A 56275-nucleotide genomic window follows, 5' to 3' on the forward strand; every position below is an offset into this window, starting at 1 on the left:
CCGAGGGCGAAGTACTCGGTCGGAGCCGCCTGGGCGCTCCACTCCTGACCGATGCCGCGGGTCCGCTCCAGGAGCTTCTCGCTCGACTCCCCCGGCGTCGCCAGCCCGGAGAGATCGCCCTTCATGTCGGCGGCGAACACGGGCACGCCCTGCGCGGAGAGCTGCTCGGCGAGCACCTGCAGCGTCTTGGTCTTGCCGGTACCGGTCGCGCCGGCCACCAGTCCGTGCCGGTTCATCATGGCCAGGGGGATGCGCACCGGCACGTCCGCGAGCGCGTCGCCGTTGACGAGCGCGCCCACCTCGATGGCAGGCCCGGCGAAGGCGTACCCGCTGCGGATGGTCGCCACGTCCGCCTCCCCGAGCGGGCCGGACGTGGTCGTGGCGGCCTCGCCCGGCACGGCGGCGGCGACCGTCGCGGCAGCCTCCGAGGCCGCACTCGCCTCCGCGGCCGCAGCCTCCGCGGCCGCACTCGCCTCGGCGGCGACGCTCATCGCCCTCTCGAGGGCTGCGTCGGCCTCCGCCTTCGCGGCCTGCGCGGCGGCGACCGCGGCTTCGGCTCGGACCCGGGCTGCGTCGACTGCATCGCTCATGGCGTCAGCCTAGGATCCCCGGGCGGTCCGCGACACCCTCCCGTCGCCGCAAGTGACACCCGTCGCCTGCCGGACCAACCGTCGGCGGCGGTCTAGGCTCGGTGAGAACGCTCGCTTCAGGAGGAACCATGGTCGACGCCCGCATCGTTCAGACGACGAAGTCGCTTCACGCGGCCATCGTCGAGCTGGCCTCGGTGACTCCCGTGTCGGCCATCACCGTCGCCGACGTGACCCGAGCCGCCGGCATCAACCGGGCCACCTTCTACAGCCACGCCACCTCGCCCGGAGCCCTGCTCACGGACGTCCTCACTCCCGAGCTCGACGAGATCCGCCGGGCCGACTTCGAGCTCCGCGAGGCCGGATCTCTCGATGGGACGGCCATCACCCGCAAGGGCATGGAGCGCGTCGTCGACCACGTGGTCAAGTACCGCGACATCTACCGCCTGGCGTTGCCGGATCCCCTCGACGCCTCGACGCATCGCGCCCTCGCGAGCCATTTCGAGGAGTCGTCGCTCGCGCATTTCGAGTCGTATCGCGCCGGCGATCTGCCCGAGGGCATCTCGACGGCCCTGGCCGCCGGCTTCATCGCCCACGGGCTCGTCGGCGTGATCGAGAAGTGGCTGACCGGCAAGCGCTCGAGCCGCAAGGCCCTCGTCGACAACATCGTGCAGCTGTTGCCGATCTGGTGGGACTGAGCCGACCTCTAGCGGCTGCCCGAGTCGCCTTTCGAGAGCGACGCCGCGAAGGCGCCCACCTCGTCGGAGGCGAGTGCCGCCTTCAGCCGAGCGACCGCCTCGGAGTCGACCTCGACGATCGACTGCCCGTCGGGTGACGAGCCCGTTCCCGCCGTGGGTAGGGTGAAGAAGTCGATGTCGGCGGAGTCGATTCCGCGCAGGCCCCAGGCGAGCGAGGCCATGGCCGGCAGGGAGAACCCCGCGTCGACCGTGACGCTCTTGGACGTCTCGGTCGCGAACGAAGCGAGCGCGGACGGATCGGCCAGGACGTCGCGGCTGATGGCACGGTCGAGCATGCCCTTCAGCAGGAGTTGTTGGTTGCGGACGCGCTGGTAGTCGCCGGTCGGGAAGGCCTTCCGTTCGCGGACGAAGGAGAGGGCCCCGGCGCCTTCCAGCTTGATCGGCCCCGCGGCGAAGTAGCGCCCGGCGGTGTCGTACTCGTCGGCCCGCGTGAAGGGGACCTTGTTGTCGACCCAGACCCCTCCGAGCGCCGTGGTCATGTCCGCCAACCCGGTGAAGTCGATGACGGCGACATGGTCGATGCGCGTGTCGAGGAGCCCCTCGACGGTGGCGATGCTCAGGGCCGTACCGCCCCAGGCGAGCGCCGCGTTGATCTTGGCCTGGCCGTGGCCGGGGACGGGGACGTAGAGGTCGCGCATCAGCGAGGCGATCTGCACGCCGCTGCCGTCGGCCGGCACGTGCGCGAGCATCATGACGTCGGATCGCTGGTCGCCCTTCGCCGTCAGGTCGTGCTCGTCGGGTTCGAGACGGGAGTCGGAGCCCAGCAGCAGGACGTTCTTCGAGCCGTCGGTCGAGGCGGCGGGTCGGCCCTTCTCGTCGGGGAAGGCCACCGAATCGGGGATGACGGTGAGATGGGATCCGATCGTCCGGTGCCAGAGGAGCGCCGCACCACCGACGACGCAGCCGAGGAGTACCACGAGGGTGCCTGCGGAGACGAGGGCGACGATCAGACGCTTGCGGCGGCGGCGATCGCGCCGGGCACGACGGGAACGGGACCGGGTCGCGGGGACGACATCGGGAGTCGAGGGCATGCGGGAGCTTTCGGGTCGGGACGGAGGGTCAGTACGCGCCGACCGGCCGGACGACGGCCCGGACGGTCTGGACGAGGAGGAGGGTGTCGTACCGGAGGTTGCGGTGGTCGACGTAATGGAGGTCGAGATCGAGGCCGGCCTGCCAGCTGAGGGTGCAGCGGCCGCCGACCTGCCACGGACCGGTCATTCCGGGGAGGACCTCGAGGCGGCGGAGCGCCCGGGGGCAGTAACCGTCGACTTCGGTCTGCAGGGCCGGGCGGGGCCCGACGAGGCTCATGTCGCCACGCAGGACGTTCCAGAGCTGCGGGAGCTCGTCGAGCGAGTACCGACGGAGGACTCGGCCGACGCGCGTGACTCGCGGATCCGCGGCGAGCTTGAAGAGCGGACCGTCGGCGTCGTGGTCGGCCTCGAGGACGTCGGTGCGCGTGTCGGCGTCGCACTGCATCGAGCGGAACTTGACGATGCGGAACGGGCGGCCGCCGCGCCCCACTCGGGTCTGGCGATAGAGGGGCGACCCCGAGCCGTCCGCGATCACGGCGAGGCCGATGACGACGAGGAGCGGAAGGAGCAGGAGCAGGCCGATGACGGAACCGGCGATGTCGACGACGCGCTTGGCGAGCTCGCCCGCTCGCGAGCCCGCCGCGAGCCCTGTCGGCGTGACCTCGGTCGGGCCGGCCGGGCCCAGCTGCAGAACAGTCATGTCTCTACTCCCTGTGATGTGACATATCAATACAGGGTAGAGCATCGAGGCGTGTTTATTCAATATTTCTCATGCAGAAAGGCCCCGATCGAATGATCGGGGCCTTCTGAAAACCGCACCGCGAACGGCCGAGGCGGCCGTCGCGACGAGGCGGCCGTCGCGACGAGGGTCAGCTCACGCGAGAAAGAGCCTGGTGGACATCGGCCAGGAGGTCGTCCACCGACTCGATGCCGACCGACAGACGGATCACGTTCTCGGGCACTTCCAGCTCGGTGCCCTTCACCGACGCGTGCGTCATCTCCGACGGATAGCCGATCAACGACTCCACTCCGCCGAGCGACTCGGCGAGCTGGAAGACCTCGGTGGACTCGGCGAAGGTCCGGGCAGCGGAGGGCCCTCCCGCGAGCGCCACGCTGAGCATCCCACCGAAGCGCTTCATCTGGCGGGCAGCGAGCTCGTGCCCCGGGTGCGAGGCGAGACCCGGGTAGAAGACCCGGTCGATGGCGGGATGCTCGGACAGGGCCTCGGCGATCGCCTGCGCGTTCTCGGAGTGACGGTCGACCCGCACTCCGAGCGTCTTGATGCCGCGGATGGTCAGCCAGGCCTCCATCGGGGCCGAGACGGCTCCGACGCCGAACTGGATGAAGCCGACCTTCTCGGCGAGCGCCTGGTCGTTCACCACGACGGCGCCGCCGAGGGTGTCGGAGTGCCCGCCGAGGTATTTCGTGGTCGAGTGCACGACGACGTCGGCGCCCAGGGCCAGGGGCTGCTGGACGTACGGCGAGGCGAAGGTGTTGTCGACGACGACGATCGCGCCGGCGGCGTGACCGATCTCGGCGAGCCCGGCGATGTCGGTGATCTTCATCAGAGGGTTGCTGGGCGTCTCGACCCAGAGCACGGTGGTCTCGCCGGGGCGCGCCGTGGCGCGGACGGCGTCGAGGTCGCTCATGTCGACGGTCTCGAGCGTGACTCCCCAGGGTGCCCAGACGCGGCTGACGAGGCGGTGGGTGCCGCCGTAGACGTCGTTGCCCATCACGACGCGCGAGCCCGGAGTGAGCACGGCGCGCAGCAGGGCGTCCTCGGCCGCGAGGCCCGAGGCGAAGCTGAACGCCGCCGCGCCGCCCTCGAGGCTGGCGAGCACGGTCTGCAGCGAGTCGCGGGTCGGGTTGGCCGAACGCCCGTACTCGTATCCGCCCCGGAAGCCGCCGATGCCGTCCTGGACGAACGTCGACGTCTGGTAGATCGGCGGGACCACGGCGCCGGTGGTGGGGTCGAAGGCCTGGCCGTCGTGGATGGCGCGCGTGTCGAAGGAGTGGGTCACAGAGAGCTCGTTCTCGAAGAGGGAAGGTGGGTCAGAAAGGGAACAGCGGCGAGGAGGGCGCCATTCCACGCGGAGCGGCTAGGCCGACAGGAAGGCGAGGAGGTCGTGCCGGGTGACGACCGCGGCCGGCTTGCCGTCGGACGTGACGAGCAGGGCGTCGTTCTTCTCCAGCGCGCGCCGGGCGGTGGTCACGGACTCGTTGAGACCGATCAGAGCGAAAGGCGCGCCGACGAACTTCGACACCGGGTCGGTCATCTTGGCGGCACCGGAGAAGACCTGCTCGAGCAGCGCCTTCTCTTCGACGGCGCCGACGACCTCGCCCATGACGACCGGCGGCTCGGCCGACAGCACCGGCATCTGCGAGACGCCGTAGGTCGACATGATGTTCACCACGTCACGAACCGTGTCGGAGGGATGCGCGTGCACGAGATCGGGGAGAGCGCCGCTCTTGCCCGCCAGGAGGTCGGCGACGGTGCGCTCGTCGGCCACCTCGCTGAAACCGTAGCTGCGCATCCACCGGTCGTTGAAGATCTTGCCCAGATAGCCGCGACCGCCGTCGGGGAGGAGCACGACCACGACGTCGTCGGGCCCGAGCTCTCGGGCCACGTCGAGCGCGGCCGCGACCGCCATGCCCGACGAGCCGCCGACGAGCAGGCCCTCTTCGCGGGCGAGCCGACGGGTGATGTCGAACGAGCGGGCGTCGGAGATGGGGATGATGCGGTCGACGACGCTGCCGTCGTAGGCGCCGGGCCAGAAGTCTTCGCCGACGCCCTCGACGAGGTACGGGCGCCCGGTGCCGCCCGAGTAGACGCTGCCCTCGGGGTCGGCGCCGACGATCTGGACGCGCCCCTCGGAGGCCTCTTTCAGGAAACGGCCCGTGCCGCTGATCGTCCCGCCCGTGCCCACTCCGGCGACGAAGTGGGTGATCTCGCCCTCGGTGTCGCGCCAGATCTCGGGGCCGGTGGTCTCGTAGTGGCTGAGCGGGCCGTTGGGGTTCTCGTACTGGTTCGGCTTGAAGGCGCCCGGCGTCTCGCGCACGAGGCGGTCGGAGACGCTGTAGTACGACTCGGGGCTGTCGGGGGCGACGGCGGTGGGGGTCACCACGATCTCGGCCCCGTACGCGGTCAGCACGTTGCGCTTGTCTTCGCCGACCTTGTCGGGCAGCACGAAGATGCAGTGGTACCCGCGCTGCTGCGCCACCAGGGCGAGGCCGACGCCGGTGTTGCCGCTGGTCGGCTCGACGATCGTGCCGCCGGGCTTCAACAGACCATCGCGCTCGGCGGCGTCGATGATGCGGGTGGCGATGCGGTCTTTGGCCGAGCCGCCGGGGTTCAGGTACTCGACCTTGACCAGCACCGTGGCGCTGATGCCCTCGGTCAGCCGGTTCAGCTTGACGAGCGGGGTGTTACCGACCAGATCGACGACGGAGTCTGCGTACTTCACCCGGAGAGTCTACCGACGCCGTTCCGACCAGCGCCCGAGACCGGAACGGGGGATGCCCCCGTCACCTGCTGCGCGTCGAGAGCCGTCGACACCTGCCGACGCCGCTGCTCCATCACGTCGCCGAAGTCGCGAGCCAGCCGGGGGCGTGCTCGCACCAACCCGTCGATGGTCTCCACGGGGACCCGCAGCACGGCGAGCTCGGACAGGGCGACTGCGGTGGTGATCAACGGCTCGCGGGTCAACGCGGTCTGCGCGAGGTAGTCGCCGGCCTCCACGCGGGCGACCGGCAGGAGGGCGCCGTCGGGCAGGGGGACGCCGAGGCTGGCCACCCCGCGGAGGACGAACAGCACCGCGTCGGGCACTCCCCCGAGCTCGAGGATCGTCTCGCCCGCGGCGAAGCGCTGCAGCGTGACCACCGGCAGGAGCGCTGCCGCGTCGTCGCCTTCGAGATACAGGAGCGGGGCCACCTGCCGCACGGCGTCCGCGGTCCGCTCGGGCGTGACGAAGGCGTCCGTGGTGTCGCCGTCGAGGCCCAGGGAGACCCGGCGTGCGGCGTACCAGAGGCGGGTGCGGAAGACCGCCAGCGCATCCCCCTCGGCGGCTGGGCCGCGGACCTCGAAGGCGACCTCGTAGTCCGGACCGCCGAGCGGCGTCGCCACGGGGACGGTGTTCGGATACAGGCTCGGCAGTCCGCGCGCCACCCGGGTGAGCAGGGCCATGACCTCGGCCGGGGCGTCGTCGGTGGTGAAGGTGACCTTCGACGCGACCGTGTAGCTGCCGTCGCCGCGACTGAGGTTCGTGAACGACGAGCCGGCCAGGGACGCGTTGGGGATGATCTGCACGCCGTTGCCGGTGTCGATGTGGACCGCCCGCCAGTTGACCTCGATCACGCGGCCCTTCACTCCCCCGGCCTCGAGGAAGTCCCCGAGACGGAAGGGCTGCTCGAAGAGCAGGAGGAGGCCGGAGACGACGCTGCCGATCGCTCCCTGGAGCGCGAGGCCGAGCACGATCGAGGTCACGCCGAGCGCCGTGAAGAGCCCCGCGACGTCCGTGTTCCACACGACCGAGAAGAGCACGGCGAGCCCGATGGCGATCAGGACGATCCGGGCGATGTCGACGAAGATCGAGGGCAGCCTGGCCCGCCAGCTGCCCTCCGCCGCATTCGTGAAAAGGGCGAGGTTGAAGGCGTTGAGGATGAACAGGATCACCAGGAACCCGAAGAGGGTCGCGACCAGCTTCGCCCAGGTGAAGTCGGTCGAGCCGATCGATTTCGTGATCTCCGCCAGCAGCACCGCGACCGCCGCACTCGGCACCACGAAGTTGCGGGCGAGCCGGACCAGCCGGTGGCCGGGGTTGCCTCGACGTTCGAGGTTCGACCCGACCTCGGTCAGGACGATCAGCAGGACGGGGAGCCCCACCACCACGGCGATGGCAGGCCAGAACCAGGGCTGGGCGACGATGCTAACCACGACCGGCGTCCTCTCCGAGCTGGAAGACCTTCTGCGGCCCGGTCTGCGTCTCGACCTGGCCGGCCTCGACCGCGGCGACCGTGTCGCCGAGCTTGTCGACGACCCGCTGGGTCGCGTAGATGCCGGGACGCGCCGTGACGCCCTGTACGCGATAGGCGAGGTTCACCGCATCCCCCCACATGTCGTAGACCATGCTCGACCGACCGATGAGGCCGCTCGTGACGAGACCCGTGTCGAGGCCCGCGCGCAGCGAGAGGGTCGACGAGTTGACGCCGTTGAAGCGCTCGACGATCCGCTCCTGTTCGAGGGTGAACTCGACGATGCGCCGGGCGTTGTCCACCCGGGGCACGGTCAGGCCGCAGCTGACGAGGTAGCCGCGCTGCGTCGAGCGGACCTTCTCGACGCCGAGACGCTCGGCCGCCTCGTCGAAGGCTCGCCAGAGTCCGTTGAGCAGGGCGATGGCGTCGCCCGACTTCTTGGAGCGCGAGAAGTCGTCGAAGCCGACGATGTCGGCGAAGCCCACCGCGACGTCCTGGTGGTCCTCGGCGATCGAGTCCTCACCTTCTTTGTAGCGCTTGGCGACGTCCGCCGGCATGAGGGTCAGCAGCAGGCGGTCGTTCTCCGCCCGCTGCTCGTCGAGGAGGTCCTGCTTCAGCTTGAGACTCCGGCTCATGTCGTTGAACGAGGTGCCCAGGTCGCCGAACTCGTCGCCCGACCGGGTCTCGACCTCGACGCCGATCTCGCCGGCGCTGACCCGGTTCACGGCGGTCTGAAGTCGCCTGACCGGTCTCACGAACACCTGCGCGAGCAGGAGCGACAGCAGGGCGACGATGACGATGATCGCGGCGAGCGACAGGAACAGGTTCCGCGTGAACACGTCGACCGGGCTGAACGCCTGGGACGTGTCGATCTTCGCCACGATCACCCAGTTCAATCCCGTGAGCCCGGCCGGCGCGTAGGCCGCGAGGACCTGATGGCCCAGGTAGTCGGTGTCGATCACCGTCCCCGACTTGCCCTGGAGGGCCCGAGTCACCGCCACGGTGTTCACCGGCTGGAGGAGGATCGACGACTTGGTCGACACCTCCTCCTTGGCCGTCGCGATCGGCGTCCCGTTGGCCACCGCGTCCTTCTCGAACCTCTTCGGGTTCTGCAGCAGTTCGCGGGAGTCCGAGCGCATCGTCTTGTCGGGTCCGGCCAGGTAGGCCTCGCCGGTCGCGCCCAGGCCGTCGCCCGTCCACCCCTTGTTGCCGGTCATGACCGAGTTGATCGTGGCGCTGGGCACCTGGATCGCGAGGACGCCCTGAACGCTCGTGCCGCTCCCGACCGGCGACGAGATCCAGGCCGTCGGGGCCGAGTACGAGGGCTGGTAGGGGTCGAAGTCGGTCGTCACGGCCGCGTCGACGGAGTTGAGGCGGAGAGCGGCGTTGTAGCTGGTCGCCAGTCCCGACTTCGAGTACGGCCCCGTCTGCACGTTCGTGCCGAGATCCACCCCGGAGTAGGCCGAGTAGATCACGTTGCCCCGGGTGTCGAGGAGCAGCACGTCGTCGTAGCCGGCCTGCAGCACCAGCTCCTTGAAGTAGTCGTGGAACTCGGCGTGGGCCGCCGACCAGGCACTGCCGTCGCCGGCGTCGGTCTCCTGCAGCGACTTGTCGAAGTCGCCCTGGAACGGGACCGTGTAGTGGGTCTGGAGGTAGGCGCCCGGATTGGTCGTCGGCTCGAAGAGCGCGGGATCCGTGGTCTGGCCGGTCGCCTTCTCGAGCTGCGGGGCGAACGTGTCGGAGTAGTACGACGACAGCGCCGTCTTCTCGGCCGCGGTGACGGGCGTGTTCTCGAGCGCGTCGAAGGCCGAGGTGAACGCGTCGGTGGCCTGGATCGCGCTCTGGTTGCGACTGTCCAGCACGACGTCCTGCTGGATCTCGCTGACGGTGCGCTTGAGCTCGGCCAGCCGGGACTCGCGGAGGCTCGTGACCTGCTGGAACGCGGCGTCCTGCAGCGAAGTGCGCCCGTTGACGTAGCCGATGACCCCGATCACGACGGTCGACAGGAGGGAGACGGCCAGCAGCATGACGAGGAGCTTCGACTGGATGTCGAGGGAGCCCCGCCCGAAGAACGCGGCCCAGCGGAAGCGGCGGCGCGGGATCGGGGCGGTCGCGACCGAGTCGCGCGGTGCATCCCCCCGTTTCGCTGCCCCTCCGTCGACGCCGACCGCTGCGCTGCCCTGGCTCACGATGCCTCCCCTCGGGGCTGCGCCTTGTGGGTGGGCGCACCCCGTGGGACAGGATTACCACAACGAGCGGGATGGCCACCAGGGCAGAAGGGAGGACAGCTTGTACCCCGGTCGGCCGGCCACGGACTCAGCCGGGGATGCTCACTTGCTGGTCGTACAGCTCGGCGTAGAGGCCGCCCCGCGCCACGAGCTCGTCGTGCGTACCCCGTTCGACGATGTGGCCGGCCTGGACGACGAAGATGACGTCCGCCGAGCGGACCGTCGAGAGGCGATGCGCGATGGCGATCGTGGTGCGTCCCCGCGCGGCGGTGTCGAGAGCCGCCTGGACGATGCGCTCGGAGACGGAGTCGAGAGCGCTCGTGGCCTCGTCGAGGACGAGCACAGCCGGGTCCTTCAACAGCACCCGGGCGATGGCGATGCGCTGCTTCTCGCCGCCGGAGAGGCGGTAGCCGCGCTCCCCCACCACCGTGTCGTACCCCTCGGGGAAGGACGCGATCGTGGCGTGGATGTTCGCCTGCCGGGCGGCCTCCTCGATCTGCTCCTGCGTGGCGTCGGGGCGGGCGTAACGGAGGTTGTCGCCGATGGACGCGTGGAACAGGTAGGTCTCCTGGCTGACGATGCCGATATTGGCGACCAGTGCCTCCTGGTCCAGGTCGCGCACGTCGGCGCCGGCGAAGCGGACACTGCCCGAGCTCGCCTCGTAGAAGCGCGGGATCAGGTACGAGATCGTCGTCTTGCCGGCACCGCTCGGGCCGACGAAGGCCGCGAACTGTCCGGGCTCGATGTCGAAGGTGAGGCCGTCGAGGGTCTTCTGGCCGGGCTCCGCGTCCGGGTAGGAGAAGCTGACGTCGTCGAACACGACTCGCCCGAGCGCGGCGCTCTCGACCCCGCGCGGGTCGTCCGGCTCGGTGATCGCCGGGCTGAGGTCGAGGTACTCGAAGATGCGGGCGAACAGGGCGCCGGAGGTCTGGATGTCGAGCGCGGAGCGCAGGATCCCGAGGAGGGGGAAGGTCAGCCGCGCCTGCACCGTGGTGAAGGCGACGATCGTGCCGGCCGTGACGTCGACGCCGCCCTTGATCAGATAGGCGGCCACGACGTAGATCACGGCGGGGATGATCGACAGGAAGATCTGAACGGTGGCGAAGAACCACTGGCCGCTCATCTGCTGCCGCACCTGGAGGCCGATCTGGGTGCGGTTCTCGGCCGAGTAGCGCTCGATCTCGGCCCGCTGCTGGTTGAAGCTCTTCGCCAGCAGGATGCCGCTCACGCTCAGCGTCTCCTGGGTGATCGCGGTCATGTCGGAGAGCGACTCCTGCGTCTTGGTCGCGATCCGGGCCCGGACCTGCCCGACCCGACGCTGGAAGATCACCAGGATCGGCAGGAGGATCACGGCGACGATCGTCATCTGCCAACTGAGGAACAGCATGGCCACGAAGGCCGCGATGACCGTGACCGTGTTGCCGAGCACGCTCGAGATCGTGTTGCTCAACACGTTCGCCACGCCGCCGACGTCGTTCTGCAGCCGGGACTGGATCACTCCGGTCTTCGTGCGGGTGAAAAACGCGAGCTCCATCCGCTGCAGGTGCCCGAAGAGGCGGATACGCAGGGCACCCATCACCTTGTTGCCCACGGTCGCCGTGAGGTAGGTCTGCCAGACCCCGATCGCCGCCGACAGGATCCAGAGCCCGACCATGCCGCCGACGAGCTTCATCAGCACGGGCACGTTCGGCCCGCCCTTCGGGAAGAGGCCCTTGTCGAACGCCTGCTGGGTCAGAAGCGGCGGGATCACGCTCAACGCCGCGCCGATCAGGACCAGCACGATGGTGATGACGAGGGCCCGGGCGTGCGGGGCGAAGAGCGAGCGGATCCGGCGGACGAGATGGGGGATGCGCGGTGCCTCGGCGTTCGCCGCCTTCTGCGCCGCCGTGTCCCCTCCCGAGACACGCCCGGGTCCGCCCGGACGACCGCTCGGCCGGCCTGCCATCGCGCCGCTCACGGGCACCTTCTCATGCGAGTCACCTGCCCACTGTAAGCCGATCCGGCCGGGCCGCCCTCGTCGAGCAGGGACGCCCCCAATCCGGGTCGAGCAGCGGAAACCGTGTATGGAGAAGAAATCTCAGTTTATGATGTGTGAGCCGCATTCTCCGCCCGACCGGAGAACTACCCGATGCGCCAGAGGTAAGCCCGTGAACACCCGAAACGACACGTCCGCCGACCCGTCGCCGTCGACGGCGATCCAGGTCGACCATCGCACGATGCTCGACACGATCGAGAAGATCTGGCCCCAGATCGCACCGATCCAAGGGGCGCGCCTCCGCGACGCCATCCGCAGCATCCCCGAGGCCGAGTGGCGGACCCGTCCGCGCATCCTGCTGGCCCTCGCCGCGAGCCACCGCTCCGTCGGTTCCACGAGCCGGAGCGCCGCCCTGCCTTGGTTCCGGGCCGTCCAGAAGAACATCCAGGCCGATCCGACGAGCGACCTCGACGTCCGCGCGGGTTACCTCATCCACCTGGCCGCCACTCAGCGCAGCCTCGGCAGCCTGCACGCCTCGAAGGAGAACCTGGAGCGCGCCCGCACCATGATCGAGGGCGACGAGTCGCTCGAGATCTCCAAGCGGATCTCGCTGAGCGCGTCCTTCTCCCTCCAGCTCGGGCTCGTGCGCATCCACCTCGGGGCCTTCGACGAAGCGCTCTTCGCGCTCTCGCTCGCCGAGGGGCTCGCCGACGAGCACCTCTCCACCGCGGAGAAGGTCGAGTGCCTGTCGGCGCTCGCCTTCGTCAACTTCCTTCTCGGAGACTTCCCGGTGGCCGAGGAGCAGGCCGACCTCGCCGAGCAGCACGCGGAGGGCACGGACCTCTTCCGGTCGACCTTCGCCGCCCTCGCGCACATCACGCGCTTCATGCTCGCCGTGGACCAGGCCGACGCCACGACCGAGTTGGGGCAGCTGATCGGCGACCTCCGGGTGTGCACGGCCGGGAGCGACTGGGAGCCCCAGGCCGTCTTCGCCGAGGCGCTGGCCCGCTACGACCGCGGCGCCTTCATCGAGACGCTCGACCTGCTGGGACGCGTCGCGAGGCTCCTGGCCCCGTTCGTCGGCGAGGTCCTCGTCTCGTCGGCCTCGGACATCCACCGGGCCGAGACGATGCGGATGCTCGGCGAGGTCGAGCAGGCGCGTCGCCTCTCCGCAGCCCTGACGCCGAGCCAGCACCACGTCACCTGCCCGGCCAGCATCCAGGCGCTCTCCCACTTCACCGTCGGGGACCCGCAGGCGGCCCTGGACGTCCTCGCCGACTGCCTCGAGCTCGGCGACCTGCACTCGACCCGGTCGATGGCGCAGGTCTACGCCATCACCGCGGCCGCCCAGAACGACCTCGACAATCCCGTGGCCTCCAACATCGCGTTCGACCGGGCGCTGCTCGTCGCGGCCACCCACGGCACGACCTGGCCGTTCCAGACCCTGCCCGGCGAGGTCGTCGACCGTCTGCTCGCGCGGGCGGCCGCGCGCGTGCAGTCGCCGATCGTGGCCGCCCTCGTCGAGCGTCTGCACGGCACCCCGCACGAGGACACGCAGCCGCTGGCCGACCCGCTCTCGGATCGCGAGCTCGTCATCGTCCGCCACCTGGCCACCGGTGCGACCCTGAGCCAGATCGGCGCGGAGCTGTTCATCTCCGTCAACACAGTGAAGAGCCACGTGCGCAGCATCTACCGCAAGCTGTCGGCGACCAATCGCCGCGAGGCGATCACGCGGGCGAACCAGCTGGGCCTCACCGAGGAGCGCTAGCCCCGCATCGCACGCAGAAGGGCCCCGCACCGTGATCGGTGCGGGGCCCTTCGAGGGTGGAGCGAGACTACTTGAGGGTCACCGTGGCGCCGGCGGCCTCGAGCTGAGCCTTGGCCTTCTCGGCGGCGTCCTTGTTGGCACCCTCGAGGACGGTGCTGGGGGCACCGTCGACGACGGCCTTGGCCTCGCCGAGGCCGAGGCTCGTAAGGGCACGGACCTCCTTGATGACCTGGATCTTCTTGTCACCGGCGGCCTCGAGGACGACGTCGAACGAGTCCTTCTCCTCGACCTCTTCGGCCGGGGCGGCGGGTCCGGCGGCACCGGCAGCGGCCACGGGGGCAGCAGCGGTGACCTCGAAGACCTCTTCGAACTTCTTGACGAAGTCGCTGAGCTCGATGAGCGTGAGCTCCTTGAAAGCCTCGATCAGTTCGTCCTGGCTGAGCTTTGCCATGATTTTCTCCTTGTTGTGTTACTGAAAAGTGGTGGTGGTGTAACGAGTACCGTCAGCCGATTCAGGCTGCGGAGTCCTGCTTCTCGCGCAGCGCCTCGACCGTGCGAACGGTCTTGGACAGCGGCGCCTGGAACAGGTAAGCCGCACCGAACAGCGAGGCCTTGAAGGCGCCGGCCAGCTTGCCCAGCAGCACCTCCCGCGACTCGAGATCGGCGAGCTGGTTGACCTCGGACGCGGTCAGGGGGTTACCGTCGAAGTAACCGCCCTTCACGACGAGCTGAGGGTTCGCCTTGGCGAAGGCACGCAGGCTCTTGGCCACGGCGACAGGGTCTCCGTGGACGAAAGCGATCGCGGACGGTCCGACGAGCTCGGCATCGAAAGAGCTGATGCCGGCCGCGTTCGCCGCGATCTTGGTGAGCGTGTTCTTCACGACGGCGTAGGTGGCGTCCTCTTTGATACCGGTGCGCAGCTCCTTGAGCTGAGCAACGGTGAGGCCGCGGTACTCGGTGAGCAGGACGGCGGTCGAGTCGCGGAACGAATCCGTGAGCTCGGCGACCGAAGCTTCCTTGTTCGCCATGTCGCTCCTAACGTGTGAGTTGCCGGTAGCCCCTGCACCCTCTTACGAGAGTGGGTCGTCACACGAAAAAAGCTCCACGCAGGAGCGCAGAGCTTGGTTCCCCTCACGGGGTTGCTGTACACACCTGCGCAGGTCGTTTCTCTTGCGAGAACCTTCGGCCGGGCGACTCTTTCGAGTACGCGCCAGCAACCGGCGGTCTTGGGCTTCGTTCAGTGTAGGCGAACGAGGCCCGAGACCGCAACACGGCTACGAGCGGGTCTCGACCGGGGCCGGGAGGTCGACCGGTGCGCCCTCCGGCGCGGGGGCGACCTCGAGGGGCAGCCGGACGGTGAACACGGCGCCCGGCTCGTTCGAGGAGACCTCGACGGTGCCCCGGTGGGAGTGGACGACGGCCTGCACGATGGCCAGACCCAGGCCGGTGGATCCCGCCTTCCGCGACCGCGAGCTGTCGGCGCGGGCGAAGCGCTCGAACAGGACGGGGAGGACGGCCGGGTCGATGCCGGGGCCGTTGTCGGCGACGGTCACCACGGCCTCCTTCGCCTCGTCGTCGCGGGACAGCGTCACCCAGACCTCGGTGCCCTCGGGCGTGTGAGTGCGGGCGTTGTTGAGGAGATTGGCGATGATCTGGTGGAGGCGCATGGCATCGCCCTGCACGCTGATCGGCTCCTCGGGCACGGAGACCTCGAAGCGACGGCCGGTCTGCGCCACGTGGGTGTCGTGCACGGCGTCGAGGACGATCCGGGTGAGGTCGACGTCTTTCAGGACGAGGTCGGTGCCCTCGTCGAGTCGCGCGAGGAGCAGCAGTTCTTCGACGAGGGAGGTCATGCGGATCGACTCCGACTCGATGCGGCCCATGGCGTAGACGACGTCCTCCGGCAGGTCTTTGCCCATGCGCCGCGTGAGCTCGGCGTAGCCGCGGACCGAGGCCAGGGGCGTGCGGAGCTCGTGCGAGGCGTCGGCGACGAACTGCCGCACCTTGTTCTCGGACTGCTGCCTCGACGTCAAGGCGTGCGACACGTGGCCGAGCATCCGGTTCATGGCAAACCCGACGCGGCCCACCTCGGTGCGCGAGTCGGTGTCCTCCTCCGGCACCCGGGCGTCGAGGGCGACGTCGCCACGGTCGAGGGGCATCTCGGCGACGCGGGAGGCGGTCTCGGCCATGCGCTGCAGAGGGCCGAGGGCGTAGCGGACGGTCAGCAGCGCGAAGGCGATGGAGGCGGCGAGCGCGGCGGCGGCGATGATCGCGATGATCACGACGAGCTTGGTGACCGGCCCGGTGACGGGAGCGGTGGGAAGCCCCACGGCCAGGTGGACCGTGACGGCCTGTCCGTTCAGGGCTCCGGCCAGAGCGACCGCTTTCACCCGGTAGCTGCCGGTGGAGCCGCCGAGATTGACGGTCACGGCCTTGCCGCCGGTGCCGGTGGCCTTGACGCCGGCGAGCTTGTCGGCGATGGCGGTCGAGAGGTCGGTGAAGCGACCGTCGTCGCCCACTCGAGCGCCGTACTGCTCGGTGCCGGCCGTGATGACCGTGATCGTGGCCGGCGACTGCCCTCGCCCGCCGTCGCTTCCGAATCCCGCGGATCCGCTGGACGGCACGGTGAGCTGCGCCTCGGCTCGTTGAAGACTCGAATCGACCTGCCCGTCGAGCTGAGCGAGCAGGATGCTGTTGACGACGAGCACGCTGACCAGGCCGATGAGCACACTCAGGCCGACGGCGAGCGCGACGATGCTCAGGACGAGGCGGCGACGCAGGGTCATCGGGCCGCGCCACGTCGACAGCCAGCGGCGGAGCGGAGCGGCCCGGACGACGCTGGCCGGGTCGAGGCGGCTCATGCGACGGGCTTGATCACGTATCCGACGCCGCGGACCGTGTGGATCATCGGCTCCTCGCCGGCGTCGATCTTCTTGCGGAGGTACGAGATGTAGATCTCGACGACGCTGGACTTGCCGCCGAAGTCGTAGCTCCAGACGCGGTCGAGGATCTGCGCCTTCGACAGCACGCGACGCGGGTTGCGCATGAGGAAGCGGAGCAGCTCGAACTCGGTGGCGGTGAGCTCTACGGCGCGGCCGTTGCGGCTGACCTCGTAGCTCTCCTCGTCGAGCACCAGGTCGCCCACGACGATGCGCGAGTCGCCGCTCTCGGACACCAGGGCCGCGGAGCGACGGATGAGCCCACGAAGACGGGCCACGACCTCCTCGAGGCTGAACGGCTTGGTGACGTAGTCGTCGCCGCCTGCCGTGAGGCCGGTGACCCGGTCTTCGACGGCGTCCTTCGCCGTGAGGAAGAGGATCGGGGTGTCGTCGCCGCCGCTGCGGAGCCGGCCGAGCACCTGCAGGCCGTCGATGTCGGGGAGCATCACGTCGAGCACGATCGCGTCGGGCTTGAACTCGCGGGCCTGCGTCAGCGCGGACTGGCCGTCGGAGGCCGCCTTGACGTCCCAGCCTTCGTAACGGAGGGCCATGGAGAGGAGGTCGGTGAGGCTGTTCTCGTCGTCGACGACGAGGACTCGGAGAGGCGATCCGTCGGCGCGAGTGAGGCGGGGGGCCGCGGCAGTGGTGAGGGGGGCTGAAGTGGTCACCTTTCCAAGTATCGAGGGATTCCTATGAGCCCCCTGTGACGCGCTGATGAGCTGTCTCTGCGATCGCTCTTACGCGATTGCCAAGGTCGCGATAGCCCGGCCATAACGCCCGTTCCTAGGGTTCGGGGGTCGCGCACCGGAGCACCATCCGCCCGGGCCTTCCCATCGATCCAGCAGCAGCACTCTCGAGGAGACCCCCTTTTGTTCTTCACCTACCTGTACCGGGAGCTCAGCAACCGGCGAAAGCAGACGGCGATCATCGCCACCGGCATGGCTCTCGCCATCGCGCTCGTCATCATCGTGAACTCCGTCGCCGGCGGGGTGAAGGCCGCGCAGACGACCGTCCTCCAGTCCGTCTACGGCGTGGGCACCGACATCACCATCAGCGAGACGGCCACGCCGTCGACCAGCGGCGGTCGCCCCAGCTTCGCCTTCGGCGCCGGCGGCGGGACGACGAGCGGCGGCACGACCACGCTCTCGCAGAGTCAGGTCTCGGCCGCCCGCGGCACGACCACCTTCGCCACCTCCGTGCTGGCCACCGTGAAGAAGACCGCCGGGGTCAAGGCCGCGGCCGCCACCCTGTCGCTCCAGGACACCTCGTTCTCGGGCTCGACGACGCAGTCGTCGGGCACCTCGGGCACCAGCGGCGGCACCGGCACGGGCGGCACGGGCACTGCCCCGAGCGGCACCGGCACGGCGGGCGGCACCGGGAGTGCCGAGGGCGGCCAGGGCGGCGGCGGCTTCGGCGGCGGCAACTTCAGCGTCGACTCCAAGACCATCGAAGGCGTCGACGTGACGGCCGCGGCCGTCGGGCCCCTCACCTCGGTCTCGCTGTCGAGCGGACGCACCTTCACCAGCGCCGACACCGGCAAGGACGTCGTCGTCCTCGACAAGAGCTACGCGTCGACGAACAGTCTCAAGGTGGGCAGCACCACGACCATCGGCACCACGACGTTCACCGTCATCGGCCTGGTCGCCTCGACCTCGTCCTCTTCGACCACCGCGTCGAACATGTACATCCCGCTCGACACCGCGCAGACCCTCTCGTCGCTCACCGGCAAGATCAGCAACGTCTACGTCACGGCCGACTCCTCGAGCGATGTCACGGCCCTGAAGGCGGCTCTGGAGAAGGCCCTGCCCAAGGCGACCGTCTCGACCCAGTCCGACCTCGCCTCGAGCGTGTCCGGGTCGCTGTCCTCGGCCTCGAGCCTCGTCTCGAGCCTCGGCACCTGGCTCTCGATCATCGTGCTGGCCGCAGCGTTCCTGATCGCCATCCTCTTCACGGTCTCCGGAGTCACCCGCCGCACCCGCGAGTTCGGCACGCTCAAGGCCATCGGCTGGAGCAACGGACGCATCGTCCGCCAGGTCGCCGGCGAATCCCTCGTCCAGGGCCTGATCGGCGGGGGCGTCGGCGTGATCGTCGGGCTCATCGGCATCGTCGTGATCAACGTCATCGCCCCGACGCTCTCGGGCGGGGCGGCGACGACCACGGTCGGCGGCGGGGGCGGTGCTCCCGGCGGAACCGGGGGCGGCACGACGACCGGGACCGGCGCGGGCTACGGCGGGGCGGCGGGAGGCGCGGCTCGGTTCGGTGCACAGGCCGCGTCCGCCACGACCCAGGTGGCCCTCCACGCTCCGCTGGCCGTCGGCATCATCCTGATCGCCGTTGCCCTGGCCGTCATCGGCGGCCTGCTGGCGGGGGCGATCGGAGGCTGGCGGGCATCTCGACTGCGGCCCGCCGAGGCCCTGCGGAGCGTCGCGTGACGCGGGTCTCGTCGGGGGCCCGGCCCCGTGCATCCCACGCTCTCGCTCTGGCCCCTGCGACACCGTCGCCCACTCTCTCGAACGGAACCCCATGTACACGTTGACCGACGTCTCGAAGACCTACGTCCAGAAGAAGCGCACCGTGACCGCCCTCAACAAGGTGAGCCTCCAGATCCCGACCGGGCAGATGGTCGCGATCCAGGGCCCGACGGGCGGCGGCAAGTCCACCCTGCTCCAGATGCTGGGGGCGCTCGACAAGCCGACCTCGGGCACCGTCACCCTCGGCGACAAACAGGTGTCGTCGCTCGGAGACGGCAAGCTCGCCGAGGTGCGGGCGACGGAGATCGGGTTCGTCTTCCAGGGCTTCAACCTGATCCCGACGCTGACCGCGCAGGAGAACGTCGAGACCGCGTTCGCGTCGTCGTCGACGTCGACGTCGCGCGACGAGCAGAAGTCCAGGGCGAAGGCGGCTCTCGAGTCGGTGGGGCTCGCCGAACGCGGCGACCACCTGCCGGCCGAGCTCTCCGGCGGGCAGCAGCAGCGCGTGGCGATCGCTCGAGCGCTGGTCAAGGAGCCGACCGTGCTGCTGGCGGACGAGCCGACGGGCGCGCTCGACGAGGCCACCCGCGACGAGATCATGGAGCTGCTCGAGGGCGTCTGGCGCGAACGCGGGCTGACGCTCGTGATCGTCACGCACGACTCGGCGGTGGCGAAGCGGGCCGAGCGTCGGCTGGTCATCAAGAACGGCAAGGTGACCGAGGGGCGCTGAGCCCCCGGGTCGAGAGCCGAGGCGTCAGGTCGGGAGGGGGTACTCGACGCAGGCGAACCGCCGCGAGTCGGGGGCCCAGCCCGAGACGTTGAGCGTGCCCTGCCCGCCGAACAGACGGAGGAGATCGCGCGGCACCGCTCCCGGCACCGGCTCGCCGTCGTGCAGCTCCAGCACCCGGAGGACCACCTCGTGGTTCTCCGGGTGCCCCTGCGTGCCGGCGGCGTACGACAGAAAGACCAGGGTCGACCCGTCGGGTGAGGGATGCGGGAACCAGTCGACCGTGTCGCTCACCACCACGCGCCCCGGCTCCCCTCCCCCGCGAGGCACCCGCGCGAGCTGCGCGTGGCCGGGCACACCCGTGCGACCCCCGGCCGTGAACCGCTCGGTGTTGAACCAGAGCCACTCGCCGTCGGGCGCGAATTCGGGGCCGTCGTCGGGATGCACGTCGTCGGTCACGAGGAGGGTCTCGCCGGTCGCCACGGACACCAGCGCGAGGTTCGTCCGCCACTCGTCGACCGTCGACTCCGGCGTCGGGCGGGAGCCCACCACCACCGCGAGCGTCGTGCCGTCGGGCGAGACGCCGTGCAGGTAGTTCTTGTAGCCGCGCCCCTCGGGGTGGTCGCGGGTGACGCGTCGACCGGGACCGCCCGCCCACGGCACCTCGTACAGGTGGCCGTCCTTGCCGCTGACGAAGACGCTGCGGCTGTCGGGGGCGAGCACGTGGTCGTTGTTGATCTCGGGGACGCCGTGCATCGCGATCGGCTCCAGGGCCTCGGTGCGGGCGTCGCGCCGATCGACCGCCAGGCGCCAGAGCAGGCCGTCGCCGTTCAGAACCAGGAAACGCCCGTCGGGGCTCCAGTTCGGAGCCTCGACGAGCGTTTCTTCGGAGTCGAACACGACCTCGGTGGCCCCCGTGGTCGCGTCGACGATCAGGACCCGGCAGTGCTGGCCGGGGAAGAGGGAACGGGGCATGCCTCCCAGTGTGCCGCTACTTGACGGCGCCGGACGAGAGGCCGGTGATCAGGTGCTTCTGCACGAACATGAATCCGATCAGCACCGGCAGCGACACGACCACCGAGGCGGCCATGAGCTGGTTCCAGTAGACGTCCTGCTGCGACGAGTACGCCTGCAGTCCGATCGCCAGGGTCCGGGTGTCGTTGGACGTCAGCACACTGGCGAACAGCACCTCGCCCCAGGCCGTGATGAACGCGTAGACCGCGACGGCGATGATGCCGGGCTTCGCGACCGGGATGATCACGCGGAACAGGGCGCCCATGCGACCGGTGCCGTCGATCATCGAAGCCTCTTCGAGCTCCTTGGGGATGGAGGCGAAGTAGCCCGTCAGCATCCAGATGGAGAACGGCAGCGAGAACGTCATGTAGGTGATGATCAAGCCGGCGTAGCTGCCGGTGAGCTGGATGCCGAGGGTGTTCTTGATCTGGACGAAGATCAGGAACAGCGGCAGCAGGAACAGGATGCCGGGGAACATCTGCGTCGAGAGCACCACGAGGCTGAACGGGCGCTGGCCGCGGAACTTCAGGCGGGCCAGAGCGTAGGCCGCCAGGACGGCCATGACCACGCTGAGGATCGTCGCGGAGCAGGTGACGATCAGGCTGTTCTTGAAGTACTGCGCCAGCGGCACCGTCTGCCAGATCTGGATGTAGGGCTCGATCGTCAGCCGCGACGGGATCCAGGTGAAGAGCCCCTGGACGTCGGCGAGCGGCTTGAGCGAGGTCGTGACCACCACATAGAGCGGCACGAGCACGACGAGCGACAGGAAGGCGAGCCCGAAGACCCGGAAGACCTTGAATCCGCGTGTCTCAATCATCAGCGGCGTTTCCCTTCGGCAGGACCATACGGATGTAGAACGCCGACGCGATCAGGAGCACGATCAGCAGCAGCACGCTCATGGCGCCGCCGAGACCGAAGTTCCAGTTCGAGAACGACTGCTGGTAGATCAGCGGCGAGATCAACGTCGCCTCCTTGGGAGACGCGGCCCCGAAGAGCACGTAGGGCACGTTGAACTGGTTGAAGATCCACAACCCCATGATCAGGAGCAGAACGGCGTTGGCCGGCTTGATCATCGGCAGGGTGATGCGGGTGAACTGCTTCCAGAGGCTGGCACCGTCGAGGCTCGCGGCCTCGTAGACGTCGCCGGGGATGTTCTGCAGCGCTGCGAGGAGCATCAGGAAGGCGAACGGCCACATCTGCCAGGCCGTGACGATGACGATGGCCCAGAACGAGTTGCCGCCGAGGAGCCAGAACGGTCGGTTGCCGCCGAAGAGGTGCAACTGGTCGACCAGGACGTGGTTGATGGCGCCGTCCGAGCGGTTGAACATGAACGCCCAGGCGATCGTGCCGACGTACGACGGCAGAGCGTAGGGGACGAGGAACAGGGTGCGGAGGATGCCCCGCCCGCGGAAGGAGGACGTCAGGAGGACGGCTCCGAGCATCCCCATCGCCCACGCGATCGCGAGGACGATCACGGTGAAGAGCACCGTGCGGCCGAGGCTCGAGTAGAGCTCCTGACCGATGGACGAGGACGGGTTGAGCCCGTTGACGAAGTTCTGGAAGCCGACGAACGGGGCGCTGGTCCAGTTCGCGATCGAGAGCTGGTTGAGGGTGATGAAGGCGATCCAGATGCCGAGGATCATCGGCACGATGTGGACGAGCAGCTCGGCGAGAGCCGCCGGCGTGATCAGCCCGTACGGAAGGAGCGAGGGGCGGCGACGCTTCCGTGCGGGGAGGAGCGGAGCCGACTGATGCGGCTCCGGGGGCTGCTCCTGCTCGGTCGACGCCGGGGGCAGAACGTTGACGGTCATGGCGGTCCTCTTTCAAGGCGGTGCGCGGGGGTTGCGAAAGGTGGGGGCGGGGAGGGCCGCAGCGCGTGCTGCGACCCTCCCGGTCGAGCGGGGTGCCTCGAAGGAGGCGCCGTCGCTACTGGCTGGCCGTCATCTGGCTGTTGGCGTCCTCGAGGGCCGACTTGACGTCGGCGTCGCTGACGTTCTGCCCCTGCGCCGCCTTGGCGAGCAGGTTCTTGATCGCGGTGCCGACGAGGGTCTCCATCTGGCCTTCGCTCGACTGCAGCGGCATCGGCTGGGCGTGGTCCTTCAGGGTCTCCTGCTTGAGCGTGATCTCCTCCGACTTGAACGCCGGGTCGTCGTAGGCGGCGGTGACCACCGGAAGCGACGCGTAGGACTTGTTGAGCGACTTCTGGGCGGTGACGCTCGTCATGTACTTGACGAGCTGCTCCGACGCCCCGAGGTTCTTCGTGTTCTTGAAGATGCTCAGGTTGATGCCGGCGACGTGGCTCTGGGTGCCGAGGAGGCCCGTGGCGCCCGCGGTCTCCATCGGGACCGGTGCGGCCTTGTAGTCGGTGAAGTTGCGAGCCGACAGCGACGAGCCGGGAGCCTGGTCGAAGAACATCGCGGCCTTGCCCTCGGCGAAGGTGGCGGCCATGTCCGACCCGTTGACGCTCTCGGCGTCGGACGGGTTGACGACCTTGTCGACGCCCATGAGGTCGACCCATTCCTTGATGCCCTTGACCTCGCCGGCGCTGGCGAAGGTCGGCTTGCCGCTCTTGTCGTAGAGCGCTCCGCCGTTCTGCAGGCCGCGGACGAACGCCTGGTGGGCGTTGTTCGAGACGCTGGAACCGGCCATGGTGACGCCGTACTGGTCGATCTTGCCGTCGCCGTTGGTGTCGATGGTCAGCTTCTTGGCGTCGGCCACGAACTCGTCCCAGGTGGTGGGAGGAGTCGCGATGCCGGCTGCGGCGAACATCTTGGTGTTGTAGTACATCGAGTAGGCCAGGCCGTAGAGCGGCACCGAGGTCGGCGCCTTGCCGACGGCGCCGCCGGTGGCGTAGCTCGAAGCCACGAACTTGTCCTTGCCGCCGATCGCCTTGAGCGCGTCGCCCTCGAACGGCACGAACGCGCCGCTCGACTGGAGCGAGGTCGCCCAGGTGTTGCCGATCGACAGGACGTCGGGGCCCTCACCGCTCGAGACGGCGGTCAGGATGCGGTTGTAGAGGTTGGTCCACGGGATGACCTCGATGTTGACCTTGACACCGGTCTGCGCGGTGAATTTCGCGAGCTCGGCCTTCAGGATCGTCTGGTCGCCCTGAATGGTGGGGGCCTGGTTGCTGGCCCAATAGGTGATCGTCTTGCCCGAGCTGGAGCTCGAGCTGCCGGACGATGACGAGCAGGCCGTCATCGAGCCGACTGCCAGGGCGCCGACGGCTACTGCCGTCAGCCACTTCGTCGTGGTGCGCATGGGGTTCCTCCAGGGGATCTCTTCGTTGAGTGGGGGGTGATGCTGTGGTGCTGCGGGGGATGGTGTCGTGGGTGGATGGGTGGTCGGTGGCGGCCGCCCCGAGCGGCACAGGGAGTGGGATGCGTCGGGGCGGCCGCTGGTCAGTTCAGCGTGGCGACCGAAGGGTCCCAGCTCTCGGGGAGCTCGTCGGTCGGCTCGAGGGTCGACTCGACGACGACGCTCTCGCCCTTCTCGGCGGACTCGGCGAGGGAGGCCATGATGTCGAGGACGTGGAAGGCCAGTTCGCCGGGGACGCGTTCACGGCGACCTCCGCGGATCGCCTGGGCGAGTTCGGCGACTCCGGTGCCGCGGGTGAAGGTGGAGCCGGCGGACGGGACGACGGTGGGCTCGTCGGCACCGGTGTGCACGACGGTCGGGCCCTCGAACTCGTTCGGGTCGGGGAACACCGCGGTGCCCTCGGTGCCCGCGATCTCGACGAAGCCGGCGCGGGCCAGCTTCGAGTCGAAGCTGAAGACACTCTGGGCGCTCGCGCCCGACTCGAACTGGATGAGCGCGGAGATGTGCGTGGGCACCTCGACCGGGAACTCGGTGCCCGCCTTCGGGCCCGAGCCGATCACGCGGGTCTCGCGCGCCTTGGACGACGTCGCGGTGACCTTGGCGGCCGGGCCGAAGACCTGCACGAGCGTGGTCAGGTAGTACGGGCCGACGTCGAACATCGGGCCGGCACCGTAGGCGAAGAGGAACTCGGGGCTCGGGTGCCACGACTCCGGGCCGGGCACCTGGAAGAGGGTGAGGCCGGTGAGCGGCGTGCCGATGTCGCCGCGACGCACGACGCGGAGGCCGGTCTGGATCCCGGATCCGAGGAAGGTGTCGGGAGCGACGGCGACCCGGACTCCGGCCTCTTCGGCGGCCTGACGCAGCTTCTTGCCGCTCTCGCGGTCGAGTGCGTAGGGCTTCTCGCCCCAGACGTGCTTGCCGGCGGCGACCGCCTGGAGCGCGACCTCGACGTGGGCGGCCGGGATCGTCAGGTTGACGACGATCTCGACGTCGTCGAGAGCCAGGAGCTCCTCGACCGATCCGCTCGCGGGGACGCCCCACTTCTCGGCCTGCGCGGCCGCACGCGGCTCGTCGATGTCGGCGATGAAGAGGACCTTGAGGTCGGGGAACTTCGTCAGGTTGCCGAGGTACTGGTCGCTGATCACACCGGCGCCGATGACACCGACCCCGACAGGGCCGGTCTTGCCGTCGGAGGCGACCCGGGGCTTCGTGGTGGTCGACTGATCGGTCATGCGTGGACTCCTTCGAGGAATTCGATGCTCTGGGCGAGGGCCTTGAAGATGTCGCCCTCGTGGTCGTCGAGCTCGATGACCGGGAGGGCCTGGCGAGCCGCGGCGAGGATGTCGCGCACGGGCATGGCACCGCGTCCGACGGCGACCTGGTGCTTGTCGTCCTTGTCGATGGGGCCGTCCTTGATGTGCAGGAACTGCACTCGGTCGCCGAGACGGGCGAGGAGCTCGGGGGTGTCCTGTCCGCCGACCTGCGACCAGTAGGTGTCCACCTCGAGGACCACGGCGTCGTCCAGGGATGCGGCGAGCACCTCGAGCGCGGGAGTTCCGTCGATGAGGTTCTCCAGTTCGAATTCATGGTTGTGGTAGCCGACGACGAGGCCGTGCTCGGCTGCCTTCTTCGCGATGGCGTTGAGGTCGGCGGCGATGCTCTCGACGTCCTCGCGGGTGATCCAGCGCGTCTCGTCGATGTGCGGGTCGATGATCGTGCCGACGCCGAGGCGCGTGGCTGCCGCGAAGATCGGCTCGAGGTCCTGGCCGACGAGCTTGACGTGGGCGCTCGGCGCGGTGAGGCCGTGCGCGGGGAGCTGCTCGGCGTATTCGTCCACGCGCTCGACGAACGCGTAGGGCTCGACCTCGGTGAACCCGAGTTCGGCGATGCGGGCGAGGGTGCCGGGAAGATCGTCGGCGATCGCGTTTCTCACCGTGTAGAGCTGGACAGAGAGGGGAACCTGGGTCACCGTGTGGACTCCTTCGTCGTGGTCGTGAGGCGATTCGACGAAGCCCGGTGCCCTGAAAAGAGCGGATCTCCGTCGATCGAGACTCACACTAGGGGCACTTCTGTCGAGGGTCAAGCAAAAGTGTGATGTCTTTCGACAGGTTCTGTCGACCCCGCGCAGAAGCTGTGGTTTACTCCTCTCATGTCCGATGCGATGCGCTCCTCCGTGCTCGGCACGACGGGCGCGGGCGATCTCTTCCAACTCCTGCGCGACGGCCGTCCCCGCACCAGGGCCGAGCTGTCGGCGATCACGGGTCTGGCCCGCTCCACCATCGGCGTGCGCCTGGACGCCCTGACCGAGATGGGGCTGATCGGGCCCGTCGCCGACGCCGTCTCCACCGGTGGCCGACCGCCCTCCCGCATCGCCCTTCTCCCGACCTCCCGCGTCGTCCTGGCGGCCGACCTCGGAGCCAGCCACGCGCAGGTCGCCCTGACCGACCTCATGGGCCGCGAGCTCGTCACGCACCGCGCGCAGCTCGCCATCAGCCTTGGACCCGAGGCGGTGCTGGCCTGGATGGTGGAGCAGGCGGATGCCCTGCTCGACGAGCTCGGGAAGACGCGGTCCGACCTGATCGCCGTCGGCATCGGGCTCCCGGGGCCGGTGGAGTTCAGCACCGGCCGCCCCGTGAATCCCCCGATCATGCCCGGCTGGGACGCGTTCGACGTGCCCGGCTGGATCCGCCAGCACATCGACGTCCCCGTCTTCGTCGACAACGACGTCAACATCATGGCCCTCGGCGAGCGCACCCACTCCTACCCCGACTGCGACCACCTCTTCTTCCTCAAGGTCGCCACCGGCATCGGCTCCGGCATCATCTCCGGCGGCACCCTGCAGCGCGGGGCCCAGGGCATCGCCGGCGACATCGGCCACATCCCCGTCTCCCGCGCGGCCGGCATCCAGTGCCGCTGCGGCAACACCGGCTGCCTCGAGGCGGTGGCCTCCGGCCCGGCCATCGCGGCCGGGCTCCGGCGCGACGGCCGCGACGTGGCCTCCGGCGCCGACGTCCTCGACCTCGTGCGCGCCGGCGACATCGACGCCGTGAGGGCCGTCCGCCAGGCCGGCCGCGACATCGGCGAGGTCCTGACGACTTGCGTCAACCTGATCAACCCGTCGATCATCGCCATCGGCGGCTCGATGGCGGAGGCGGGCGAGCACCTGCTCGCCGGCGTGCGCGAGGTCGTCTACTCGCGATCGATGCCGCTGGCGACCGAGCACCTGACGATCGTGCAGTCGCGGGCCGCCGACGACGCGGCGATCCTGGGCGCGAGCATGCTGGCGATCCACTACGCCCTCTCCCCCTCGGGTCTCGACACCCTCGCCGCTTCGTCGGCCGAGTCGCTCGTCCGGGAGACAATAGGGGGGTGACCCTCGAGCAGCCCGCCCTCTTCCTCTGGGACGAGCCTGCCGAGACCCTGTCGACCGACACCGTGCGAGTCGCCAGTGCGCCGCTCGATCCGACGAAGCACTTCTCCGGTCGCGTCCTCGCCGACTCGACCGATCGCATCGCGTGGCTCCGCGCCCGCAGCCGCGGCATCACGGCCACCGACGTCGCCCGCCTCTCGAGCCCCCGCGCGATCCAGGCCGTCGTGCTCGACAAGCTCTACGGCAACGGCTTCGGCGGCAACGCCTACACCGACCACGGCCGGGCCCGCGAGCCGGAGATCGCGCGGTGGGTGCGGGTCCACCACAAGATCCTTCCGAGCAGTCGGCTCTTCCACGCGCACGGGGCGCCGCTGCATCTCGCCACCCCCGACGGCGTGGCGGAACGAGAAGACGGAACAGTGGTGCTGGCGGAGATCAAGACCACGAAGAAGGCGTGGAAGAGCATCCCCCGCTCGTATCTCCGTCAGGTCTGGTGGCAGCAGTACGTGCTCGGCGCCGAACGCACCCTGGTGGTCTGGGAACAGCACGTGGACTTCGTGCCGCTGGCCGGAGACCCGCAGTGCCAGTGGGTGGAACGCGACGACAACGAGATCCACCAGTTGATCGGCCTCGCGGATCAGGTGCTGGAGACGATCGCCCGCTCGTAGGTCGGGTCGTCGACCGGGCGCAGCAACCGGTAGCGGCTCAGCGCGATCACCACCGCCGACATCAGGGCGATGAACACGGCGATGGCGACGCAGTAGAGCGCCACCGTGCCCGCGCCGAGCTTCACCACGTCCAAGAACGGGTAGGGCACGAAGCTCTGGCCGCGCAGCAGCACGACGACGAGCCAGGCGATCGGGTAGATCAGGAAGAACCAGAGCCGCTTGCCGAGGATGCGGGTGCGGTCGCCGGTCAGGATCCAGTCGAGGACGGCGTAGAGCGGGATCCATTTGTGAACGATGTCGTTCGACCACGCCACCGTGAAGTCGGAGGCGGGTGCGCCGGCCAGGAGCAGGTTGTAGACGACCCCGGTCGTGGCGATGTAGGTCGTGGTCGCCCCGCGGAAGGCCACGAGCCAGCCCGGCTGGACGAGCCTGCGCAGACCGAACGCGGCCACGAGGACGAATGCGACGGCCAGCAGCAGGTTGCTCTGGATGGTGAAGTAGCCGAAGAAGTTCGCGAACGCGTAGTCGGGCGACTCGAGGCTCCGCGACCACTGGGCCACGACCGCGACGACGATGGCGGTGGCCGCGACGAGGCGGAGGCCGGCGAATGCGATTCTCACGGCCCGAGCGTACCGGGAGGAGCCCGCCTCGATAGTTTGCTCAGCATTGACACCGCCGAAACACGTCGGAATCATCGCCCCTCTTTACTGAAGGGACACGCGGAACGCTCGCCGAAAGGCCGCGGTTCGCACCGATGGAGGGGACCTCGATGGCGACGACGACTGACAGGCCGGTGATGACGGAGACGATGCGAGCCGTGGTGATCACGGAGAACGGCGGACCGGAAGTGCTGGAGCCGGCCACGATTCCGCTGCCGGATCGGCTGGGATGCGAGGTGCTCGTCAAGGTCGCGGCCGCCGGGGTGAACCCGTTTGACCTCATGATCCGCGCCGGACTCGCGGGAAGCTGCGGCACGGCCGAGGTGCCGGCCGTCCTGGGGCACGACTTCAGCGGCGTGGTGGTCGAGAGCCCGTATGCGGCGCACCCGCTGCAGCCCGGAGTGGAGGTGTTCGGCGTGGCCGGGGCGCCGCGGACCGCGGGCTCGTACGCCGAGTACGTCTCGGTCTCGTCGCTCTCGGTCGCACGCAAGCCGAAGTCGCTGTCGCACGTCGAGGCGGCCGCCGTGCCCCTGGCCGCCCTCACTGCCTGGGGCCTCGTCGTCGACGTGGCGAAGGCGCACGAGGGCCAGCGGATCCTCGTGCACGCCGGGGCCGGCGGCGTCGGCCACTTCGTGGTGCAGCTCGCCGCCTACTTCGGCGCGCGGGTCGCCACGACGAGCTCGCCCCGCAATGCAGGGTGGCTGCGGCAGCTCGGCGCCGAGCAGGTCCTCGACTACGGCGCGGAGCCGTTCGAGAGCCAGGTCGCCGGAGTCGACGTCGTGATCAACCTGGTCGACGACCTCGACGTCGCCACACGCTCTCTCGGGGTCCTTCGGCGCGGTGGCCTGCTCGTGCATGTCCCGCTGACGCCTTCTCCGGGTCTCGCTGCGCTGGCCGAGGAGGCGGGGATGCGCTACACCGGTTACGCCGTCGCCCCCGACGCGACCGTCTTGGCCGTCCTTTCGCGACTCATCGACTCGGGAGACATCAACGTGTACGTCGATGACGTCTACGACCTCGAGGATGTTGCCGATGCGCACAGTCTTCTCGCACAGGGGCACACGCGCGGGAAACTCGTGCTGAAGGTCTCGGAGGAATAACGGATCCTCGACCCCGTGGCATGCAGAAGGCCCGCACCCCGTGAGGGATGCGGGCCTTCTGGCTACGACCGCTTAGAAAGCGTTGATGTCGAGGGGGATGCCCGGACCGAACGTGGTCGAGACGGTGCCCTTGGTGATGTAACGGCCCTTCGAGGAGGACGGCTTGAGGCGGACGATCTCGTCCAGCGCGCTGTCGAGGTTGGCGTTGAGCTGCTCTTCCGAGAAGCCGGCCTTGCCGATGACGAAGTGCACGTTGGCGTGCTTGTCGACGCGGAACTCGATCTTGCCGCCCTTGATGTCGCTCACGGCCTGAGCGACGTTCGGGGTGACGGTGCCGGTCTTCGGGTTGGGCATGAGGCCACGCGGGCCGAGGACCTTTCCGAGACGGCCGACCTTGCCCATGAGCTCGGGGGTGGAGACCGCCGAGTCGAAGGAGGTGTAGCCGCCGGCGACCTTCTCGATGAGCTCGTCGCCACCGACCTCGTCGGCGCCCGCGGCGATGGCGGCCTCGGCGGCCGCTCCCGTCGCGAAGACGATGACGCGGGCGGTCTTGCCCGTGCCGTGCGGGAGGATGACGGTGCCGCGCACCATCTGGTCGGCCTTGCGCGGGTCGACACCGAGCTTGAGGGCGACCTCGACGGTGGAATCGAACTTCTTCGAACCCGTCTCGCGAGCGACCGCAACGGCCTCGGTGGTGCTGTAGAACTTGCCTGCCTCGATCTTCTCGGCAGCGGCGCGGTACGCCTTGGACTTCTGAGCCATGTGAAATCTCCTGATTTCGAGAGCGTGGTTACGAGCCTGGCCGGCTCTCCCACTGGATGTTCGGGGAGTGCGGGTGGTTACCCGCACAGGGTGTGTCATGACGCCGCGGGTGCGACGTCGGAGCGGGTACGACTACGCGTCGACGGTGATGCCCATGGAGCGGGCGGTGCCGGCGATGATCTTCGCCGCAGCGTCGAGGTCGTTCGCATTGAGGTCGGACTGCTTGGTCGTGGCGATCTCGCGGACCTGCTCCATCGTCAGCTTGCCCACCTTGACGGTGTGCGGCGTGGCGGAGCCCTTGGCGAGGCCGGCGGCCTTCTTGATGAGCTCGGCGGCCGGGGGCGTCTTGAGGATGAACGTGAACGAACGGTCTTCGTAGACGGTGATCTCGACGGGGACGACGTTGCCGCGCTGCGACTCGGTCGCGGCGTTGTAGGCCTTGCAGAACTCCATGATGTTCACGCCGTGCTGACCCAGGGCCGGGCCGATGGGCGGGGCGGGGTTCGCGGCGCCGGCGTTGATCTGAAGCTTGATCAGACCCGTGACCTTCTTTTTCGGTGCCATGTCTATTTCCTTCTTTATGGGTTCGAACTCGCTGCGGTTGCAGCGTGCTCTCCCGGAATCTGCTCACGCAGGGATCCGGTGGTCTGTGAAAAGTGGGGGACCCGTCTACAGCTTCGTGACCTGGTCGAAGCTGAGCTCGACCGGGGTCTCGCGCTCGAACAGGGAAACGAGCACCGTGAGCTTACCCGATTCGGGCTTGATCTCGTTGATCGTACCGGGAAGACCCGCGAACGAGCCCTCCTTGATCGTGATCGTCTCGCCGATCTCGAAGTCGACCTCGGCGGGGATGACGCGCTGCGCGGCCTTGCCGCCCTTCGCTCCACCCTTGGCGGCGACCGGCGCCTCCTGCACCTGGACGAGGCTCTTCAGCATGTTGAAGGCCTCCTCGAAGCGGAGCGGCGTCGGGTTGTGGGCGTTGCCCACGAAGCCGGTGACACCGGGAGTGTGACGGACGACCGACCAGCTGTCTTCGTTGAGATCCATGCGGACCAGCACGTAGCCGGGGATGCGGACGCGGGTGACCAGCTTGCGCTGACCGTTCTTGATCTCGACGACGTCTTCCATCGGGACCTCGACCTGGTAGACGTAGTCCTCCATGGTCAGCGAGACCATGCGGTTCTCGATGTTCTGCTTCACGCGGCGCTCGAAGCCGGCGTAGGAGTGGATGACGTACCACTTGCCGGGCTTGCCGCGGAGGTCGTAGCGGAACGCCTCGTAGGGGTCGACCTCGGCCTCCTCCTCGGCGTCGTCGCCCTCGTCGCCGTCGGTCTCGGCCGACTCGATCTCGGTCACGGCGTCGAACGCGCCGACGGCGTCGCCCTCGGCCTGGTGCTCTTCGGCGTCTTCTTCGGCCTCGTCTTCCGTGGCCTCGACGGCCGCCTCGGCGTCGTCCAGGTCGGCCGGCGCGAGGGCGTCGTCGACGATGGCGTCGGCCTCGGGGTCGTTCGCCTCGTCGAGGCTGTTCAGCAGGTCGTCGAGGTCGGAGACGTCGCTGGAACCCTCGTCGCCCTCGTCGGTGACGTGCATCGCCTCGTGCTCGGCGGAGTCGACACTCTCTTCGTCGGCCGTCTGCGTCGAGCCTTCCTGGGCCTCTTCGACCTCGGAGGACTGCTCAGCGGCGGTGGCGAGGTCGATGTCGTCGCGCTCGTTGTCAGGCAAGGGTTCTTCTTCCGTTGGTGGGGTGTTCGTCCGTCGGGGACGATCGCCGGGTCGTGTCGTCGGGGTGATGGTCTGCTCGCAAGCGTCGGCCTGTCGGCCCGACGGATGGGATCACTTGACCCCGTTGCCGAAGACGTACTGGACGAGGAACCCGAACAGCGTGTCGAGACCGAACACGAGCGCCATCATGATGACGACGAAGACCAGGACGACGCCGGTGAAGCTGAAGAGCTCTTTGCGGGTCGGGGTGACGACCTTCTTCAGCTCGTTGATGACCTGGCGGAGGAAGAGCGCGATGCGCGCGAAACGGCCACGTCGCGAAGCGCCATCGGCCTTCGCGATCGCGACGACGTCCTCACTGGGAACGTCAACGTCTTTTCGAGCCACTCTCGCACTTGCCTTCCACGTCACCGGAGTCACGTTGTCGTCGTCCAGTCCGTGCGGTTACACGAACAGGGCTGCAGGGCGGACAGGACTTGAACCTGCAACCTGCGGTTTTGGAGACCGCTGCTCTACCAATTGAGCCACCGCCCTTCGGGGGCGTCAACCACCAAGCCACCACCGACCCCTGCAGATCGGCCCCGCACCCCTTTGCACTGCTCGAGAGGAGCATCGCGGAAGCGCAGAAAAGCCTGGTCGTTTCGACCACCGCAGACAAGTGTAGGTGACGGCGGCTGGGCAAGCAAAGTTGGCCCGCTTCTCGGCCTGTCACCTCGCCCGCCCGCCCGGTAGGCTTTCGCGCGTGAACAGCCCCGCCGCCTTCGTCCGTCATGACCGCCTCTCGTCCCGCATCGCCGCGATCTCCGAGTCCGCGACGCTCAAGGTCGATGCGAAGGCCAAGGCCCTGCAGGCTCAGGGCAAGCACGTCATCAGCTACGCGGCGGGCGAGCCGAACTTCTCCACGCCCGAGCACATCGTCGAGGCCGCCGTCGCCGCGGCCCGCGACCCGAAGAACCACCGCTACACGCCCGCGGTGGGTCTCCCCGATCTCCGCCAGGCCATCGCCGAGAAGACCCTGCGCGACAGCGGCACCGAGGTCGGCGCCTCGCAGGTCATCGTGACGAACGGCGGCAAGCAGGCCGTCTACCAGGCCTTCGCCACCATCGTCGACGAGGGCGACGAGGTCATCCTCCCCACTCCCTACTGGACCACCTACCCCGAGGCCGTGAAGCTGGCCGGGGGCGTGCCCGTCGACGTGTTCGCCGGCTCCGAGCAGGGCTACCTGGTCACGGTCGAGCAGCTCGAGGCCGCCCGTACCGACCGCACGAAGGTGCTCCTCTTCGTCTCGCCGTCGAACCCGACCGGGGCCGTCTACTCCGAGGAGCAGACCCGCGCCATCGGCGAATGGGCACTGGAGCACGGCATCTGGGTGATCACGGACGAGATCTACCAGAACCTCACGTACGACGGCGTCAAGGCCGTGTCGATTACCGAGGCGGTCCCCGAGCTGGTCGGCACGAGCATCCTCGTCAACGGCGTGGCCAAGACCTATGCGATGACGGGCTGGCGTGTCGGCTGGATGATCGGCCCGGACGACGTCATCAAGGCGGCCGGCAACCTGCAGTCGCACCTCTCGTCGAACGTGTCCAACATCTCCCAGCGGGCAGCCCTCGCGGCCCTGACCGGCTCGCAGGACTCGGTCGAGACGATGCGGCAGGCCTTCGACGTGCGCCGCAAGACGATCGTCGCCGAGCTGAACACGATCGACGGCATCGTGACCCCGACCCCCGAGGGCGCCTTCTACGTCTACCCCGACGTCACGGGCCTGCTGAACCGCGAATGGGGCGGCGTGACGCCGACGACGTCGCTCGAGCTGGCCGACCTGATCCTCGACCAGGCCGAGGTGGCTGTGGTGCCGGGCGAGGCGTTCGGCCCCAGCGGATTCGTCCGCATGTCGTACGCGCTCGGCGACGACGACCTGCTCGAGGGCGTGCGTCGGCTGCAGCGGCTGTTCGCGTAGCGCCTTGCTCGGGGCGACTGCGCCCCTCTCCGTGCTGCTACGCCTCGACGAGAGCTGGATCGGTCCTGCTACGCCTCGACTACAGCGCGAGCCCCAACAGCACCGGCTCGGGCTGCAGCACGACGCCGAACTCCGCGACGACGCGACTCTGCACGAAGCGGGCGAGTTGCGCGACCTCCTCGGCGGTGGCCCCGCCGCGGTTGGTCAGCGCCAGCGTGTGCTTGCTCGATACTGCGGCACCCGACCCGGGCAGGTGGAAACCGCGTGCGATGCCCGCGTGCTCGATCAGCCAGGCGGCGCTGAGCTTGACGTCGCCGAGGACGACGGGCGGCGGCGGCGCGGGCTGCTCGCCGAGGGGCACCGCGACGTCGTGGGCCTCGGGCGTCGTCTCCCAGCGCGGGGCGTCGGCGGGCACGCCCTCGAGTGCGGAACGAGGCACGATCGGGTTCGTGAAGAACGAGCCGCACGAGAACGTGTCGCGATCGGACGCGTCGAGGACCATGCCCTTCGACGCCCGGAGCGCCAGCACCCGGTCGCGCACCTCGGCCACCGGCACCCGAGAGCCGAGGGGGACGCCCAGCGCGGTCGCGAGCTGCGGGAACGCGATCGGGTCGCTGAGCCCTTCGTCGTCGGTCAGAGCGAACTCGACGGCGGTGATCACGCCCCGGCGGCCGGGGCCTTCGGCGGTGGCCTTGAAGACGCTGGTCCGGTAGCCGAGTTCGAGGTTGGCGGCGGGGATCCGCACGAACTCGAGCGTCTCGGCGTCGAGGAAGTCCACGCTGACGAGGGTCGTCGCGACCTCCTGCCCGTAGGCGCCGATGTTCTGGACGGGCGAGGCGCCCGTGGAACCGGGGATGCCGCTCAGCGCTTCGAGCCCCGACCAGCCTTGGGCGACGGTGTGGGCGACCAACGCGTCCCACGGCTCGCCGGCAGCGACGCGCAGGCCGATGCGGCCGGTACCGCCGCCGGACCCGCCACTTGCCGCGACGTCGACGGAGGCGTCGGGGCTGGACGCGCCCGCCTGGTCGACACGTGCCTCCCACGCCTCGATGCCTCGTGTGGCGACGTGGAGGACCGTGCCGTCGAATCCGTCGTCGGACGCGAGAGTGTTGGAGCCGCCGCCGAGCACGAACCAGGGCTCGTCGTCGACGAAGGCGGCTCGGGCGGCGGCCAGGAGCTCGTCGGTGGTGGTGGCCTCGACGAGGCGCGCGGGAGCGCCCCCGACCTGCATGGTCGTCAGGTCGCGGAGCGAGGTCACGCCCAGGCCACCCGCACCTGGGCCTTGCCCAGGACCGTCTTGTCGGCGAACTTCACGGTGAGGTCGACGCGGGCCGTCTTGGCCTCGGGATCGGTCTCGGCGACCGTGGCGGTGAGGGAGACTTCGGCGCCGTCGGTCGGGTCGACGACGACGGGCCGGGTGAACTTCGCCTGATAGTCGACGACCCAGCCGCCGGCGCCGGGCGCCTCGGGGCCGCCGAGCCAGTCGACGACCGGCGCGACGGCGGTGCCCATGGTGAGCATGCCGTGCGCGATGACCCCGGGCAGGCCGACCGAGGCGGCGACGTCGTCGCGGTAGTGGATCGGGTTGAAGTCGCCCGACGCGCCGGCGTAGCGGACGAGGGAGTCGCGGCTGAGGGTGACGGTGACGTCGGCGACGACCTGGCCGACCTCGAGCGCGGCGCTCATTCGTCGCCCCGCACGACGAGGGTGGAGACGGCGGTGACGACGTGCTCGCCGTCGCCGTCGACCAGAACCGACTCCGCTGTGACCATCGAGTGCCCGCCGAGGGTCTTGACGCTCGTGACCGTGAGCGTGGCCGTGAGCTCGTCGCCGGCGACGATGGGCCGGGTGTAGCTGAAGCGCTGGTCGCCGTGGACGACGCGAGCGAAGTCGATACCCGAATCGGGCGATTCGAGGAGCTGCTCGAGCGTCTTCTCCTGGACGACGATGGCGAAGGTCGGCGGTGCCACCACGTCGCGGAACCCGGCGGCGCGGGCGGCTTCGGGGTCGAGCGCGAGCGGGGCGGACGATCTCGTCGCACGAGCGAACTCGCGGATCTTTTCGCGACCGACCAGGTACGGACTGACGGGCGGGAAGACCCGCCCCAGGAGTGCGGGGTTCACGGACACGCGGGCCAGTCTAGGACGGGGCGCCGACACCTTGGAAAACGACGGCGAATCCGCAGGGCAAGCCCCTTCTCAGAGCGGGGTACACGGCGTACGATCGTCCGCACGTCTGGGATGGTAACTCGACGCGAGTACTCGTTCCGATGGCACCGCAGATCGACTCCTGATCTCGATCGGTCCCCTCATCCTGATCCGATCCGGGGAGCCGTGTCGTCCGAGTACGAAAGGTGTCCCCTCGCCGGGGCAAACGGCGAGGGGACATCATCCCGGCCGAACCCCGCCCGGCACCGCCCCTATGCTGGTGCGATGCCGACGAAGCTGAGGTATCTGGCGCTGTCGTCGCACCCGGGCCCCACGCTGGCCGTGACCGTGCTGGCCGCGCTGCTGGCGACCGGTCTCGGGTACCCGATCGCGCGCATCCTCGTCATCGCCGTCGCCGTGGTGCTCGGCCAGCTCTCGATCGGCCTCTCGAACGACTGGATCGACGCTCGCCGCGACGCCGCCGTCGGCCGTACCGACAAGCCGGTCGCCCAGGGCCTGCTGCCCGTGCGGCTCGTGCAGCGCGCGGCCGTGTCGACGTTCGTCCTGTCGATGGCGGTCTCGATCGCCCTCGGCCCGGCCGCGGCGCTCGCCCACTTCGTGCTCGTCGGATCGGGCTGGGCCTACAACGCCGGGCTCAAGCGCACGGCGGTCTCGGTGCTCCCTTTCATCGTGAGCTTCGGCCTGCTGCCCGACGTGGTGACGCTCGCCGGCCAGCACGGCGTCGCCGCAGCGCCGTGGGCTCTCGCCACCGGCGCCGTCTTCGGCGTCTCGATCCACTTCACGAACGTCCTGCCCGACCTCGCCGACGACGAGAGCACCGACGTCCGCGGGCTGCCGCACCGTCTCGGCCGGACGGCCTCCGGGCTCGTGGCGTTCGGCGCGCTCGTGGTCGCCGCCCTGCTCGTGCTCGTGGGGCCCTTCGTAGCCGATCGCGAGGCCGGGGTGACCGGCACGGGCCTCATCGGCTTCGTCGTGGCTCTGGCGATCGCGGCCGTCGGGGTCCGGCTGGTGCTGACGCGGCCGGCAGACCGCTGGCTGTTCCGCCTCGTGATCCTGGCCTCGCTCGTCATCGCGGTCGAGCTGGTGCTGAGCGGGACCCGGCTGGCGTCGTAGCCGCGGACGGCCGGTGCGCCGGGCAGCGGTGCGCTTCGTCGCTCCCGGGCAGCGGTGCAGACTGGAGCGATGACGACCATCCTCCTCACCGGCTTCGAACCGTTCGCGGGGGCCGAGTCGAACCCGTCCGGGCAGGCCGTCGAGCTGGTGGCGTCGAGGTGGAATCGACCCGAGACCCTGGTGACGAGCATCCTGCCGGTCGAATTCGACGCTGCGGGAGCCGCCCTGGCGACCCTCGTCGCCGACCACTCCCCCGACGTCGTGCTCGCCGCGGGCCTCGCCGACGGCCGCCGGAGCATCTCGATCGAGCGGGTGGCGATCAACGTCGACGACGCTCGGATCCCCGACAACGGCGGCGCCCAGCCCATCGACCGCCCCATCGACCCGAGTGGCCCAGCGGCCTGGTTCGCCACGCTGCCGATCAAGGCCATCACCGCGGCGGTCGGTCGGGAGGGCATCCCCGTCGCCGTCTCACAGACCGCCGGCACCTACGTCTGCAACCACGTCTTCTACGAGACGATGCGCCTGCTCGCCGCCGTCGCCTCACAGGGCCCCGAGAGCGGGGGATGCCCGGGCCGACCCCCTGCGCGAGGCGGCTTCGTGCACGTGCCCGCCGCCGACGTCGTGTCCGTCGAGCAGTCCGCGTGCGCCCTCGAGATCGCCCTGGCCACCACGCTGGCCGTCGGGGCGGGGGCCGACGCCGTGGTGTCCGCCGGCGCCGAGCACTGACGCACCTGCCCGTCACGGGCCGGTGAGTGTTCTCGGATGGCTGATGTCACTCGACGCGCATCAGCCATCTGTGGACACTCACCGGTTCCGCCCAGGGGTGGAGGCGGGGCGGAGGCCGATCAGGCCTGGGGCGCGCCGAGCACCTTCGACCACGCCGCCGTCAGCACACGGAAGTCGTCGTCGGAGATGAGGTCGCGGACGCCGGTCGCGAGCACGGCGGAACGGACCGCCTCTTCGGCGCCGTCCTTCGCGCGAGCGTCGTCGTGCTGGTGGCGGACGTCGCGGGTCGTGGCGCGTCCGGCCTCCTGAGCGGCGTGGATCTCGTCGACCCGGCCGCCGGCACCTGCTGCGTCGAGAGCGCGCTGCCAGGCGTCGACCAGCTCTTCGTTCGTGACGACGGGGTAGGCGACCTCGCCGACCAGGCCGAGCGCGAAGCTGGCCGGAGGGAAGGCGATGTCCTCGTCGTTCTTCCAGAGCCGCCCGAGGGCCTCGACCTCGTCGGCCGTCATGCTGCCGGCGCGGTCGATCATCGACTGGAGTTCCGGTGAGTAGGTCGTCTCGGCCATCGTTCGTCCTTCCGGGCACCGCCCGTGCGGCGCGCCGGGGCCATCCTGCCACGCCCTGCCCTCCACTCTCAGGCGAACGCCGCGCCAGGCGAACGCCGCGCCGGGCGACCGCCAAGTCAGGCGACGGCCGCCCCGACGTCGACGAACGTCGCCCCGGCCTCGGTCGCGATCTCCGGGCCGAACGCGGCGGCCGGGGTGAACGCCCCCCGCGGGGCGGTCCCCGCCTGGAAGCGGTGCACGACGGCCACCAGCACGTCGGCGGTGTAGTCCATGGCGTCCTCGGCCCGGAGCCAGGCTTCGCGCGTCGTGCCGTCGGACCAGTCGACGACGGCATGCCCCCACGAGAACGGACGCGGACGCGGCGCCTTCTTCGTCTTGGCCGCCGCCATCTGCCGGATCATCATCCGCCGCATCGAGGGGAGCTTGAGCAGGCGGGACATGAGCGGAAGCGTGGCCCGGATGAGCGTCGCCGTCGGCGCGAGCGCGGAGGTGAAGTCGATGTTCGGTGCACCGGAGGCCTGGCGGGCGGCGAACAGCTCGCCGGACGGAACGGCGGCCGACTTGACGGTGGTACCGTCGGGCAGCTTGTGCGTGCGGAGGTTGGACCCGAGTGGGACCGGCGTGAGGACACCGTTCCGGTAGACGCGGCCGCCGATGGTCATGACGTCGACCGACGTCACGGCGAAGGCCTCCCCCACGACGCCCTCCTCGGGGGCGTACGAGCTCAACGCGTCGATCTGCACCCGCGTGGGCGTGGGCCTGCCGGCGCACAGGCGGACGACGAGCGCCTCCGTCGCGAGGACGCCGAAGCCCGCGCCGCCGATGACGATGCTGTCGGCCGCTCGGGCGTCGTGGTCGAGGTCGACCAGGCTGGCGAGCGTGCTGTTGTCGATGGAGAGGTCGACGTAGCTGCCCCCGGGCATGCAGGCCTCGGCCAGCGGAACGGCCGTCTCCGCGTACGAGCCGATGAGGTTGACGACCACGCGGGGCCGCTCGGACCGGACGGCGGCCAGCATGTCGCCGAACGAGGCCAGTCGTTTCAGCGTGACCGATCCGGCGAGGTCCGCGAAGGTCGTCGAGAGCCGCTCCTCCGACCGACCGATGAGGACCAGGCCGGTGACGCCTTCGGCTACGAGACGCGCCGCGATGGCCCTGCCGACGTTCCCCGTCGCTCCGAGGATCCAGATCTCGTTCGTTCGTTCACTGCTCACTGCGGCCTCCTAGGCATGTCGTGACGACACTGTGAGTCGTCATCGCTCAGCTTATGACACAGAGTGTCGTCCCGCTAGGATCGAGTCATGCCTCGCTGGAATCCTGACGCTCGAGCCCGGCTCGTCGCCGCGGCCGTCGAGCTGTTCCGCGAGCGCGGCTACGAGTCCGTCACCATCGGCGAGATCGCCGAACGGGCCGGTCTCACCCGGCGGTCGTTCTTCCGCCACTTCCCCGACAAGCGCGAGGTCCTCTTCGCGGGATCCCGCGAGAAGACTCCCGAGATCGCCGAGATGATCGCCGCCCACGGCGACGACGTGTCGGCCCGGGACGCGGCGTTCCGCACCCTGACGGAAGTCGGCGACTACCTCCTCCACGACCGCGCGGCGCAGGCCCTCCGTCAGGATCTGATCGCGTCGAGCCTCGAACTGCAGGAGCGCGAGCGCACCAAGATGGCGGCCATGGGGGCGGCCGTGGCCGATGGTCTCCGGGCTCGCGGGCTTCCCGTCGACGACGCCGAGGCACTAGGAGCGGTCGCGACCGAGGCCTTTCACCTGGCCTACCTCCGGGCCACCCGCGAGGCGGAGCCGACCCCCTTCGCCGACCACCTGGCGACCTCGGTGGCCGGCATCACCCGGCTGCTCACGGTCTGACCACGCATCGCCCAGCCGAGGAGGGAGGGGCGCGGAGCGAGAGTTACCAAGCGAGAGCCGTGGAGGGAGAGGCGGATCAGGCCTGCGCCATCGCGTAGGTGCGGGCGAGCATCCCACGGGCCGGTGTCGACAGCAGGAGCCCGAAACCGGTGTTGCGGGCTGAACGGCGGAAGCCGGAGCCCGGGCGCCCCATCGCCATGTTCGCCTCGGCCTGGCGGGCGGCTCGCCGGGCAGCGCGCAGCCGACGCTCCTGGAACGCCTCGAGGGCCACGGGGTCCGCGTGGTGACGGGTGGCGCCGGCCACGAGGATCGGCGCGAGCTCGAGGGCGTCGAGCCAGCCGAGGTTCATGCCCTGGCCGCCGATCGGACTGATCTCGTGGGCCGCGTCGCCGATCAGGATCGTCCTCCCCCGCACCAGGCGGTCGGCGAGGCGGCGCCGGGTGACGAAGCCGCTCGCGTCCGTGCCGGACAAGGCGTCGACGGCCGTGCCGGTCCGCTCGGCGACGAGCAGGGCCACCGTCTCCGGCGTCGCCCGCGGGATCGGCGTGCGGTCGGAGCCGCGCTGGACGCCCGTGTGCACGACGTAGCGCCGGCGCCCCTCGGGCAACGGGAACGACTCGACGACGCCGGCGTCCTCCAGATGCACGACGGCGTCCTCGCCGTAGTCGGTGTCGTCGCGGAAGTCTCCCATCACGAACGAGTCCGGGTACATCCGCAGCGGCGCAGCGATCCCCAGCAGGTGGCGGACGGCACTCCGAGCCCCGTCGGCCCCGACGACGAACCGAGCCACTTCGAACACGTCGGTCTGCCCGCGGCGCCCCTGCAGCCGCACCTGCTCGGGGTCCAGATCGTCGAGGCCCGTGAGCTCGACGCCGCGCTGCACGGCGTCCGGGGCCAGCTCGTCGAGCCGCTCGCGGATGATCCGTTCGGTCTGGAACTGCGGCAGCGACGCCACGAACGGGAACCGCTCCGACACCTTCGCGAACGACACGTGCCCGAGCGTCCGTCCGCCCGACCGCGCGATCCCCCGCCGCACCAGCGCCGCCGCGTCGACCACGGCGTCGGCGAGCCCGATCTCCGCGAAGGCCGCGAGAGACGGGGGATGCACCCCGATCGCCCGGGACAACCGCGCGTCCGTCGACCGCTTCTCCCACACCGCCACGTCGAGACCGCGCTCGGCCAGCAGGGTGGCGAGGAACACGCCGACGGGGCCGCCGCCGACCACGACGACGTCACGCACGGTGCGCCTCGCGGGCATCCCACGTCGCCAGCAGTCGGAACGGCCACTGCGACTGGACGCGCCAGGCGGGGGATGCTCCGGCCGCCGTCACGGCCTCGGCCAACTCGTCCGCCCGGTAGCTCCGCCTGATCGACATCAGTCCGTCGGGGTGGATGAACGATCCGCGGAACGTGCCCGTCGTCGCCACCGCGTAGGCCCCGTACGCGACCCGGCCGCGGGCGATGTCGTTGTGGATCACCAAGCGGGTCGCCAGCCTCTCGCTGTCGTGGAGGAGTCCCTCGAGATCGGCCGGGCCGAGATGATGCAGCACGTGATTCGACACTACGAGGTCGAACGATTCGCCCGCCTCCACCAGGGCACGACTCGCCGTCCGGCGGAACTCGAGCCCCGGGACGTCGGGCTGGGCGCGGGCGTAGTCGTCGGCGCGGCCGTCGGGATCGATGGCGGTGATGGCGAGCCGGAGACGGTCACTGCGGGCCCGGGCGGCGAGAGCACGCGACACGTCGCCGCCGCCCGAGCCGATGTCGAGCAGCGTCGTCGTCGCGCCGGCACGCGTGTTCGCGACGAGGACGGGCCGGATCCGTTGCCGATAGATTGCCGACCATCCCGAGACCAGGCGGTTGACGAGCGCGAAGTGGTCGTAGGTGCGGCGGAGGGCGGCGAGGTCGCAGGCGGGGTCGTCCATGAGCTCGCGGCCGTCGACCTCGCGGCGGCCGAGGCGGACGGGTGGCCCGGGAGCCCGGCGCGCGACGGTCGTGGTCATGCGTCGCGCAGGGTCAGGAGGGCCGTCTCGACGGTGAGGCCGGGGCCGAAGGCCATGGCGCAGACGCGGCGGGCGTCGGCGCTCTCCGGGGCGTCAGCGGTCTCCGGGGCGCCGGGCGGGGTCGGGGCGGAGGTCGGGGTCGGGGCGGAGGTCGGGGCGAGGCGGGCGGGGGTGTCCGCGAGGGTGGGGGCGTGCATCCCACGGGCCTGGCCCTGTGCGGCTCCGACGAGTTCGCGCGCCGGCTCGGGCGTCGCCTCGAGGAGACGCTTGAGCACGAACAGGACCGTGGCGCTCGACATGTTGCCGAAGTCGCGGAGCACCTCGCGGGAGGCGTCGAGCTGCCGGTCGTCGAGGTCGAGGGCCGACTGCACGCGGTCGAGGATGCTCCGGCCGCCTGGGTGGATCGCCCACAGGTCGACGTCGCGCGGCTCCACGTCGACGAGCTCGGGGTCGGCGTCGAGGAGGGGCCGGATCGCCTCGCCCGCGTGCTGCTCGAGGATCTTCGGCACGTAGGTCGAGAGCACCATGTCGAAGCCGTGGTCGCCGATGGTCCAGGCCATCTCGGTCTCGGCCTCGGGGAGGAGGGCGGTGCGGAAGGAGTCGAGGGCGAGCATCCTGCCGGCCTGGGGGTTTCGGGGGGTCTCCGGGGTGGGCTGCGGGTGCTGGTGCTCGCGGGTCGGCTGGTGCTGCTGCGCCTGTGGCTGCTGGCGCTGTCTCGCGCTGAAGTCGCGGCCGGTCACGATCGCGGCGGCGGCCCCGTCGGCGAACACGGACGACGCGACGATGGTGTCGGGGTCGTCGCTGACGTGCAGGTGGAGCGAGCACAGCTCGACGCTGACGACCAGCACGACGGCCTCCGCGTCGGCCTCGCAGAACTGCTTCGCGGCTCGGAGGGCAGGGAACGCGGCGTAGCAGCCGAGGAATCCGAGGTGGTAGCGCTGGACCCCGGCGTCGAGGCCGAGCTCGCGGACCAGCACCTGATCCGGGCCGGGCGCGAAGAACCCGGTGCACGAGACGGTGACGACATGGGTGATGTCAGCCGGCGTGAGGCGCGGCAGACTCTCGAAGGCGGCACGGGCGGCCTCGACGATCAGCGGCTTCGAGTGCTCGACGTAGGCGGCGTTGCGGGCGCCGGTGCCCGGGTTGGCGACGATCGGAGGGGTGCTCGTCTCGGGACCCGCCTGAAGACCGTAGAGCGGGGGATGCACGGGCCGGCTGCCGTCGCCGAACTCCTCGAGCACCGTGTGGCGGGTCTCGATGGCCGACGCGTCGAATGCCGCGGTCACGAGGCGCCGGCCCAGCCGTCCGAGCTGCGGTTGCGCTGCCAGCAGGTCGCGGAGCGCCTCCTGCCGGATCACCGTCGGCGGTACGGCGGTTCCGATCGCGCGGATGCCGATGGTGTTGCCCTGACCCGCGCTGGCTTCCATAGGTCATGTTAACTCGCAGCCGCCGCTGATGGCCCGGCCGAGCGCTTGTGCTGCTCGGGTTGCCCGGGTTGCCCGGGTTGCGCGGGTTGCCCGGGTTGCCCGGCAGTTCTGCAGGAAGGCCCGCCGCTCCGTCAGGAGAATCGGCACACGGGGGCGGTGGGAGCGGCGTTCTGTGCCGATTCTCCTGCTGGAGCCGCCGCCGGGCCTGAAACGCCGCCAGGGCTCCGCGACGCCACGGACTGCGCGGCGTGGGCCCACGGGCGGCTTGTCGATCCGCGTTCGCCACCAATGCAGAAGGCCCCGCCGGGGCGGAGCCTTCTGCACTGGTAGCGAGGGCGGGACTCGAACCCGCGACACCACGATTATGAGCCGTGTGCTCTAACCAACTGAGCTACCCCGCCGCATGCCGACCGAGCCGGCACGTGCCTCTCGCTCGGGACTTCGGACAGCCGGGGCATGTCGTCGGGGTCGTGCGGAGGTACGAGCCCCCTGTGGGAATCGGACCCACTACCTCTTCCTTACCAAGGAAGTGCTCTACCAATGAGCTAAGGGGGCGTGACCAGAGCCGCGCGGGCTTTCACCCGGCGAATGGCACCAGACGAGAGTAGCAGAACGCGGGGGTGGGTCTGGACACGTGTCGGGCGTGCAGGTTCGGTTGAGCATCCCGCGCTCCGGCCCCTGCCTTGACCCGAATTCGAGAGTGATCGGGGTGCGGGTGCGCGCTGCAGGGGTGCACGTGCCGGCACGGGTCCACCTGCACCCCGGAACCCGCCGCGGCCCCCTCGTCGACCGGGGGTCGGTGCGGGCAGGAGGGTGCGCGTCCGCGGGACGAGGGTGCGGCTGGGCGAGACGGGGATGCACGCCGGACGCGACGAGCCGCGCACGCACCGACAGCGCCCGCCGACACGGAAGACGGCCCGCGACACCGGAAAGAACCGATGTCACGGGCCGAAAGTGGCGTCGAGAGCGGACCCCGCCCCAGCGCTCAGGCGGGCACGGCCGCTCAGGCGGGCACGACCGCCGAGGCGTCCGACAGCGCCGCGATCTCGTCGACGGAGAGCTCGAGCGTCGCCACCGCGAGCAGGTCGGGCAGCTGCTCGAGGGTGCGAGCGGACGCGATGGGAGCGGCGACGGACGGCTGCGCGAGCAACCAGGCCAGAGCCACGGTCGAGATCGCGGCGTCGTGAGCGGCCGAGATACGGTCGAGTTCGGCCAGCACGCGACGGCCACGGTCGTCGAGGTACGCCGAAGCACCGCCCGAGCGGGGGCTGTCGACGGAGACGCCGTCACGGTACTTGCCGGTGAGGAAGCCGCTGGCGAGGGACGAGTACGGGAGCACCGCCACGTTCTCGGCGAGCGCCACCGAGGCGACGGTCGGGCCGCCCTCGGATCCCTCGACGTCGCCACGCTCGACGAGGCTGTACTTGTTCTGGATCGCGGCGTACTTCGCGAGGTTCTCGGACTCGGAGAAGCGCAGGGCCTCGATCAGGCGCTGGCCGGAGAAGTTCGATGCACCGATGGCACGGACCTTGCCGAGCGTCACCTGCTCGTTCAGAGCCTCGACGGCCTCCTCGACGGGACGGTCGGTGAAGTCCTGGTGCGCGTAGTAGAGGTCGATGTGGTCGGTCTGCAGGCGGGTGAGCGATGCGTCGACGGCCTTCCGCACCGTCTCGCGCGAGGTTCCTTCGAAGCCCGACAGCATGCCGACCTTCGTGGCGATGACGATGTCGTCACGGTTGCCGCGCGACTTCAGCCAGTTGCCGATGATGGTCTCGGACTCGCCGCCCGAGTTGCCGGGATTCCAAGCCGAGTAGACGTCGGCGGTGTCGATGAAGTTGCCGCCGGCGGCGACGTAGGCGTCAAGGACCTCGAACGACGTCTTCTCGTCGGCCGTCCAGCCGAAGACGTTGCCGCCGAGGTTGAGGGGGAAGACCTGAAGGTCGCTCGAGCCGAGGGTGGTGCGGGGTGCGTCTGCCATGCGTGTGCTCCTTAGATTCCGGACCGTTTCGTTCGCATCAAGACAACACCCGAACGCTGGGGCTATTCCGACCGCGACGTCCCGTGACGGTGGGTGCCTGCACGGAGCCTTCATCCAGACTCCGTCCGGCCCGCACCCGGCCCACGCGCGAGTGCCAGGCTGAGGCGTGCACAGCCTCGAACTGCTCCTCGACCCGGCCACCGACCGAGGCGTGCGCGACGACTGGCAGGCGCTCCTCGACGCCGGGCTGCCGAGCCAGGGGCGTCACCAGGGAGCGAGCAACGCACCGCACGTCACCCTGCTGGCGCGCCCCTCTCTCGACGACTCGAACGACACCGAACTCGGGCGAGCCCTGACGGACCTCCCCCTGCCCGCGCGGCTGGGCGGACTCGTCGTCTTCGGCCGGCCGCCGCGCGGACTGGTGCTCGCGCGTCTCGTGGTCGTCACCCCGGGCATCCTCCGGCTCCACGCTGTCGTTCACGAGATCGTCGGCGACGCAGGCCCCGATGCCCCGAAAGAGAGCACAGAAGCATGGGATGCACCCCACACCCGTCCCGGACACTGGACCCCTCACGTCACCCTCGCCTCGGGCCTCTCCCCGGCACAGCTGGCCGATGCGCTCCCGCTGCTCGGGCCCGCCGACCTCGAGGGGGCCTTCGTGGCGGGCCGCCGCTGGGACTCCACGCAGAAGCTCGTCATCGCGCTGGGATGAGTGCGCTGCGGGGACACAGCCCTGCGGTGCGGCGCTAGCGGTACTGCGGGGCGTCCGACGCGGCGTCGGAGGCCGCGTCGAGGGCGGCGAGATCGTCGTCGGTCAGCACCACGCTCGCGGCCGACAGCAGGCTCTCGAGCTGATCGGTCGACCGAGCGCTCGACAGGGCCCCGACGACGTTCTCGCGGGAGGCGAGCCACGCCACGGCGATGGCCGCGGGAGCGACGCCCTGCCGCTCGGCGATCTCGACGAGCACCTCGACCGTGCCGAGGTTCTGCGGGGTGAGGTAGCTCATGGCCCGGCCGCCGCGGGGCGAGTCGCCCCGACTGCCGAGGTCGCGGTACTTGCCCGTCAGGAAGCCGCTGGCCAGCGACGAGTGCGGCAGCACGGCGAGACCGAAGTGGTCGACGATCGGAGCGACGTCGGTCTCGTACTCGTTGCGGCGCACGAGGTTGTACGCCGCCTGCACGACCGCGAAGGGGTGCAGACCGTTGCTGTCGGCGATCGCCAGAGCCTGGCGGAGGCGCGCTCCGGTGTAGTTCGAGGCGCCCGGGTAGAGGATCTTGCCCTCGTCGACGAGCTCGCTCAGTGCTCCGACCGTCTCGTCGAGGGGCGTCTCGTCGTCGTCGAAGTGCGTGAAGTAGAGGTCGATGCGATCGGTGCGAAGCCGCTGCAGCGAGGCGTCGACCGCCCGGCGGATGCTCGTCCGCGACAGCCCCGGAGCCTCCGGATGCTGGCCGCACTTCGTACTGACGATCACGCGCTCGCGATTGCCGGGGCGTGCGAGCCAGCGCCCGATGATGGCCTCGGACTCGCCGCCCGAGTTGCCCGGCAGCCAGGCCGAGTACACGTCGGCCGTGTCGATGACCTGCCCGCCGTCGGCCGCGAAGACGTCGAGGATCTCGAGTGCGGTGGGTGCACCGACGGTCCAGCCGAAGACGTTCGTACCGAGCGCGAGCGGGAACGGCCGCTGCGCGTCGGGGAAGAGTTCAGGAAGGATGTTCAGGGCGGACCAATCGTCTGGGATGCCCATACGATAACGGATCCCGGAGGGGCGGCCCGAGCATCCCACCCTCTCGGCCCTCGGTCGTGGACGACGCTTCGGCGCCGGGAGCCCGTGGGTGTCGCCGGCCTGTCGTATCGTGGTGCGCATGTCGCTCGACGAGACCCTCGACCCGAACACGCCCACGACACCGACCGAGACCGAGCCCCTCACTGCCACTTCCGAGGCCGGCCACGACTGGTGGCGCACGGCCGTCATCTACCAGGTCTACCCGCGCTCGTTCGCCGACAGCGACGGCGACGGCATCGGCGACCTGCCCGGCATCACGTCCCGGCTCCAGTCGCTCGCCGATCTCGGCGTCGACGCGGTCTGGCTCTCGCCGTTCTACACGTCGCCCCAGAACGACGCGGGCTACGACGTCGCCGACTACTGCGACGTCGACCCGCTCTTCGGCACGCTCGCCGACTTCGACGCGCTCCGGGCGCGAGCGACCGAGCTGGGGCTCAGGCTGATCGTCGACCTCGTTCCGAATCATTCGTCGACTCAGCACCGGTGGTTCCAGGCGGCTCTCGCGGCCGGACCCGGTTCGGTCGAGCGCTCGCACTACCTCTTCCGCGACGGCCAGGGGGTCGACGGCGAACTCCCGCCGAACAACTGGCCCTCGGTCTTCGGCGGCGAGGCGTGGACCCGCGTGACGGAGGCCGACGGCACCCCCGGCCAGTGGTATCTGCACCTCTTCGACTCGTCGCAGCCCGACTTCGACTGGAGCGACCCGTGGGTGCGTGAGCAGTTCCTCGACGTGCTGCGCTTCTGGCTCGACCGGGGCGTCGACGGGTTCCGCGTCGACGTCGCGCACGGCCTGATCAAGAAGCCGGGCCTGCCCGACTACACCCCGCCCGCCGACGGCAACAGCATGGGCGGCGGGCTCGGCGAGGCCGAGACCCCGCCCTACTGGGCACAAGACGGCGTGCACGAGATCTATCGCAGCTGGCACGAGGTGCTGCTGTCGTATCCGGGCGAGCGGATCCTCGTGGCCGAGGCCTGGGTGGAGCCGCTTTCGAAGCTCGCGCATTGGGTGCGGCCCGACGAGATGCAGCAGGCGTTCAACTTCTCGTACCTCGAGAGCGGCTGGACCGCGACGTCGATCCGTCGGGTGATCGACGCCTCCATCGAGGTCTTCTCGAGCGTCGGCGCCCCGAGCACCTGGGTGCTGTCGAACCACGACGTCGTGCGTCATGCGTCGCGGCTCGCGCTCACCGCCGAGAACCCGCAGGGCGCGGGGATCGGTCCGAAGAGCCCCGGCCTGCCCGATCGTGCGGTCGGCCTCGCGCGGGCCCGAGCGGCTTCGGCCCTGATGCTCGCACTGCCGGGGTCGGCGTACCTGTACCAGGGCGAAGAGCTCGGGCTTCCCGAGGCCATCGACCTGCCGGACTCCGCGCGCCAGGACCCGACATGGTTCCGGACCAACGGCGAGCGGTACGGGCGCGACGGCTGCCGTGTGCCCCTGCCGTGGGAGTCGGCATCCCCCGCTTTCGGTTTCAACACCACCGGCGAGTCGTGGCTGCCGCAGCCGTCCGACTGGACCTCCTACGCCCGCGACGTACAGATCGGCGTGCCCGGGTCGACGCTCGAGCTCTATCGGCTTGCTCTGGCCATCCGGGCCGAGTACCGCCTCGGTGCCGGCGAGATCGAGTGGCTGACGGGGTACGGGCCGGACGTCGTGGCGTTCCGCAACGGCGAGGTCACCGTGATCGCGAACACCGGCTCGGTGCCGGTCGAGCTGCCGATCGCCGACGAGCTGCTGGCGACGGTGCCCCTCGACGGGCCGGCACTGCCGGGCGACGCGACGGTGTGGCTGCGCGGGGTGTGATGCTGCGGCGGCTCGTGCGCTGAGTCGCTGGTTGTGGTGGTAGTGGTGGTTGTGGTGGTTGTGGTGGTTGTGGTGGTTGTGGTGGTTGTGGTGGTGCGCGACTCCAGGACACGCCGCTCAGGTTCGAGTGCGGCCGCACCTTCTGGAGTCGACGTCGGGAGCGCGGCGGCGGTGGTCGGCTTGCCGCGGCCCTCGGCGGCCCGACTCCACGACATGCCGCTCAGGTTCGAGCGCGGCCGCACCTTCTGGAGTCGACGCCCGATGCGTGGCATTGGCGGTGGGCCCGCGGTGGCCCGACTCCAGGACACGCCCCTCAGGTTCGAGCGCGGCCGCACCTTCTGGAGTCGCAGCGGCGCCCCAGTGCGCAGGCGCATGCGTGCGCAGCCTCACGGGCTCGCAGGCCCACGGTTCGCCGCGGGACGCGTGCAGCGCAGAGGCTCAGGCGGCGCCGGCGTGCGCGACGAGCCAGGGGTACGGGTCGACGGACACACCGTCGAGGTGCACTTCGAAGTGCAGGTGCGCTCCGGTCGAGTTGCCGGTACTGCCGACGAGCCCGACGATCTGGCCCACCGTGACCTGCTCGCCCTTCGTGACGCGGATCGAGCCGGCGGTCATGTGCGCGTAGACGGTCGTCACCTTCTGGCCGTCGATCACGTGGTCGATCCACACGTTGTAGCCGAGGGCTCCGCCGCCCTGCTCCACCTTCGAGACCGTTCCGTCGGCGACGATCTGGATCGGAGTGCCGGCCCCGGGCGTGAAGTCGAGGCCCTGGTGGAACGTCGAACAGAAGCTGCAGTTGGCCACCTTGCGCGACCCGAAGCCGCTCGAGATGGGCACTCCCGTCGGGAACGGCCACTGGATCGCGGAGAGCGGATCGTTCGTGAACGTGCCTGCGCTCGAGATGATGCTCGGCGAGGTGACGCTGTAGCCGTCGCGTCCGACAGCGGTCACTGCGACACCGCCCGGGGCCACGTAGCGCTGCGCCGACGCCGGGTCGAGCGTGCCGCTGGTCGTCGTGCCGGATCGGGCGGCCACCGCGAGCTTCACGGCGGATGCGGAGGGGGTGTCGACGAAGTACGCGTTGGCGGGGACCGAGGTCGAGACGATCGTGGCGCCGACGAAGAGCATCGCCCCGATGACGCCGAAGCGCGTCGAGGGTCGGATGCCGCGATGCCCCGAGGGACGCGCCGCCCGGGAACGCACCGCCGAGGGACGCATCGCCCGGGGACGCACCGCGGGGTCTCGAACGCTCCGTGCCGAGGATCGTCCGCGCCCGTTCGAGGCAGACGCGTCGGTGCGTCGGAAGGCTGCGGGCGTCGGGACGGCCGGCGGAAGCGTCGCGGAGGTGATGATGACGGGCGACGCGGCGGCTGGTGCCGGGGCTCCGGGCGACGTGACGATCGGCTGCATCCCCCGCAGATCCCGACGACGGAGCAGCGGCGGGGCCGGAACGTCGGCGGCGGCGGTGACAGCAGCAGCGGCAGGGGCCGAGGCCAGGGCGGCCGGCGTGACGGCTTCCGGCGCGCCCACGACGGCGCCGAAGGGCACGGCGGGGGCGGAGGATGCACGGCCCTCGCGTTCGCGCCGCAGGGCATCCCGCCGGGTCAGAGGTCTTTCGGGCGCGCCGCCGAGTACCACCCCTGACCCCGCGTCGACGGGTGCCGGGACGCCCAGGGGCGACTGCGGAGCGGTGGTCACAACGGGTTCCTCACGAGACGAGCGGGCGGTTCGAAGAGCTGCCGGTCGATGGACCAGCGTGACACCCTCGTCTTCGCCGCGGCCTCGGGGCTCGCGCGGCGACCCATCCACGATAGCGGGCCCGGCCCGAGAGGTCCAGTCGAAAATACGTATTTCGTAAAGACCGGGGCCGGCAGTCGAAACACGACCCCAGGAGTCAGAATCCCGTCGACTCCAACGCATCGGCGAGTTCGGCCGCGATGGACGGGGCCGCCACGAAGCTCAGCTCGCGGCTCGCCTGAGCGCCCGCCGGGGTGAGGACGACGGCGCCGGCTTCCTCGGCGATGAGGACGCCCGCCGCGTGATCCCACGGCTGGAGCCCCTGCTCGACGTAGGCGTCGAGTCGACCGGCGGCGACGAAGCAGAAGTCGAGCGACGCGGCACCGATCCGACGAATGTCTCGCACGAGGCCGAGCAGGGCGCCGAGACGACGTCCCTGCTCGACGCGCTTGGCCGGGTCGTAGGCGAATCCCGTTGCGAGCAGGGCCTGGGAGAGGGTGGGAGGCGCGGAGACCGTGAGCACGTCGGTGTCGCCCCCGGCATGGGTCAGGTGGGCTCCCCCACCGCGGGTGGCAGTGAAGACCTCGCCCGAGACCGGGTTGAAGACGCAGCCGGCCAGGGCGCGCCAGGTCAGCGGGTCGGGTTCGCCCTCGACGACGGCGATGCTGACGGCATACGACGGGATGCCGTAGAGGAAGTTGACGGTGCCGTCGATGGGGTCGACGATCCAGGTGAGACCGGTGGTGGACTCCTCGGCGCCGCTCTCTTCGCCGTAGAAGCCGTCGCCGGGACGCTCCTCGGCCAGGCGGCGACGGATCAGCGCCTCGACCTCGCGATCGGCGAACGTGACGATGTCGACCGGGCTCGACTTGCTGGCGGCGACCTCGACCCCCTCCGCACGACGCCGGGCGGCGAGCGCACCGGCCTCGAGCGCGATGGAGCGGGCGACGTCGAGCAGGGCGTCGAAGGAGTCGGTCATCTGCTTCTCTCTCGTTAACGAGAACGGCCCCGCGTGCTGCTGCAGCGCGGGGCCCTTTCGTCACGGTCGTGTGTGACACACGTGGCAAGTGAGGGATTCGAACCCCCGAAGTCTAAGACGGCTGATTTACAGTCAGATCCCTTTGGCCGCTTGGGTAACTTGCCAGATGCGCACTCGACCGCTGTGTTCAGCAACCGAAGGCGCCCGTCAACAATACAGCCTCCGGGGCTGTCTGCCGACCACGTGCATCCCCCGCTCTCTCGCCCGTGCCCACCCCGTCCCCCGCGCCGTGCCGGCCTCGCCCCCGCACGCTCGTGTTGTCGCAAATGTCGAGCGATCCGCACACCGCTCCGCGGAATGCCGGGCCGCACCCCAGGCAGCAAGGCGGATCACTCGCGATTTGCGACAACCACCTCTTCTGCACAGGGCTCGCGAGGCGGGTGATTCCCCCAGGCGTGCCGACGAGGTTCCCCGCCACGTCCGCTTCCGACGACACTCGCCCGATGCATCCCGTCCTCTTCACCGCCCTCCAGAGGCACCACGGTCTCGCTTCACGCCGAGAGCTCCTCCGAGCCGGAGTCGAACGCGCTCACGTGGACTCGGCCTGGCGCGCCGGCGCACTCCTTCGAGTGCGCCACGGAATCTATGCGCTGCCCAGCGTCCCGATTCCGATCCTCCGCGCGCATCGCGTGGGAGGCCGCTTGGCAGGAGCGTCGGCAGCCGCGTTCCACGGACTGTGGGTCGTCCCCGATGCTCCCGACCTCACGGTGAGCGTGTGCGCCAACGCTCGATGGCTGCGCGATCCGGACGATTCGGCGAAGCCTTTGGAGCCCGAAGACCGGACGGTCCTGGTCTTGCGAGACGGCGCGAAGCTCCATCCCCGCCAGGAGCGACTCGTCGTCTCGCCCGTGACGTGTGTCGTTCAGACCCTCCGAAACGAGCGCGCCGCCTTCGCCCTCGCCGTCCTCGACTCCGCCCTGCGGCAGACCGACTCCCGACACGCATCGACTTCGATCGTCGACGAGGTGCTCGCCCGAACCTCTGCTCGCCATCACGCCCTGGTGCATGCGGCGGACGCCCGCGCCGAATCGGGAACGGAGTCGGTCCTCCGCTGGCATCTCCTCCAGAGCGACTTCCCCTTCCTCGTCCAGGAATGGCTGACGGACCACATCCGAGTCGACTTCCTCATCGACCGGTTCCTCGTCGTCGAATGCGTCAGCGCCGAACATCATTCGAGCCCTCAGGACTATGCGAACGACCGCAGCCGCATCACGACGCTCGTGGCTCTCGGGTACGTCGTTCTCGAATTCACGTACTGGCAGGTGCTGTTCGGGTGGCCGAAGGTGGAAGCCGCGATCCGTTCGGCGCTGCTCCGGCGTCCGCCGGCCGCCCGAGGCGCAAATCGCGAGTGATTCAGACCGGCGGGCCCGAAGTCGCGTGGTCAGCGGCACGCAGGTTGGCGAATCACTCGACATTTGCGACGGAGGGAGGGTGGGACGAGGGGAGAGGGCGGAGCAGGCAGCGAGGAGACGAGGGCAGGGGGCAGGGCGCGGGACGGACCGAGACGGGCGGCGACAGCAGCCGGGTAGGCTGGTCGGCATGGCAGACAGCTCCTTCGACGTGGTCAGCAAGGTCGACAAGATGGAGGCGGACAACGCCCTCAACCAGGCGCAGAAAGAGGTCGAGCAGCGCTACGACTTCAAGAACGTCGGGGCATCGGTCGACAAGAGCGGCGAGAAGATCCTCATCAAGGCGAACACCGAGGAGCGCGCGAAAGCCGTCCTCGACGTGTACGAGTCGAAGCTCATCAAGCGGGGCATCTCGCTGAAGAGCATCGACGCCGGCGAGCCCTACGCCAGCGGCAAGGAGTACCGCATCGAGATCGCCATGAAAGACGGCATCGATCAAGAGGCCGCCAAGAAGATCAACAAGCTCATCCGCGACGAGGGTCCCAAGGGCGTGAAGAGCCAGATCCAGGGCGACGAGCTCCGCGTGCAGTCGAAGAGCCGCGACGACCTCCAGGCGACCATGGCCCTGCTCAAGGGCGCCGACCTCGACGTGTCGCTGCAGTTCGTCAACTTCCGCTGACGCGCAGCGCCAGCTGAGAGCAACCCCGAAGACCACAGACCGAAAACGGGGGATGCCCGGGCCGACGTCGGCCCGGGCATCCCCCGTCTCTGCGACAGCGCGTCACGCGCCCGTCGACACCCGCACCATCTCGTCGCGCGGCACGACCTTGATCCGTGCCCGGCCGGAGGGCGACCCCAGCGCGATCTCGTGCTGGTCGAGACGGTGCCAGCCCTCGAGGTCGGTGTACTCGACGCCGCGCGAGCGAAGCAGCTCGTCGACGGACTCTTCGGAGGGCTCGGCGGGGGCCCACCAGCTCGCCTGGTCGTTCAGCACGTGCTGGACGGTCTCCATCGCGTCGCTTTTGGTGTGGCCGATGAGGCCGATGGGGCCGCGCTTGATCCAGCCGGTGGCGTAGACGCCGGGGACGATCTGGTCGTCGTCGTCCATGACCTGGCCCTCGTGGTTCGGCACGACGCCGCGCTTGGCGTCGAACGGGATGCCGTCGAGCGGCGAACCGAAGTAGCCGACCGCACGGTAGACGGCCTGCACCTCGACCTCGCGGATCTCACCGGTGCCCTCGACGCCGCCGGCGCCGTTCGGACGGGTGCGCTCGTACCGGAAGGCGCTGACGTGACCGGACTCGTCGCCGACGACCTCGACCGGGTTGGCGAAGAAGTGGAGGTGCAGACGCCGCGACGCGCTGCCCGTCTCGCGCTCACGCCACTGGTTCAGCACCTTGTCGATGACGAAGACCTGCTTGTTCGTCTTGATGGCCGTGAGGGAGGCCTCGTCGTGGTCGAAGTCCTCGTCGTGGACGATCATGTCGACGTCGCGCAGCTCGCCGAGCTCGCGGAGTTCGAGCGGCGAGAACTTGACCTGGGCCGGCCCGCGACGGCCGAAGACGTGCACGTCGGTGACGGGAGAGGCGGCGAGCCCGTCGTAGACGTTCGAGGGGATCTCGGTCGGGAGGAGGTCGTCGGCGTGCTTGGCGAGGATCCGAGACACGTCGAGGGCCACGTTGCCGACGCCGATGACCGCGACGGAGGACGCCTCGAGCGGCCAGGTGCGCGGCACGTCGGGGTGGCCGTCGAACCAGCTCACGAAGTCGGCCGCGCCGTACGAGCCCTCGAGCTCGATGCCCGGGATCGGCAGCTCGGCGTCGCGGATGGCGCCCGTGGAGAAGATGACGGCGTTGTAGTGCTTCTTGAGGTCGTCGAGCGTGATGTCGGTGCCGAAGTGGACGTTGCCGAAGATGCGGATGTCGCCACGGTCGAGCACGTCGCGGAGGGCATTGATGATGCCCTTGATGCGCGGGTGGTCGGGGGCGACGCCGTAGCGGACCAGGCCGTAGGGGGCGGGGAGCTGCTCGAAGAGGTCGATCGAGACGTCGAACGCCTTCTCAGCTTTGAGGATGATGTCCGCGGCGTAGATGCCGGCAGGGCCGGCTCCGACGATGGCCAGGCGCAACTTGGTCACAGGTGGTTCACTCTCTGGGTTGGGAGCGGCCGAGTGGAGCGGCCGCGGCGGTGCAGTCGTGGTGCGGTGGTGCTGGTGGTTCGGAGCCGATACGCCGCCGAGGCGGTGCCGGACGGACGAAGTCGGATGCCGGACGAGGCCGGAACACGGACAGGGACGGACGAAGCCGGTCAGGCCGACCGCTCGACGACCCGGTCGGCGAAACGCGTGAGCGCCTTCTTGACCGGACCCTGCGGCAGTGGGGCGATGGCTGCGACGGCGTCGGCGGCCCACCGGCGGGCCTCGGCGTGCGTGCGGGCCGTGACGTCGTGCTCGCGCAACTGACGCACCGTGTCGGCGAGATCGTCATCGCTGACGTGACCGCCGGCGACGGACACCGCGACGGTGGCCTCGATCTCGGACAGCAGGGCAGCAGCGTCGACGTCGGTCTGCGCCTCTTGACGCAGGTACAGAAGGGGCAGGGTGGCCACGCCGGCGAGCAGGTCGGTGCCGGCCTTCTTGCCGGTCTCGTCGCTCGACGGCGAGAGGTCGATGACGTCGTCGATCAGCTGGAA

General features: G+C 69.8%; 52 protein-coding genes and 4 tRNA genes (2 of these 56 only partly in view). 15 read left to right on the forward strand and 41 right to left on the reverse strand.

The window, feature by feature from the left end; translation table 11 throughout:
* On the reverse strand, positions 1-590 hold the 5' end (the start) of the coding sequence (locus tag ABEA39_RS11205; RefSeq protein ID WP_345375961.1) for a helicase HerA-like domain-containing protein. It extends 1324 nt beyond the left edge of the window; only the first 590 of its 1914 coding nucleotides appear in the window; the start codon lies at positions 588-590; its stop codon lies beyond the left edge, outside the window.
* A gap of 128 nt (positions 591-718) precedes the next feature.
* Between ABEA39_RS11205 and ABEA39_RS11210 the strand changes: the two genes are divergently transcribed.
* Positions 719-1285 (forward strand): TetR/AcrR family transcriptional regulator, encoded by a 567-nt coding sequence (locus tag ABEA39_RS11210; RefSeq protein WP_345375962.1) that lies wholly within the window; start codon positions 719-721, stop codon positions 1283-1285.
* Positions 1286-1293: 8 nt separating this feature from the next.
* On the opposite strand, the gene ABEA39_RS11215 is transcribed toward ABEA39_RS11210, so the two are convergent.
* From ABEA39_RS11215 to ABEA39_RS11245, 7 genes are all read right to left on the reverse strand, one after another.
* A complete protein-coding gene (locus ABEA39_RS11215; protein WP_345375963.1) occupies positions 1294-2376 on the reverse strand; it encodes an LCP family protein in 1083 nt (360 codons plus the stop codon).
* Between the two features lie 28 nt (positions 2377-2404).
* Positions 2405-3076, reverse strand: coding sequence for a sugar transferase (locus ABEA39_RS11220; protein ID WP_345375964.1), 672 nt, complete (start codon positions 3074-3076; stop codon positions 2405-2407).
* Positions 3077-3245: 169 nt separating this feature from the next.
* A complete protein-coding gene (locus tag ABEA39_RS11225; protein ID WP_345375965.1) occupies positions 3246-4397 on the reverse strand; it encodes a cystathionine gamma-synthase in 1152 nt (383 codons plus the stop codon).
* Positions 4398-4475: 78 nt separating this feature from the next.
* On the reverse strand, positions 4476-5840 hold the full coding sequence (locus tag ABEA39_RS11230) for a cystathionine beta-synthase (protein ID WP_345375966.1): 1365 nt from the start codon (positions 5838-5840) through the stop codon (positions 4476-4478).
* Entirely contained in the window at positions 5837-7309 is a 1473-nt protein-coding gene (locus ABEA39_RS11235; RefSeq protein ID WP_345375967.1) for a mechanosensitive ion channel domain-containing protein, read from the reverse strand. Before ABEA39_RS11235 ends, ABEA39_RS11230 begins: the two co-directional genes overlap by 4 nt.
* Positions 7302-9536: an adenylate/guanylate cyclase domain-containing protein gene (locus tag ABEA39_RS11240; protein ID WP_345375968.1), complete on the reverse strand. Its 2235-nt coding sequence runs from the start codon at positions 9534-9536 to the stop codon at positions 7302-7304. The genes ABEA39_RS11235 and ABEA39_RS11240 overlap by 8 nt, the downstream gene beginning before the upstream one ends.
* 127 nt (positions 9537-9663) lie before the next feature.
* Entirely contained in the window at positions 9664-11520 is a 1857-nt protein-coding gene (locus ABEA39_RS11245) for an ABC transporter ATP-binding protein (RefSeq protein WP_345376118.1), read from the reverse strand.
* A gap of 202 nt (positions 11521-11722) precedes the next feature.
* On the opposite strand from ABEA39_RS11245, the gene ABEA39_RS11250 reads away from it, so the two are divergent.
* Positions 11723-13318, forward strand: coding sequence for a helix-turn-helix transcriptional regulator (locus ABEA39_RS11250; protein ID WP_345375969.1), 1596 nt, complete (start codon positions 11723-11725; stop codon positions 13316-13318).
* 67 nt (positions 13319-13385) lie between these two features.
* Here ABEA39_RS11250 and rplL read toward each other — a convergent pair whose 3' ends face one another.
* The 4 genes from rplL to ABEA39_RS11270 all read right to left on the reverse strand — a co-directional run bounded on the left by rplL (position 13386) and on the right by ABEA39_RS11270 (position 16937).
* A complete protein-coding gene (gene rplL / locus ABEA39_RS11255; protein ID WP_345375970.1) occupies positions 13386-13769 on the reverse strand; it encodes a 50S ribosomal protein L7/L12 in 384 nt (127 codons plus the stop codon).
* A gap of 61 nt (positions 13770-13830) precedes the next feature.
* A complete protein-coding gene (gene rplJ, locus ABEA39_RS11260) occupies positions 13831-14346 on the reverse strand; it encodes a 50S ribosomal protein L10 (RefSeq protein ID WP_345375971.1) in 516 nt (171 codons plus the stop codon).
* A 246-nt stretch (positions 14347-14592) separates the two neighbouring features.
* Positions 14593-16179, reverse strand: coding sequence for a sensor histidine kinase (locus ABEA39_RS11265; protein WP_345375972.1), 1587 nt, complete (start codon positions 16177-16179; stop codon positions 14593-14595).
* Positions 16176-16937 (reverse strand): response regulator transcription factor, encoded by a 762-nt coding sequence (locus tag ABEA39_RS11270; RefSeq protein WP_425556966.1) that lies wholly within the window; start codon positions 16935-16937, stop codon positions 16176-16178. The genes ABEA39_RS11265 and ABEA39_RS11270 overlap by 4 nt, the downstream gene beginning before the upstream one ends.
* A gap of 189 nt (positions 16938-17126) precedes the next feature.
* On the opposite strand from ABEA39_RS11270, the gene ABEA39_RS11275 reads away from it, so the two are divergent.
* A complete protein-coding gene (locus ABEA39_RS11275) occupies positions 17127-18689 on the forward strand; it encodes an ABC transporter permease (protein ID WP_345375975.1) in 1563 nt (520 codons plus the stop codon).
* Positions 18690-18780: 91 nt separating this feature from the next.
* On the forward strand, positions 18781-19458 hold the full coding sequence (locus ABEA39_RS11280; protein WP_345375976.1) for an ABC transporter ATP-binding protein: 678 nt from the start codon (positions 18781-18783) through the stop codon (positions 19456-19458).
* Between the two features lie 24 nt (positions 19459-19482).
* Here the strand turns inward: ABEA39_RS11280 and ABEA39_RS11285 are convergent, their stop codons facing one another.
* From ABEA39_RS11285 to ABEA39_RS11310, 6 genes are all read right to left on the reverse strand, one after another.
* A complete protein-coding gene (locus tag ABEA39_RS11285) occupies positions 19483-20430 on the reverse strand; it encodes a TolB family protein (RefSeq protein ID WP_345375977.1) in 948 nt (315 codons plus the stop codon).
* 16 nt (positions 20431-20446) lie between these two features.
* Entirely contained in the window at positions 20447-21286 is an 840-nt protein-coding gene (locus tag ABEA39_RS11290) for a carbohydrate ABC transporter permease (protein WP_345375978.1), read from the reverse strand.
* Positions 21279-22280, reverse strand: a complete 1002-nt coding sequence (locus ABEA39_RS11295; RefSeq protein ID WP_345375979.1) for a carbohydrate ABC transporter permease — start codon at positions 22278-22280, stop codon at positions 21279-21281. The genes ABEA39_RS11290 and ABEA39_RS11295 overlap by 8 nt, the downstream gene beginning before the upstream one ends.
* A 115-nt stretch (positions 22281-22395) precedes the next feature.
* Complete coding sequence (locus ABEA39_RS11300) at positions 22396-23730, reverse strand: ABC transporter substrate-binding protein (RefSeq protein ID WP_345375980.1); 1335 nt, start codon at positions 23728-23730, stop codon at positions 22396-22398.
* A gap of 140 nt (positions 23731-23870) precedes the next feature.
* The gene (locus ABEA39_RS11305) at positions 23871-25019 is read right to left on the reverse strand and encodes a Gfo/Idh/MocA family protein (RefSeq protein ID WP_345375981.1); all 1149 of its coding nucleotides are present in this window, start codon (positions 25017-25019) and stop codon (positions 23871-23873) included.
* Positions 25016-25756 (reverse strand): sugar phosphate isomerase/epimerase family protein, encoded by a 741-nt coding sequence (locus ABEA39_RS11310; protein WP_345375982.1) that lies wholly within the window; start codon positions 25754-25756, stop codon positions 25016-25018. The genes ABEA39_RS11305 and ABEA39_RS11310 overlap by 4 nt, the downstream gene beginning before the upstream one ends.
* A 180-nt stretch (positions 25757-25936) precedes the next feature.
* Between ABEA39_RS11310 and ABEA39_RS11315 the strand changes: the two genes are divergently transcribed.
* Positions 25937-27160 carry an ROK family transcriptional regulator gene (locus tag ABEA39_RS11315; RefSeq protein ID WP_345375983.1) on the forward strand — a complete coding sequence of 408 codons (1224 nt, stop codon included), beginning with the start codon at positions 25937-25939 and terminating at the stop codon, positions 27158-27160.
* Between the two features lie 47 nt (positions 27161-27207).
* Positions 27208-27825: a YqaJ viral recombinase family protein gene (locus ABEA39_RS11320; RefSeq protein ID WP_425556967.1), complete on the forward strand. Its 618-nt coding sequence runs from the start codon at positions 27208-27210 to the stop codon at positions 27823-27825.
* Here ABEA39_RS11320 and ABEA39_RS11325 read toward each other — a convergent pair.
* Positions 27795-28445, reverse strand: a complete 651-nt coding sequence (locus ABEA39_RS11325; protein ID WP_345375984.1) for a Pr6Pr family membrane protein — start codon at positions 28443-28445, stop codon at positions 27795-27797. The two genes, ABEA39_RS11320 and ABEA39_RS11325, sit on opposite strands and share 31 nt — an antisense overlap.
* 149 nt (positions 28446-28594) lie before the next feature.
* Between ABEA39_RS11325 and ABEA39_RS11330 the strand changes: the two genes are divergently transcribed.
* On the forward strand, positions 28595-29584 hold the full coding sequence (locus ABEA39_RS11330) for an NADP-dependent oxidoreductase (RefSeq protein ID WP_345375985.1): 990 nt from the start codon (positions 28595-28597) through the stop codon (positions 29582-29584).
* A gap of 72 nt (positions 29585-29656) precedes the next feature.
* On the opposite strand, the gene rplA is transcribed toward ABEA39_RS11330, so the two are convergent.
* The 5 genes from rplA to ABEA39_RS11355 all read right to left on the reverse strand — a co-directional run bounded on the left by rplA (position 29657) and on the right by ABEA39_RS11355 (position 32602).
* Complete coding sequence (gene rplA, locus ABEA39_RS11335; RefSeq protein ID WP_345375986.1) at positions 29657-30346, reverse strand: 50S ribosomal protein L1; 690 nt, start codon at positions 30344-30346, stop codon at positions 29657-29659.
* A gap of 132 nt (positions 30347-30478) precedes the next feature.
* Positions 30479-30910, reverse strand: coding sequence for a 50S ribosomal protein L11 (rplK, locus tag ABEA39_RS11340; protein WP_345375987.1), 432 nt, complete (start codon positions 30908-30910; stop codon positions 30479-30481).
* Positions 30911-31015: 105 nt separating this feature from the next.
* Complete coding sequence (gene nusG / locus ABEA39_RS11345; protein ID WP_345375988.1) at positions 31016-32068, reverse strand: transcription termination/antitermination protein NusG; 1053 nt, start codon at positions 32066-32068, stop codon at positions 31016-31018.
* 111 nt (positions 32069-32179) lie between these two features.
* Positions 32180-32455 (reverse strand): preprotein translocase subunit SecE, encoded by a 276-nt coding sequence (secE, locus tag ABEA39_RS11350; protein ID WP_345375989.1) that lies wholly within the window; start codon positions 32453-32455, stop codon positions 32180-32182.
* Between the two features lie 74 nt (positions 32456-32529).
* Positions 32530-32602: transfer RNA gene (locus ABEA39_RS11355), tRNA-Trp, on the reverse strand.
* Positions 32603-32810: 208 nt separating this feature from the next.
* Between ABEA39_RS11355 and ABEA39_RS11360 the strand changes: the two genes are divergently transcribed.
* A complete protein-coding gene (locus ABEA39_RS11360; RefSeq protein ID WP_345375991.1) occupies positions 32811-34028 on the forward strand; it encodes a pyridoxal phosphate-dependent aminotransferase in 1218 nt (405 codons plus the stop codon).
* Positions 34029-34107: 79 nt separating this feature from the next.
* Here ABEA39_RS11360 and ABEA39_RS11365 read toward each other — a convergent pair whose 3' ends face one another.
* Genes ABEA39_RS11365 through ABEA39_RS11375 form a run of 3 tightly spaced genes read right to left on the reverse strand, consistent with a single transcriptional unit; the run spans position 34108 to position 36157 of the window.
* Positions 34108-35292, reverse strand: a complete 1185-nt coding sequence (locus tag ABEA39_RS11365; RefSeq protein WP_425556968.1) for a UDP-N-acetylmuramate dehydrogenase — start codon at positions 35290-35292, stop codon at positions 34108-34110.
* Positions 35283-35714: a MaoC/PaaZ C-terminal domain-containing protein gene (locus ABEA39_RS11370; RefSeq protein WP_345375993.1), complete on the reverse strand. Its 432-nt coding sequence runs from the start codon at positions 35712-35714 to the stop codon at positions 35283-35285. The genes ABEA39_RS11365 and ABEA39_RS11370 overlap by 10 nt, the downstream gene beginning before the upstream one ends.
* Positions 35711-36157 carry a MaoC family dehydratase N-terminal domain-containing protein gene (locus ABEA39_RS11375; RefSeq protein WP_345375994.1) on the reverse strand — a complete coding sequence of 149 codons (447 nt, stop codon included), beginning with the start codon at positions 36155-36157 and terminating at the stop codon, positions 35711-35713. Before ABEA39_RS11375 ends, ABEA39_RS11370 begins: the two co-directional genes overlap by 4 nt.
* A gap of 303 nt (positions 36158-36460) precedes the next feature.
* On the opposite strand from ABEA39_RS11375, the gene ABEA39_RS11380 reads away from it, so the two are divergent.
* Both ABEA39_RS11380 and ABEA39_RS11385 read left to right on the forward strand, forming a co-directional pair.
* Positions 36461-37309: a UbiA family prenyltransferase gene (locus ABEA39_RS11380; RefSeq protein WP_345375995.1), complete on the forward strand. Its 849-nt coding sequence runs from the start codon at positions 36461-36463 to the stop codon at positions 37307-37309.
* Positions 37310-37378: 69 nt separating this feature from the next.
* On the forward strand, positions 37379-38038 hold the full coding sequence (locus ABEA39_RS11385; RefSeq protein WP_345375996.1) for a pyroglutamyl-peptidase I: 660 nt from the start codon (positions 37379-37381) through the stop codon (positions 38036-38038).
* A 119-nt stretch (positions 38039-38157) separates the two neighbouring features.
* Here ABEA39_RS11385 and ABEA39_RS11390 read toward each other — a convergent pair whose 3' ends face one another.
* Positions 38158-38604, reverse strand: a complete 447-nt coding sequence (locus ABEA39_RS11390) for a hypothetical protein (protein WP_345375997.1) — start codon at positions 38602-38604, stop codon at positions 38158-38160.
* Positions 38605-38720: 116 nt separating this feature from the next.
* Positions 38721-39815, reverse strand: a complete 1095-nt coding sequence (locus tag ABEA39_RS11395) for a saccharopine dehydrogenase family protein (protein WP_345375998.1) — start codon at positions 39813-39815, stop codon at positions 38721-38723.
* Between the two features lie 87 nt (positions 39816-39902).
* Here ABEA39_RS11395 and ABEA39_RS11400 point away from each other — a divergent pair, with 87 nt between their 5' ends.
* A complete protein-coding gene (locus ABEA39_RS11400; protein ID WP_345375999.1) occupies positions 39903-40466 on the forward strand; it encodes a TetR/AcrR family transcriptional regulator in 564 nt (187 codons plus the stop codon).
* Positions 40467-40542: 76 nt separating this feature from the next.
* On the opposite strand, the gene ABEA39_RS11405 is transcribed toward ABEA39_RS11400, so the two are convergent.
* The 6 genes from ABEA39_RS11405 to ABEA39_RS11430 form a co-directional block, all read right to left on the reverse strand.
* Positions 40543-41706, reverse strand: coding sequence for an FAD-dependent oxidoreductase (locus ABEA39_RS11405; RefSeq protein ID WP_345376000.1), 1164 nt, complete (start codon positions 41704-41706; stop codon positions 40543-40545).
* Positions 41699-42469, reverse strand: a complete 771-nt coding sequence (locus tag ABEA39_RS11410; protein ID WP_345376001.1) for a methyltransferase domain-containing protein — start codon at positions 42467-42469, stop codon at positions 41699-41701. Before ABEA39_RS11410 ends, ABEA39_RS11405 begins: the two co-directional genes overlap by 8 nt.
* Positions 42466-43896, reverse strand: coding sequence for a type III polyketide synthase (locus ABEA39_RS11415; RefSeq protein WP_345376002.1), 1431 nt, complete (start codon positions 43894-43896; stop codon positions 42466-42468). Before ABEA39_RS11415 ends, ABEA39_RS11410 begins: the two co-directional genes overlap by 4 nt.
* Before the next feature lie 324 nt (positions 43897-44220).
* Positions 44221-44297, reverse strand: a tRNA-Met gene (locus ABEA39_RS11420).
* Positions 44298-44379: 82 nt separating this feature from the next.
* Positions 44380-44451, reverse strand: a tRNA-Thr gene (locus ABEA39_RS11425).
* A gap of 448 nt (positions 44452-44899) precedes the next feature.
* Entirely contained in the window at positions 44900-45874 is a 975-nt protein-coding gene (locus ABEA39_RS11430; RefSeq protein WP_345376003.1) for an aldo/keto reductase, read from the reverse strand.
* 166 nt (positions 45875-46040) lie between these two features.
* On the opposite strand from ABEA39_RS11430, the gene ABEA39_RS11435 reads away from it, so the two are divergent.
* A complete protein-coding gene (locus ABEA39_RS11435; RefSeq protein WP_345376004.1) occupies positions 46041-46586 on the forward strand; it encodes a 2'-5' RNA ligase family protein in 546 nt (181 codons plus the stop codon).
* Between the two features lie 34 nt (positions 46587-46620).
* On the opposite strand, the gene ABEA39_RS11440 is transcribed toward ABEA39_RS11435, so the two are convergent.
* Positions 46621-47619, reverse strand: a complete 999-nt coding sequence (locus ABEA39_RS11440) for an aldo/keto reductase (RefSeq protein WP_345376005.1) — start codon at positions 47617-47619, stop codon at positions 46621-46623.
* 118 nt (positions 47620-47737) lie between these two features.
* Here ABEA39_RS11440 and ABEA39_RS11445 point away from each other — a divergent pair, with 118 nt between their 5' ends.
* Complete coding sequence (locus tag ABEA39_RS11445; protein WP_345376007.1) at positions 47738-49459, forward strand: glycoside hydrolase family 13 protein; 1722 nt, start codon at positions 47738-47740, stop codon at positions 49457-49459.
* A gap of 438 nt (positions 49460-49897) precedes the next feature.
* Here the strand turns inward: ABEA39_RS11445 and ABEA39_RS11450 are convergent, their stop codons facing one another.
* The 3 genes from ABEA39_RS11450 to ABEA39_RS11460 form a co-directional block, all read right to left on the reverse strand.
* Positions 49898-51157, reverse strand: coding sequence for a M23 family metallopeptidase (locus ABEA39_RS11450; protein ID WP_345376008.1), 1260 nt, complete (start codon positions 51155-51157; stop codon positions 49898-49900).
* 196 nt (positions 51158-51353) lie between these two features.
* Complete coding sequence (locus tag ABEA39_RS11455) at positions 51354-52175, reverse strand: inositol monophosphatase family protein (protein ID WP_345376009.1); 822 nt, start codon at positions 52173-52175, stop codon at positions 51354-51356.
* Positions 52176-52257: 82 nt separating this feature from the next.
* Positions 52258-52339: transfer RNA gene (locus tag ABEA39_RS11460), tRNA-Tyr, on the reverse strand.
* Positions 52340-52678: 339 nt separating this feature from the next.
* Between ABEA39_RS11460 and ABEA39_RS11465 the strand changes: the two genes are divergently transcribed.
* Together ABEA39_RS11465 and ABEA39_RS11470 are read left to right on the forward strand one after the other, a co-directional pair.
* Entirely contained in the window at positions 52679-53587 is a 909-nt protein-coding gene (locus ABEA39_RS11465; RefSeq protein WP_345376010.1) for a type IV toxin-antitoxin system AbiEi family antitoxin domain-containing protein, read from the forward strand.
* A gap of 187 nt (positions 53588-53774) precedes the next feature.
* Entirely contained in the window at positions 53775-54263 is a 489-nt protein-coding gene (locus ABEA39_RS11470; RefSeq protein WP_345376011.1) for a YajQ family cyclic di-GMP-binding protein, read from the forward strand.
* Between the two features lie 102 nt (positions 54264-54365).
* Here the strand turns inward: ABEA39_RS11470 and ABEA39_RS11475 are convergent, their stop codons facing one another.
* Positions 54366-55721 carry an FAD-dependent oxidoreductase gene (locus ABEA39_RS11475; protein WP_345376012.1) on the reverse strand — a complete coding sequence of 452 codons (1356 nt, stop codon included), beginning with the start codon at positions 55719-55721 and terminating at the stop codon, positions 54366-54368.
* Between the two features lie 170 nt (positions 55722-55891).
* Positions 55892-56275, reverse strand: the end of a protein-coding gene (locus ABEA39_RS11480; protein ID WP_345376013.1) for a polyprenyl synthetase family protein. The gene runs 696 nt beyond the window's last position; the window shows 384 of its 1080 coding nt (coding positions 697-1080); its start codon lies beyond the right edge, outside the window; the stop codon is at positions 55892-55894.

The sequence above is a fragment of the Frondihabitans cladoniiphilus genome (assembly GCF_039544345.1).
Taxonomy (GTDB): domain Bacteria; phylum Actinomycetota; class Actinomycetes; order Actinomycetales; family Microbacteriaceae; genus Frondihabitans; species Frondihabitans cladoniiphilus.

What these genes read in the sequence shown, in the direction of transcription:
- ABEA39_RS11465 (WP_345376010.1), top strand. Translation starts at nt 52,679, where the DNA reads ATGCATCCCGTCCTCTTCACCGCCCTCCAGAGGCACCACGGTCTCGCT.
- ABEA39_RS11245 (WP_345376118.1), bottom strand. Translation starts at nt 11,520, where the DNA reads ATGGCAGGCCGGCCGAGCGGTCGTCCGGGCGGACCCGGGCGTGTCTCG.
- ABEA39_RS11295 (WP_345375979.1), bottom strand. Translation starts at nt 22,280, where the DNA reads ATGACCGTCAACGTTCTGCCCCCGGCGTCGACCGAGCAGGAGCAGCCC.
- rplL (WP_345375970.1), bottom strand. Translation starts at nt 13,769, where the DNA reads ATGGCAAAGCTCAGCCAGGACGAACTGATCGAGGCTTTCAAGGAGCTC.
- ABEA39_RS11280 (WP_345375976.1), top strand. Translation starts at nt 18,781, where the DNA reads ATGTACACGTTGACCGACGTCTCGAAGACCTACGTCCAGAAGAAGCGC.
- ABEA39_RS11385 (WP_345375996.1), top strand. Translation starts at nt 37,379, where the DNA reads ATGACGACCATCCTCCTCACCGGCTTCGAACCGTTCGCGGGGGCCGAG.
- ABEA39_RS11400 (WP_345375999.1), top strand. Translation starts at nt 39,903, where the DNA reads ATGCCTCGCTGGAATCCTGACGCTCGAGCCCGGCTCGTCGCCGCGGCC.
- ABEA39_RS11220 (WP_345375964.1), bottom strand. Translation starts at nt 3,076, where the DNA reads ATGACTGTTCTGCAGCTGGGCCCGGCCGGCCCGACCGAGGTCACGCCG.
- ABEA39_RS11300 (WP_345375980.1), bottom strand. Translation starts at nt 23,730, where the DNA reads ATGCGCACCACGACGAAGTGGCTGACGGCAGTAGCCGTCGGCGCCCTG.
- ABEA39_RS11315 (WP_345375983.1), top strand. Translation starts at nt 25,937, where the DNA reads ATGTCCGATGCGATGCGCTCCTCCGTGCTCGGCACGACGGGCGCGGGC.
- ABEA39_RS11210 (WP_345375962.1), top strand. Translation starts at nt 719, where the DNA reads ATGGTCGACGCCCGCATCGTTCAGACGACGAAGTCGCTTCACGCGGCC.
- ABEA39_RS11370 (WP_345375993.1), bottom strand. Translation starts at nt 35,714, where the DNA reads ATGAGCGCCGCGCTCGAGGTCGGCCAGGTCGTCGCCGACGTCACCGTC.
- ABEA39_RS11390 (WP_345375997.1), bottom strand. Translation starts at nt 38,604, where the DNA reads ATGGCCGAGACGACCTACTCACCGGAACTCCAGTCGATGATCGACCGC.
- ABEA39_RS11455 (WP_345376009.1), bottom strand. Translation starts at nt 52,175, where the DNA reads ATGACCGACTCCTTCGACGCCCTGCTCGACGTCGCCCGCTCCATCGCG.
- ABEA39_RS11290 (WP_345375978.1), bottom strand. Translation starts at nt 21,286, where the DNA reads ATGATTGAGACACGCGGATTCAAGGTCTTCCGGGTCTTCGGGCTCGCC.
- ABEA39_RS11265 (WP_345375972.1), bottom strand. Translation starts at nt 16,179, where the DNA reads ATGAGCCGCCTCGACCCGGCCAGCGTCGTCCGGGCCGCTCCGCTCCGC.
- rplK (WP_345375987.1), bottom strand. Translation starts at nt 30,910, where the DNA reads ATGGCACCGAAAAAGAAGGTCACGGGTCTGATCAAGCTTCAGATCAAC.
- ABEA39_RS11305 (WP_345375981.1), bottom strand. Translation starts at nt 25,019, where the DNA reads ATGACCGATCAGTCGACCACCACGAAGCCCCGGGTCGCCTCCGACGGC.
- ABEA39_RS11215 (WP_345375963.1), bottom strand. Translation starts at nt 2,376, where the DNA reads ATGCCCTCGACTCCCGATGTCGTCCCCGCGACCCGGTCCCGTTCCCGT.
- ABEA39_RS11380 (WP_345375995.1), top strand. Translation starts at nt 36,461, where the DNA reads ATGCCGACGAAGCTGAGGTATCTGGCGCTGTCGTCGCACCCGGGCCCC.
- ABEA39_RS11410 (WP_345376001.1), bottom strand. Translation starts at nt 42,469, where the DNA reads ATGACCACGACCGTCGCGCGCCGGGCTCCCGGGCCACCCGTCCGCCTC.
- ABEA39_RS11445 (WP_345376007.1), top strand. Translation starts at nt 47,738, where the DNA reads ATGTCGCTCGACGAGACCCTCGACCCGAACACGCCCACGACACCGACC.
- ABEA39_RS11470 (WP_345376011.1), top strand. Translation starts at nt 53,775, where the DNA reads ATGGCAGACAGCTCCTTCGACGTGGTCAGCAAGGTCGACAAGATGGAG.
- rplJ (WP_345375971.1), bottom strand. Translation starts at nt 14,346, where the DNA reads ATGGCGAACAAGGAAGCTTCGGTCGCCGAGCTCACGGATTCGTTCCGC.
- ABEA39_RS11430 (WP_345376003.1), bottom strand. Translation starts at nt 45,874, where the DNA reads ATGGCAGACGCACCCCGCACCACCCTCGGCTCGAGCGACCTTCAGGTC.
- ABEA39_RS11285 (WP_345375977.1), bottom strand. Translation starts at nt 20,430, where the DNA reads ATGCCCCGTTCCCTCTTCCCCGGCCAGCACTGCCGGGTCCTGATCGTC.
- rplA (WP_345375986.1), bottom strand. Translation starts at nt 30,346, where the DNA reads ATGGCTCAGAAGTCCAAGGCGTACCGCGCCGCTGCCGAGAAGATCGAG.
- ABEA39_RS11330 (WP_345375985.1), top strand. Translation starts at nt 28,595, where the DNA reads ATGGCGACGACGACTGACAGGCCGGTGATGACGGAGACGATGCGAGCC.
- ABEA39_RS11415 (WP_345376002.1), bottom strand. Translation starts at nt 43,896, where the DNA reads ATGGAAGCCAGCGCGGGTCAGGGCAACACCATCGGCATCCGCGCGATC.
- ABEA39_RS11440 (WP_345376005.1), bottom strand. Translation starts at nt 47,619, where the DNA reads ATGGGCATCCCAGACGATTGGTCCGCCCTGAACATCCTTCCTGAACTC.